Annotated in this window: 51 protein-coding genes and 1 pseudogene; 24 read left to right on the top strand and 28 right to left on the bottom strand. The window is 60.7% G+C overall.

Annotation, left to right across the window (positions count from 1 at the left end; translation table 11 throughout):
- Positions 1-281: 281 nt before the first annotated feature.
- From WG908_RS15705 to WG908_RS15635, 15 genes are all read left to right on the top strand, one after another.
- Complete coding sequence (locus WG908_RS15705; protein WP_340187449.1) at positions 282-533, top strand: TrbC/VirB2 family protein; 252 nt, start codon at positions 282-284, stop codon at positions 531-533.
- Positions 533-844, top strand: coding sequence for a TrbC/VirB2 family protein (locus tag WG908_RS15700; protein ID WP_340187448.1), 312 nt, complete (start codon positions 533-535; stop codon positions 842-844). The genes WG908_RS15705 and WG908_RS15700 overlap by 1 nt, the downstream gene beginning before the upstream one ends.
- Positions 845-1,111: a hypothetical protein gene (locus WG908_RS15695; RefSeq protein WP_340187447.1), complete on the top strand. Its 267-nt coding sequence runs from the start codon at positions 845-847 to the stop codon at positions 1,109-1,111. It abuts the gene before it with no gap.
- 64 nt (positions 1,112-1,175) lie between these two features.
- Positions 1,176-1,481, top strand: a complete 306-nt coding sequence (locus WG908_RS15690) for a VirB3 family type IV secretion system protein (RefSeq protein ID WP_221232720.1) — start codon at positions 1,176-1,178, stop codon at positions 1,479-1,481.
- On the top strand, positions 1,474-3,858 hold the full coding sequence (locus tag WG908_RS15685; RefSeq protein ID WP_340187446.1) for a VirB4 family type IV secretion/conjugal transfer ATPase: 2,385 nt from the start codon (positions 1,474-1,476) through the stop codon (positions 3,856-3,858). Before WG908_RS15690 ends, WG908_RS15685 begins: the two co-directional genes overlap by 8 nt.
- Position 3,859: 1 nt before the next feature.
- On the top strand, positions 3,860-4,573 hold the full coding sequence (locus WG908_RS15680) for a type IV secretion system protein (RefSeq protein WP_340187445.1): 714 nt from the start codon (positions 3,860-3,862) through the stop codon (positions 4,571-4,573).
- A gap of 27 nt (positions 4,574-4,600) precedes the next feature.
- A complete protein-coding gene (locus WG908_RS15675; protein WP_340187444.1) occupies positions 4,601-4,858 on the top strand; it encodes an EexN family lipoprotein in 258 nt (85 codons plus the stop codon).
- A gap of 7 nt (positions 4,859-4,865) precedes the next feature.
- Complete coding sequence (locus WG908_RS15670) at positions 4,866-5,909, top strand: type IV secretion system protein (RefSeq protein WP_340187443.1); 1,044 nt, start codon at positions 4,866-4,868, stop codon at positions 5,907-5,909.
- 409 nt (positions 5,910-6,318) lie between these two features.
- On the top strand, positions 6,319-7,008 hold the full coding sequence (locus tag WG908_RS15665) for a VirB8 family type IV secretion system protein (protein WP_340187442.1): 690 nt from the start codon (positions 6,319-6,321) through the stop codon (positions 7,006-7,008).
- Complete coding sequence (virB9, locus tag WG908_RS15660) at positions 7,005-7,874, top strand: P-type conjugative transfer protein VirB9 (protein ID WP_340187441.1); 870 nt, start codon at positions 7,005-7,007, stop codon at positions 7,872-7,874. Before WG908_RS15665 ends, virB9 begins: the two co-directional genes overlap by 4 nt.
- Complete coding sequence (virB10, locus tag WG908_RS15655; RefSeq protein ID WP_340187440.1) at positions 7,871-9,199, top strand: type IV secretion system protein VirB10; 1,329 nt, start codon at positions 7,871-7,873, stop codon at positions 9,197-9,199. Before virB9 ends, virB10 begins: the two co-directional genes overlap by 4 nt.
- Complete coding sequence (virB11, locus tag WG908_RS15650; RefSeq protein WP_340187439.1) at positions 9,199-10,194, top strand: P-type DNA transfer ATPase VirB11; 996 nt, start codon at positions 9,199-9,201, stop codon at positions 10,192-10,194. The genes virB10 and virB11 overlap by 1 nt, the downstream gene beginning before the upstream one ends.
- Before the next feature lie 9 nt (positions 10,195-10,203).
- Positions 10,204-12,249 carry a type IV secretory system conjugative DNA transfer family protein gene (locus tag WG908_RS15645; protein WP_340187438.1) on the top strand — a complete coding sequence of 682 codons (2,046 nt, stop codon included), beginning with the start codon at positions 10,204-10,206 and terminating at the stop codon, positions 12,247-12,249.
- Positions 12,249-12,638, top strand: a complete 390-nt coding sequence (locus WG908_RS15640; protein ID WP_340187437.1) for a hypothetical protein — start codon at positions 12,249-12,251, stop codon at positions 12,636-12,638. The genes WG908_RS15645 and WG908_RS15640 overlap by 1 nt, the downstream gene beginning before the upstream one ends.
- 26 nt (positions 12,639-12,664) lie before the next feature.
- On the top strand, positions 12,665-12,958 hold the full coding sequence (locus WG908_RS15635; protein ID WP_340187436.1) for a hypothetical protein: 294 nt from the start codon (positions 12,665-12,667) through the stop codon (positions 12,956-12,958).
- 4 nt (positions 12,959-12,962) lie between these two features.
- Here the strand turns inward: WG908_RS15635 and WG908_RS15630 are convergent, their stop codons facing one another.
- From WG908_RS15630 to WG908_RS15620, 3 genes and pseudogenes are all read right to left on the bottom strand, one after another.
- On the bottom strand, positions 12,963-13,469 hold the full coding sequence (locus WG908_RS15630) for a hypothetical protein (RefSeq protein WP_340187435.1): 507 nt from the start codon (positions 13,467-13,469) through the stop codon (positions 12,963-12,965).
- 791 nt (positions 13,470-14,260) lie between these two features.
- Positions 14,261-14,548, bottom strand: a pseudogene (locus WG908_RS16590) (relaxase/mobilization nuclease domain-containing protein); the annotation flags it as partial.
- A 389-nt stretch (positions 14,549-14,937) separates the two neighbouring features.
- Entirely contained in the window at positions 14,938-15,525 is a 588-nt protein-coding gene (locus WG908_RS15620) for a ribbon-helix-helix domain-containing protein (protein WP_340187433.1), read from the bottom strand.
- Between the two features lie 629 nt (positions 15,526-16,154).
- On the opposite strand from WG908_RS15620, the gene WG908_RS15615 reads away from it, so the two are divergent.
- Positions 16,155-16,412 (top strand): hypothetical protein, encoded by a 258-nt coding sequence (locus WG908_RS15615; protein WP_340187432.1) that lies wholly within the window; start codon positions 16,155-16,157, stop codon positions 16,410-16,412.
- Here WG908_RS15615 and WG908_RS15610 read toward each other — a convergent pair.
- The 6 genes from WG908_RS15610 to WG908_RS15585 form a co-directional block, all read right to left on the bottom strand.
- Positions 16,409-16,744 carry a hypothetical protein gene (locus WG908_RS15610; protein WP_340187431.1) on the bottom strand — a complete coding sequence of 112 codons (336 nt, stop codon included), beginning with the start codon at positions 16,742-16,744 and terminating at the stop codon, positions 16,409-16,411. The two genes, WG908_RS15615 and WG908_RS15610, sit on opposite strands and share 4 nt — an antisense overlap.
- 198 nt (positions 16,745-16,942) lie before the next feature.
- Positions 16,943-17,299 carry a hypothetical protein gene (locus tag WG908_RS15605; protein ID WP_340187430.1) on the bottom strand — a complete coding sequence of 119 codons (357 nt, stop codon included), beginning with the start codon at positions 17,297-17,299 and terminating at the stop codon, positions 16,943-16,945.
- Between the two features lie 127 nt (positions 17,300-17,426).
- Positions 17,427-17,774 (bottom strand): hypothetical protein, encoded by a 348-nt coding sequence (locus tag WG908_RS15600; protein ID WP_340187429.1) that lies wholly within the window; start codon positions 17,772-17,774, stop codon positions 17,427-17,429.
- Positions 17,771-18,445, bottom strand: a complete 675-nt coding sequence (locus WG908_RS15595; protein WP_340187428.1) for a nucleotide-binding protein — start codon at positions 18,443-18,445, stop codon at positions 17,771-17,773. The genes WG908_RS15600 and WG908_RS15595 overlap by 4 nt, the downstream gene beginning before the upstream one ends.
- Positions 18,446-18,894: 449 nt before the next feature.
- Positions 18,895-19,233 (bottom strand): single-stranded DNA-binding protein, encoded by a 339-nt coding sequence (locus tag WG908_RS15590; protein WP_340187427.1) that lies wholly within the window; start codon positions 19,231-19,233, stop codon positions 18,895-18,897.
- A gap of 309 nt (positions 19,234-19,542) precedes the next feature.
- Positions 19,543-20,124 (bottom strand): recombinase family protein, encoded by a 582-nt coding sequence (locus WG908_RS15585; protein WP_340187426.1) that lies wholly within the window; start codon positions 20,122-20,124, stop codon positions 19,543-19,545.
- A 422-nt stretch (positions 20,125-20,546) separates the two neighbouring features.
- Between WG908_RS15585 and WG908_RS15580 the strand changes: the two genes are divergently transcribed.
- Both WG908_RS15580 and WG908_RS15575 read left to right on the top strand, forming a co-directional pair.
- Positions 20,547-22,478 (top strand): site-specific DNA-methyltransferase, encoded by a 1,932-nt coding sequence (locus WG908_RS15580; protein ID WP_340187425.1) that lies wholly within the window; start codon positions 20,547-20,549, stop codon positions 22,476-22,478.
- Positions 22,471-24,834, top strand: coding sequence for a DEAD/DEAH box helicase family protein (locus tag WG908_RS15575; RefSeq protein WP_340187424.1), 2,364 nt, complete (start codon positions 22,471-22,473; stop codon positions 24,832-24,834). The genes WG908_RS15580 and WG908_RS15575 overlap by 8 nt, the downstream gene beginning before the upstream one ends.
- 57 nt (positions 24,835-24,891) lie before the next feature.
- Here the strand turns inward: WG908_RS15575 and WG908_RS15570 are convergent, their stop codons facing one another.
- The 7 genes from WG908_RS15570 to WG908_RS15540 all read right to left on the bottom strand — a co-directional run bounded on the left by WG908_RS15570 (position 24,892) and on the right by WG908_RS15540 (position 30,507).
- Positions 24,892-25,113 carry a hypothetical protein gene (locus WG908_RS15570; RefSeq protein WP_340187423.1) on the bottom strand — a complete coding sequence of 74 codons (222 nt, stop codon included), beginning with the start codon at positions 25,111-25,113 and terminating at the stop codon, positions 24,892-24,894.
- Between the two features lie 299 nt (positions 25,114-25,412).
- Positions 25,413-25,841: a hypothetical protein gene (locus WG908_RS15565; RefSeq protein WP_340187422.1), complete on the bottom strand. Its 429-nt coding sequence runs from the start codon at positions 25,839-25,841 to the stop codon at positions 25,413-25,415.
- A gap of 111 nt (positions 25,842-25,952) precedes the next feature.
- Complete coding sequence (locus WG908_RS15560; protein WP_340187421.1) at positions 25,953-26,852, bottom strand: zeta toxin family protein; 900 nt, start codon at positions 26,850-26,852, stop codon at positions 25,953-25,955.
- A gap of 8 nt (positions 26,853-26,860) precedes the next feature.
- The gene (locus WG908_RS15555) at positions 26,861-27,136 is read right to left on the bottom strand and encodes a hypothetical protein (protein ID WP_445326735.1); all 276 of its coding nucleotides are present in this window, start codon (positions 27,134-27,136) and stop codon (positions 26,861-26,863) included.
- A gap of 182 nt (positions 27,137-27,318) precedes the next feature.
- A complete protein-coding gene (locus WG908_RS15550) occupies positions 27,319-27,624 on the bottom strand; it encodes a DUF7673 family protein (RefSeq protein ID WP_340187420.1) in 306 nt (101 codons plus the stop codon).
- Positions 27,614-28,300, bottom strand: a complete 687-nt coding sequence (locus tag WG908_RS15545; protein WP_445326734.1) for a DUF6884 domain-containing protein — start codon at positions 28,298-28,300, stop codon at positions 27,614-27,616. Before WG908_RS15545 ends, WG908_RS15550 begins: the two co-directional genes overlap by 11 nt.
- Positions 28,301-28,356: 56 nt before the next feature.
- The gene (locus tag WG908_RS15540) at positions 28,357-30,507 is read right to left on the bottom strand and encodes a ParB/RepB/Spo0J family partition protein (protein ID WP_340187418.1); all 2,151 of its coding nucleotides are present in this window, start codon (positions 30,505-30,507) and stop codon (positions 28,357-28,359) included.
- 396 nt (positions 30,508-30,903) lie between these two features.
- Here WG908_RS15540 and WG908_RS15535 point away from each other — a divergent pair, with 396 nt between their 5' ends.
- Genes WG908_RS15535 through WG908_RS15525 form a run of 3 tightly spaced genes read left to right on the top strand, consistent with a single transcriptional unit; the run spans position 30,904 to position 32,965 of the window.
- Positions 30,904-31,533, top strand: a complete 630-nt coding sequence (locus WG908_RS15535; protein ID WP_340187417.1) for a hypothetical protein — start codon at positions 30,904-30,906, stop codon at positions 31,531-31,533.
- Positions 31,534-31,586: 53 nt separating this feature from the next.
- On the top strand, positions 31,587-32,135 hold the full coding sequence (locus tag WG908_RS15530) for a hypothetical protein (RefSeq protein WP_340187416.1): 549 nt from the start codon (positions 31,587-31,589) through the stop codon (positions 32,133-32,135).
- Positions 32,135-32,965, top strand: a complete 831-nt coding sequence (locus WG908_RS15525) for a GIY-YIG nuclease family protein (RefSeq protein ID WP_340187415.1) — start codon at positions 32,135-32,137, stop codon at positions 32,963-32,965. The genes WG908_RS15530 and WG908_RS15525 overlap by 1 nt, the downstream gene beginning before the upstream one ends.
- A 47-nt stretch (positions 32,966-33,012) precedes the next feature.
- On the opposite strand, the gene WG908_RS15520 is transcribed toward WG908_RS15525, so the two are convergent.
- From WG908_RS15520 to WG908_RS15470, 11 genes are all read right to left on the bottom strand, one after another.
- Complete coding sequence (locus WG908_RS15520; RefSeq protein ID WP_340187414.1) at positions 33,013-34,275, bottom strand: Y-family DNA polymerase; 1,263 nt, start codon at positions 34,273-34,275, stop codon at positions 33,013-33,015.
- Positions 34,276-34,284: 9 nt separating this feature from the next.
- Entirely contained in the window at positions 34,285-34,719 is a 435-nt protein-coding gene (locus WG908_RS15515) for a LexA family protein (RefSeq protein ID WP_340187413.1), read from the bottom strand.
- A 57-nt stretch (positions 34,720-34,776) separates the two neighbouring features.
- Positions 34,777-35,223 carry a hypothetical protein gene (locus WG908_RS15510; protein WP_445326733.1) on the bottom strand — a complete coding sequence of 149 codons (447 nt, stop codon included), beginning with the start codon at positions 35,221-35,223 and terminating at the stop codon, positions 34,777-34,779.
- Positions 35,224-35,306: 83 nt separating this feature from the next.
- Positions 35,307-35,486, bottom strand: a complete 180-nt coding sequence (locus tag WG908_RS15505) for a hypothetical protein (RefSeq protein WP_340187412.1) — start codon at positions 35,484-35,486, stop codon at positions 35,307-35,309.
- Positions 35,483-35,797, bottom strand: a complete 315-nt coding sequence (locus tag WG908_RS15500; RefSeq protein WP_340187411.1) for a hypothetical protein — start codon at positions 35,795-35,797, stop codon at positions 35,483-35,485. The genes WG908_RS15505 and WG908_RS15500 overlap by 4 nt, the downstream gene beginning before the upstream one ends.
- Positions 35,798-35,854: 57 nt before the next feature.
- Positions 35,855-36,799, bottom strand: a complete 945-nt coding sequence (locus WG908_RS15495) for an ArdC family protein (protein ID WP_340187410.1) — start codon at positions 36,797-36,799, stop codon at positions 35,855-35,857.
- A 487-nt stretch (positions 36,800-37,286) separates the two neighbouring features.
- The gene (locus tag WG908_RS15490) at positions 37,287-37,607 is read right to left on the bottom strand and encodes a single-stranded DNA-binding protein (RefSeq protein ID WP_340187409.1); all 321 of its coding nucleotides are present in this window, start codon (positions 37,605-37,607) and stop codon (positions 37,287-37,289) included.
- A 5-nt stretch (positions 37,608-37,612) separates the two neighbouring features.
- Positions 37,613-38,407, bottom strand: a complete 795-nt coding sequence (locus WG908_RS15485) for a hypothetical protein (protein ID WP_340187408.1) — start codon at positions 38,405-38,407, stop codon at positions 37,613-37,615.
- Positions 38,404-39,255 (bottom strand): DUF7146 domain-containing protein, encoded by an 852-nt coding sequence (locus WG908_RS15480; RefSeq protein ID WP_340187407.1) that lies wholly within the window; start codon positions 39,253-39,255, stop codon positions 38,404-38,406. The genes WG908_RS15485 and WG908_RS15480 overlap by 4 nt, the downstream gene beginning before the upstream one ends.
- Positions 39,256-39,416: 161 nt before the next feature.
- The gene (locus WG908_RS15475) at positions 39,417-40,442 is read right to left on the bottom strand and encodes a helix-turn-helix domain-containing protein (RefSeq protein WP_340187406.1); all 1,026 of its coding nucleotides are present in this window, start codon (positions 40,440-40,442) and stop codon (positions 39,417-39,419) included.
- Positions 40,443-40,629: 187 nt separating this feature from the next.
- Positions 40,630-41,073 (bottom strand): hypothetical protein, encoded by a 444-nt coding sequence (locus tag WG908_RS15470; protein WP_340187405.1) that lies wholly within the window; start codon positions 41,071-41,073, stop codon positions 40,630-40,632.
- A gap of 142 nt (positions 41,074-41,215) precedes the next feature.
- Here WG908_RS15470 and WG908_RS15465 point away from each other — a divergent pair, with 142 nt between their 5' ends.
- Both WG908_RS15465 and WG908_RS15460 read left to right on the top strand, forming a co-directional pair.
- On the top strand, positions 41,216-41,464 hold the full coding sequence (locus tag WG908_RS15465; protein WP_340187404.1) for a helix-turn-helix domain-containing protein: 249 nt from the start codon (positions 41,216-41,218) through the stop codon (positions 41,462-41,464).
- Between the two features lie 85 nt (positions 41,465-41,549).
- Positions 41,550-41,792: a helix-turn-helix domain-containing protein gene (locus tag WG908_RS15460; protein ID WP_340187403.1), complete on the top strand. Its 243-nt coding sequence runs from the start codon at positions 41,550-41,552 to the stop codon at positions 41,790-41,792.
- On the opposite strand, the gene WG908_RS15455 is transcribed toward WG908_RS15460, so the two are convergent.
- Positions 41,787-42,251: a helix-turn-helix domain-containing protein gene (locus tag WG908_RS15455; RefSeq protein ID WP_340187402.1), complete on the bottom strand. Its 465-nt coding sequence runs from the start codon at positions 42,249-42,251 to the stop codon at positions 41,787-41,789. The two genes, WG908_RS15460 and WG908_RS15455, sit on opposite strands and share 6 nt — an antisense overlap.
- A gap of 257 nt (positions 42,252-42,508) precedes the next feature.
- Here WG908_RS15455 and WG908_RS15450 point away from each other — a divergent pair.
- The coding region (locus tag WG908_RS15450) for a lytic transglycosylase domain-containing protein (RefSeq protein WP_340187401.1) at positions 42,509-43,300 on the top strand (792 nt) is incomplete at its 3' end.

Below are 43,300 nucleotides of genomic sequence, written 5' to 3'. Positions count from 1 at the left end.
GGCGATCGTAACCACTCGAACCACTGGCACATTGCATTCGCAAACGGCCAGGGCGCTCCCGTCGTGCCTCCAGAGGGAACGCCGTGGACGGTCGCCACCTTGGCGCCGGCTGACGATGTTGAGCGAGGCGACGCGTATCAGGCAACGGCCACGCTTGCGTCAGCGGAAATGGGAACGGGCGGCGTGGCAATGGCCGCACCGGCTCCTCCCTCCTGGGACGTTTTCGCGCAGGCGGCATGGCGCCAGCGCCAGTCGGTTCCAACAGCGACGGGCGGGCTCTGATGCGCGCGCTCAAACTAATCACGAAATTGTCGGTCGTGCTTTCGCTCGGCCTGGCAGTCACGCCCGCTCATGCGGACGTGGGGTCCATTGCGGATGCAGTTCTTGATGAACTGACGGCGTTGGTGGCCCCGGCAATAGGGCTCGGTGTTGTTTGGCTGGGCTTTCTCATCATGACGGGGCGAGGGACGCTAATCACGTTCCTTACCTTTGTCGTTGGAGCAGTAATCTTGCTAAGCGGAGGTTTTTTCTGATGAAACTCACTCGTTACGTAAAGGATCGTTGGACGCATAGCTTTGCGTTCGCCGGTGCCGCCCTGGCCCTGATCCCTGCCCCTGCATGGGCGCAGGCAGCCAACCAGACCGAAGTCGAGTCTATGGTCGACGCCATCTTGGGACTGCTGACCGGCCCGATCGCGAAGGGCCTTGCTGCCATCGCGCTCGTGATCGCCGGTTTCATGTTCTTCTTTGGCGCAGGCAACAAGGGCCTGCTCGGCTCGATCATCGTCGGATGCTTCATCGTCTTCGGCGCAGGTTGGGTCGTCGACACGATCTCCGGGACGTAAATGCGCCGGAGTCCCCCAATAATCGCCGCGCTGGTCGCAGCGGCATGGTCCGCGCCGGGGGCGACGCAAGTCGCCTCCGCCTCGGCAAAAGCCACTGAGATAACCGGGAAAATGGTGGCGGCGGGCGCGGCGTTCGGAACGCTTGCGCTCGTCATCATCGGCTATTTCTTCATGGCCGGGCACGGCGACAGGCAGACCTTGGCGCTGTGGGCTGCGGGTTTGGCCGTCGTGCTGTGCGCGGGGTCGATCACCGCATTGCTCACGTAGAAAGCCGCCCAGCGGCAAAGAGAGGTTTTGAGTGTCGGAACCAGAGTATCTTACCGAAGATCCGTTGTTCCTTGCGCTGACGCGCCCGACGCTCTGGTTCGGCGTGCCGGTAGAAGCGACGCTTGCGATCGGCATGGCCTCGGTGTTCGTCCTGATGGTCGTTGGCAACCCGATATGGGCGCTGGCGATCGGCGGCGGCTTGCTGGGCGCGGCCAGGCTCATCGTTCGCACTGACTACAACATGTTCAAAATCATCTTCCTGTTCGGGCGGACCAAGGCTCCGGCACCGAACAAGATGATTTGGGGCGGTTCCAGCTATTCCCCGCTTCCGGTGGCTGGCGTTAAGCGGAAAGGATTCAACCGTGTTTAACCGCAAGCCAGCTATCAAGCAGGAGCGCGATGCATCGCAATATCTGCCCTTTGCGCGCCATGTAAACGAGCATGTCGTTGCTTTGGACAACGGCGAGTATATGGCCGTTTTCGCACTTGAGGGCATGTCGTTCGAGACGGCCGATATTGCCACCATCAACGACTGGCACGAAAAGCTGAATACCGCTTGGCGCACGATCGCACATGAGCGCGTGGCGGTCATGGTGCATACGGTAAGGCGTATCGAGAGGGGTTATCCGGACGGTGAGTTCACCTCGGATTTCGCTCGTGATCTCGATGCGGCCTACAGGAGCCGCATTCTGGCAAAGCGGCTGTTCGTGAATGAGCTTTACCTAACAGTGATCTACCGGCCTGCGGTCGGTGTGGCTGACAAGGCGGCCTCGTCGGTGTTCTCGATATTCTCCAAATCGTCGGCCGCTGAGGCCGAAGACGACATTCTCGAAACCTTCAATGACATTCTGCGCGACGTGAAAAAGCTCATGGCGCGGGTCGGCCCCCGGATGCTCGGTATCTACGAGTTCAACGGGCTGCAGTTCAGTGAGCCGATGGAATTGATGCAGCGGATCATGACGGCCGACAAGCGCCGCGTCCCGCTGGTGCGCGGGCACCTCGGCCGCGCGATCTATTCGGATCGGGTCATTTTCGGACAAGAGCTGTTTGAAGTCAGGGAGCCGGGTGGCTCTCGCTTCGGTGGCGTCCTGGCAGTGCGCGAACATGCTGCGCGCACGTTTCCGGGCCAGCTCAATGCGCTGTTAGATTCCAAGTTCGAGTTCGTGCTTGGTCAGGGCTTCGCCTTCCTCGGCAAGCAAATGGGCATGGAAACGGCGCGGCGGAAGCGCGCGCAACTAAGCGCGACCGACGATGTGGCTTTCAGCCAGCAGGATCAGCTTAGCGAAGCGATGGACGATCTGCAGTCGAACCGCTTCGTCCTGGGCGAACATCACCTAGCGCTGTCGGTCTTTGGCGAGACGCCGAAGATCCTTGCGGAAAATATGAGTGTCGCGCGCGCGGCGCTCTCGGAAAGCGGCATCGTCGCCGCCCGTGAAGATCTCGCGCTAGAAGCGGCCTACTGGTCGATGCTGCCGGGCAACTTCGCATGGCGGACGCGGCCTGCGGCCCTCACCTCGCGCAATTTCGGCGCGCTGGCGCCGATCCACACGTATCCAGTGGGTCAGGCGGAGGGCAACCATTGGGGCAAGGCGGTCGCGCTGCTCAAGACGACGGCCAATTCTCCCTACTACTTCAATTTCCACTATGGCGATGTGGGTCATACGCTGATCCTCGGCCCTTCTGGCGGCGGTAAAACGGTCATCCAGAATTTCTTTCTTTCACAGGCTGAAAAGCTGGGCGCGCGCATGGCCTTCATCGACAAGGACCGCGGTGCGGAAATCTTTGTTCGGGCTGCGGGCGGCACGTATCTCGCTTTGCGCAACGGCCAGCCATCGGGCTTTGCGCCGTTGAAGGCGCTGGACGATAACCCGAGAAACCGGGACTTCCTGAAGTCGTGGCTCCGACAGCTCGTCGCTCCCGAAAGCGGCGAGCTGTCGCCGCAAGAGCTGTATCAGGTGAGCCAGGCGCTTGAAGCCGTGTTCCGCTTGCCCAAGGCATTGCGGTCCCTTGCGGCTGTCCGCTCGCAACTCGATCAGACGAGCGAAACGGGCGTGGGAGCGCGCTTGGATCGGTGGACGAGGACCGGCGAGTTTGGGTGGGTCTTCGATAACGAGGACGACACGCTGCGCCTCGATGCCCGCTTGATGGGGTTCGACATGACGGATTTCCTCGAGAACGATGCGATCCGCCCGCCGCTCATGTCCTACCTGTTCCACCGGCTCGATGACATCGTGGACGGAGGGCCGGTCATCATCGACATTGACGAGTTCTGGAAAGCGTTGGGCGATCCCGCGTTCCGCCAGTTCGCGCGGGACGGCTTGAAAACCTACCGTAAGCGCAATGCGATCATGATGTTCGGAACGCAGTCGCCGGCAGACGCGCTTCGCTCGGACATTGCCGAGACGATCATTGAGCAGTGCCCCACGAAAATCCTTCTGCCAAACCCCAATGCGCAGGCGCGCGATTACATTGATGGGTTGAACCTTACTGAAGCCGAGTTCCGGCTTATCAAGGTCGATCTGTCGCCGGAAAGTCGGCGTTTCCTCATCAAACAGGGCCATGATTCCGTGGTGGTCGAATTGGACCTCAACGGCATGGACGACGAATTGGCGGTCCTTTCGGGCCGGCAAGGAACTGTCGCGTTGCTCGACAAGCTGCGCGCAGAGTTCGGGGATGATCCCGAAAATTGGCTGCCCGAGTTCAAGCGCCAATGGCGCTCGGCGGGGCGTAGGGAATGGAGTAACTGATATGAGAAAGCAGATTATCAGGGCGGCGCTCCTTGCGGCCGCGACCTTCGGGATGGCGGGGAGCGCGAACGCGCAAATGGCGGTGGTCGACGTTAAGTCGATCGCGCAAGCATTGCAGACGGCCAAGAACACTCTGAACCAGTTGAATGAGGCCAAAAAGCTCTACACCACCATGAACAGCCTGTCGGAAATCTCGAATGTGGCGCAATCGCTGCAATCGCAGATTCTGCAGACGGCTTTGCCGGACGGCATTCAGGATTCAATCAACCTGATCTCCGGCAACCTTCAAGACCTGGGCGCGATCGGCAATCGGGCGCAGTCGATCATGGATGTGAGCGATTTTTCGCTCGATGGCATCGCCGGTGGCTTCGGCAACCCCCAGGACATTCTGACCGGCGCGGCAACACGCGGCGCGCGCGATCAGGCCTATAGCGAATATATGCTGGAAGCCACGGCGGCCACTGGCGACGGCCTCAAGCAACTGAGCGATGGTCTCGCGACCTCCACCACAGCGCGCCAGTCTCAGGACATTGCAGCGCGCGCGGTCATCGAAAATGCTCAGGTGAATAACCGCCTTCTCCAGTTGCAGGCGGCACAGGAAGCGGCGCGCGCCACTGCCGCGCTGCGGTCCTCGTCGGACTTCGCGGCGTCGCAGCGCCGCACGCAACAGAACATCGAGGACGGATCGCTCTGGCCGACTTGGAGCGGCCAGTAAGGAGGGCAGGCAATGCGGAAGTGTCTCATGATGATGATGTGTGCGGCGCTTCCGCTTGCCGGCTGCGGTGAGGAAGCCAAGTCCGTCGAATACTACAAGAAGCATTTGACCGAGGCGCGCGAGAAGGCCGCTCGCTGCCAGAGCAACGGTGACGCGGGCAGCAACTGCGGGAATGCCGCTGTCGCGATCCAGCAGACCGCTCGCGAGCAGTTCGAGCGCGACCGGGACAGGACAGAGAAGAACCTGAAATCCGGTTCGATCTGGCCGACCTGGAACGGGAAGTAGGTGATCCATGCTCGATGCAATCTACACCATGCTAGAAGGCCAAATTACCGGGACGCTTGCTGGTAAGTATGCCGCTGTCGTGGGCCTCGTTTCCGCGCCGCTACAAACGGCCATGGCGATCAATCTGGTAATCGTGGGCTTCGCCGTCATGCGCGGCGTGTCGAATGAACCGTTCGGCAATTACCTCGGCACTTGGCTGAAATGCTATCTCGTCATTCTGGCGGCAACATCGTCCATCGCGGCAGACATTGCCGCATCGGCACAGGCCGCTCCCGATCAGCTCGCTTCTGCCCTTGGCGGCGGCGCTCTGTCGGCATCCTTCGACGCCTTCGTAAAGAATGCCGTCGAGCCTGCGCTAACCATCCATAATTCGATGGAGCCTTGGGTAGAGGCCAGCAGCTTTTTCCCTGTCACGATCCCCAACCTTGCCACGGGTCTGATGGTCATCCTCATCATGCTGCTCGCGTACATCATCGCGGCGATCGCTATGACGATCGTGCTGTTCATCAAGTTCGGCCTATTCGTCACGATCGCGACGATGCCGATATTCGTCGGCGCGCTCATCTTTCCGGCCTCGTCCGGCCTGTTCTTTAGCTGGCTCGGTGCGGTTTTGAACTATGCGATTCAAACGGCGGCGGTGGCGATCGCGCTCCTGTTCGTCGTCGCGCTGGTCAACAGCATACCCAATTCTGTCGGTGCCGGCGACGGCGGGGATACGTGGACGGCCCTGGCCGCGATGATGCTGCAACTCGTGGCGGTCCTCGTCGGCGGCTTCATCATCATGCAAGCGCAGTCGATCGGTTCGTTCGCCGGTGGCGGCGGATCTTCGGGCGCGGGCTTCCTGTCCGCGATCTACCCGGCGACCCTGCAACGCAGAATCATGAACTCGTCGCTAGGCGCCCCTCGCCGGGCAGCGGGCGCGATCGGCAATGCTGCCGGTCGAAGCCTCGATCGTCAGACGGCGGCGCGCGCCAGCTTCATCGCACAAGCTCAAGCATCTTCCGGTCGAACCTCGATGCCCGGTGCATCGTCCAGACCGGGCAATCGATAGGAGGAAAACTCATGATGAAGTGTCATCACGGCGCGCCGTCCCCGCGCCGATGGGGAAGGATTCTCTTCGTTGGAGTGGCAAGCTGCGCTCTAGCAGCCTGTGCCACCACTTCGGAGGGTGGGAATCCTCCCAAGCATTGCAGTCGCGGAAGCGCGCGGAATGCCAATCCATACGGCTCGATCTTCTCGCAAGCCGACGTGAGCGCAGCGCCAGCGCCGCGCGAGGGCGGCGGTGCTGAGGTGATGGTCTTTGGCAAGGATGCGGAACCGGCACCAGAAGCCGTGCCCGTCCCCGATCTGACGGCTCCCCCGCCAGCGCCGCGCAATGGCACGCCTGCGCCGGTTGGTCGGCCGCTCTCTATGGGGCGTGATCCGATCTCCCCGCAAACCGCGTTTAGGAGCTGCTGACCATGAGCCTCGGAGTCAAAAAGAAGAGCGACCTCGACAAGTATTTCTCGGATGCAAAAGGCTGGGATTTTGATCGGGTGAGCGAGGCCAACAAGCAAAAACGGTTGGCCTATATCGTCGGCGCCAGCGGCGTTGCCTTCGGGCTCGCCATGCTGGGGTGGCATGTCGCCATGCCGCTGCGGTCAGTGGAACCGTATGTGATCCGCGTCGATCGCCAGACAGGCGGAATCGATGTGGTGACGCGGCTTACCAACACCCGCAACATCACGGCCGACGAGGCGGTGAACAAGTTCTTCCTCTCGGAATATGTTCGCAACCGCGAGGGCTGGGCCGAAGTCTCGGCGCGTGAGACGCAGGCGCGCGTCTATGCGCTCTCGATCCCGCAAGAGCAGGAAAAGTTCGCCGGCCAGCGGCGGGCGACCAATCCGAACAGCCCGATAGTCAATTATCAGAACGGCGAGGTAATCTCGGCGGCTGTCAGGGGCATTACCTTCATCAATGATCGCGTGGCGCAAGTGCGCTTCACCAAGTCCGTGATGAGGCCTGGCAACGCGCCCGACGAGCTGAGCCATTGGGTCGCCACCATCAATTTCAAATACGTGGACAAGCCGACGACTGAAGCGGGGCGGCTGAACAATCCGCTTGGTTTTCAGGTCATCAGCTACCGCGCAGACCCGGAGATTGCGTCATGATCGGGGTTCGCAGGATTCTTGTGGGCGGCGCCCTCGCCGCCATCGTGGCCGGAAGTCCGGTGTTCGCGGAGGAAATCCCGCGCGCTGGCAATCAGGACAGCCGCATTCGCTACATCAACTATGATGCGGATGAGGTTGTGCGGGTCAACGGCGTGTTCCGCGCGGCGTCCCAAATCGTATTCGGCGCAGGCGAGACGATTTCGAGCGTCGCTCTGGGCGACACGGTGAGTTGGGAAGTCGCGCCGGCTGAGAACATTCTGTTCATCAAGCCGCGCGAGCGCGCGCCAGCCACCAATCTGATTGTCGTCACGCGCCGGGGCGGCACGGTCCGCACCTACACATTTGCGCTCTCGGCGCGCAGCGGTGCAATCGCACCGGGGACGGACGCTCAATTCGTGGTGCGCTTCCGCTACCCGGCAGAGGAAGCGGCGGCGGCGCAGCAAGCGAAGGTGCAGCAGATCCAGTTGCAAATGCTCATGGTCGAAGCGGGCGGCGTCAAAGTGGCATTGGAGGCCGCTGCGGTCCAGGGCAGGCGCAATCTTGCCTATCAGATTGCCGGTTCGTCCGATCTCGCGCCTTCGGAGATCTCCGACAACGGCCAGTTCACCATCATGCGGTTTCCTCGAAACCAGCAGCTTCCGGCGATCTTCACCGTCTTGCCGGACGGTTCGGAAGCGGTCGTTCCCTATGATGTTCGCGGCGAATTTCTCGTGGTGCATCAGGTCGCACGCGAATTCCGCCTGCGACGCGGCAAGTCGCTGAGCTGCATCTGGAACGATGCCTATGACCGCTACGGACCTGACAATTCATCTGGGACCGCCTCGCCAGAGGTTGAGCGCAGCGTGGAGGGGAGCCAGTCGAAATGAGCGATATTCAAAACAGCGCCGATGATGGCGACGACAAGAAGAGCCTGAACTTCGGTGAAGCGAAAAGTCGGCTCACCTACGATGATAGCGAAGTTTCCGACGACGCTCTCAAGGATGCCAACAGCACAACCCCCGACTTCGATCGCAAGGCATTCAATCCCCGCGGTCGCCTGCAGTCGATGGGAAAAGGCGCAATGGGCGCCGCTGCGGTGGGCGCGGCGTTCGTCGGCTTCATGGTCTATTCCATGGCGACGCAATCCGAGAAGGCCAACAAAACGCCCTCGGATAGTACGTTCCGCCTTGATGACGACGCGTCGGCCGAGAAGTCGGCCCGGGAAGCCGCTGCGGTCGTGGTGCGCAGCGATAAGGCTGCGAAGCAAGTCGGTGTGGACCCCTTTGGCAATCCGATCATGGACGGCGAGGACCTGTCGGCGGGCGGCGTAACCGTTCCCGCGCCGGGGCAAGGGCAAGCCGCCGCCGATCCCACAGCGGAACGGCTTGAGAAGATGCGCCAGGAGCGCATGGCAGCCATCGCGAAGGAACAGGCGCGACAAGATGCTATGCGGCGCGCGCCGATTATGGCGGTGAGTGCTGGCGCTGGGCCGCTGGGAGCCGTGACCGGCAACAATGGGCCGTTCAGCAACCTTCGGGTTGGCGGCAATGGTGAGGAAAGCGGCGAAAACGGGCCTAGCGCAAAAGAGCCGAACAATCTCGCGCGCCAGTTGAACGGCATGGACATTGAGCGGGTCAATGCTGGGCGGCTGTCCAATCGCAATTTCCTCATCACAGCAGGGATGCAGATTCCGTGCGTGTTGCAAACCGCGATGGATTCCACTCAGCCGGGCCTGGCGAGCTGCCTCGTCCCGCAAGACATATGGTCGATGAATGGCAGTGTGATCCTGATGGAAAAGGGAACGCGCGTGCTGGGCGAGTATCAGGGCGGGTTTTCTAGAGGCCAGAACCGGATTTTCGTTCTGTGGAATCGAGCCATCACACCATCAGGCGTTTCTGTCAGCCTCGGTTCGCCTGCGGCCGATCAACTCGGCCGCGCGGGCATGGGCGGCAAGGTCGATACCTTCTTCTGGCAAAGATTCGGCGCTGCCTTGCTGCTGTCGATCGTTGGCGATGCCGGCGATGCGATCAGCAATGAAGTCTCGGGGGCCGATCAGGTCTTCAATACGCCGAACCAGGCTGCAGGTATCGCAGTGCAGGATGCCGCACGGATCAGACCGCGTCTTCGCGCCGCGCAAGGCAAGGAAATGACGATCATGGTCGCTCGCGACGTGGATTTCAGCAAGGTCTATTCACTGAGGCTGCGCCGCTGATGTTCGATCAGGCAATCTTGGTCCACCATCTGCAGCCGCTTCGCGCTCTGCTCGATGCCGACGCCGTTACCGAAGTCGTCATCAACAAGCCTTTTGAGATTGGCGTGGAAGGGCGCAGCGGTTGGGAGTGGGTGAACGACGAAAAGCTGTCGATCGAGTGGCTCGAAACGCTGGCAACATCGATGGCGAACTATACAAAGCAAAAGGTCGGGCAGACAACGCCAATCTGCTCGACAAGCCTTCCCACGGGTGAGCGTGTGCAGATTGTCGCGCCCCCGGCCTGCGACCTGGGCTTATATTCCATCACGATCCGTAAGCCTTCGACCAAGACGTTCGGACTGGACGAGCTGCACGCGGGCGGCTTGTTCGCTGAAACCAAGATCGCGCGCGGACGCAGCTCGGCCGCCGACGCGGAATTGGTTGCCCTCAAGACAAAGGGGGACTGGCCTGGGTTTCTGGAATTGGCGGTAAAGTCGCGCAAGAATATCATGATCTCCGGCGCGACGGGATCGGGCAAGACGACGTTATCGAAGGCGCTGATTAAGCTCATTCCAGATGAAGAGCGGTTGCTGACGATCGAGGACACGCGCGAGCTGATCGTTCCCCATCGCAACGCGGTGCATCTGCTCTACTCCAAGGACGGCCAGGGACAGGCGCAGGTTGGGGCAAAGCATCTGCTGGAAGCGGCATTGCGAATGCGGCCTGATCGTATCTTGTTGCAGGAGCTGCGCGACGGGACGGCCTTTTTCTATCTTCGGAACGTGAACAGCGGCCACCCTGGATCGATCACGACAGTTCACGCGGACTCGGCCGCGCTGGCGTTTCAGCAATTGTCGTTGCTGGTAAAAGAATCGGAAGGAGGTCGCGACCTATCGCGAGCGGACATTCTCGACCTTCTGCACATGCTGGTCGACGTCGTTGTCCAATGCAAGAAGGTCGACGGCAAGTTCCGCGTCACTGAAATCCATTTCGAGCCGGAATTAGCCGGCATGTAGGGAGCGGACATGAACCGGCGTAATATAGCTATCTACGGTGTGTTTGCGCTCATCGTGATCTTCGTCCTCGGCGGCCTGGTGGCAATCATCGGCATGGGGCAATTCCGGACTGACCTGAATATAGCCAGGATGCCGGAATATTTCTGGTTCTACCGCGACAATCCATTTGTGATGGGCTGGCTCTTGAAGGGCGTCGGCGGTGTCGCGGCGGTCGGCGCGATCGGCGCCGCCTTTATCTACATCAACAAGCGTCAGACGCTCCATGGAGCGGCGCGCTGGGCCAATCGAAACGAGGCCAAAAGTGCGGGCCTGCTCGACGGTGAAGGCCTGCTGCTTGGAACGCGCAGAAAGGGCCTGTTCGGTACAGAGTTTGTCCAGTTCAGCGGCACAGAGCATGTCTTGCTAGAAGCGCCGACACGCGCCGGTAAGGGCGTCGGCGTCGTCATTCCAAATCTGCTGGCGTGGTCGGATTCAGTCGTCGTCCTCGACGTAAAGCAGGAGAATTGGGAGAAATCGGCGGGTTGGCGCAAGAGCTTGGGTCATCAAGTGCTGATGTTCGATCCGCTCGATCCTCAAGGCCGCACGGCGCGCTATAATCCGTTCGCCCATATCAGGCGCACCGACCCGGTGGAGGTCATTGACGAGCTGCAGAAGATTGCCGCGATGCTTTGGCCGCCGCCAGCGAACGGTGAAAGCTTCTGGATGGACAGCGCTCGCACCGCGTTCATCGGCGTCGCGGCCTATATCGCGGCAACTCCCGCCCTTCCCTTCACCATGGGCGAGGTTTATCGCAACTTCAGCGCCGGCGATGCGAAAGAGCGTTTCCCGAAGATCATCAAGGACAGGCAGGCGGCGGGCGATCCCTTGTCGGAGGCCTGCATATCAGCGCTGAATGACTGGATCTCCAGCTCGGCCAACACGTTCACCGGCATTCGCCAGTCCGTGTCGGCCAAAATCAATCTTTGGATCAATCCCTATGTCGACGCGGCCACGTCGGAATCGGATTTCGACCTACGCGAGTTCCGATCGCGCCCGATCTCGCTCTACCTCGGCGTTTCCCCCGACAACATCGAACGCGTTTCGGACATTTACAATCTGCTGTTCCAACAGCTCATCGACCTGAATGTGCGCGAGCTGCCGGACGAAAAGGCCGGCAAGCATCCGCTCAAGCTGCTGTTGCTGCTCGATGAGTTCGCGCGCCTCGGCCGCGCCAGCGTGATCGCCTCGGGGTTCAGCTACGTCGCCGGCTACGGCATTCGTTTGCTGCCGGTCATTCAGGCGCGGGCGCAGTTGCGCGACGTGTACGGCCCTGACGTGACGAGCGAGATTGTCCAGAACTGCGGCGTCGAGCTGGTTTTCACGCCCAAGCATGTCGATGTGGCGAAGGAGCTATCCGAGCGCCTCGGCAACTACACCTATGAGGCGAAATCCCGCTCCAAGCGGGTTTGGGATGCCTTTGAGGGATCGGTGTCCACCTCGGATCAGCGTCGCCCTCTGATGCTGCCGCAAGAGCTGCTTCTGCTCTCGCAGGACGACGTGATCGTGCTGCGCGCCGGCATCCCCCCGTTGAAGGGCGGGAAAATCCGCTACTATAAGGATAAGTGGATGGCGAAGGCGTCGAGCGTTGCCCCGCCCTCTATCAAGCCGCGGCCGCTCGATCCCTCGATCGCAAGGCGTTCGCTGGCACTCATAGAGAACATCGAGTCCCCTGAAATGTCCGATGCGGAGGCGGAAAGCGGCGTCGATTTTGCGCGTTTGGTGGGCTTCCCCTTCGATGAGCTGCCCGCCGATGGAGATCCGCATAAGGCGGCGGCGTTCTTCGCTGCGCTAGGCTTGTCGGCCGACTTCGCCGGCATCGACTTTGACGAACTGGCGGCTCGGGAAGGGTCGCCTTCTGAGGCGGCCGCGAATGCCGCTGCGAGCGCGCACAGCGCGATTGAGGACGTGGACGGGGCGGAAGCCGCTGCAAGCCCGGAAAACGCATCTACGGCCCATGAGGACGACAACAGCGGAGACAGCGAGGCTTTGGCCTTTTTGAAAGGAGCTAAGGGATAATGGCTGACGACAGAACCGAGCAGGCTGCGGGCAGCAAGCCTAGCGAGCGATCAAACGGAACGCGCGATCTTGCCCGTCAGGATCGCGACCGCCAGGTTGCGGCCGATTTCAGGCAGATGACGCAGGCGGAGCGTTTACAGGATAAGAGCACAAACCCCGGCGCCAAACAGGTCGCCGCCATGGAAGCGGCGATCGACAAGAAATATGGGCACGCAACCCCGGAGGCGGCCCGCATGAAGGTTGCGGCTCGAGAAGCGGTTGCACAGACCCTAGAGCGCGGTGGCGAAGTGCGAGCGCCGCGAGTGCGCGAGGTCGAGCAGCGCCGGGATGAGACGCGCGACCAGAATCGCGCAGCGGCAGAAAAAACGGCACGGGATCTAGATCGATGATGAAAGGTGTTTGCGGATCAGCCCTCATGGTGCTGATGCTGCTGGCAGGGTGCGGCGGCCAGGCCGGCGAGGAATATGTCGGCAAGTGGATCAGCACAAAGAACGAGAAACGATCGCTGACGATCGAACGAAACGGCGAGAGCTTTCTGATCCGCGAGACAGCGCCGAGCATGACGGGCAAAATCCGCACCAAAAACCTACCGGCCACTTTGCATGACGGCCTTCTGCAAGCCCCTACCGGATTCGGCTATGTGTCCGTCGCGATCGACAAGGCCACGGGCAATCTGACGGCCAGCGGGGACGAATACAGGCGGGAATGATCGCCTAGCGATCTGTCTCACGAGAGGGCGCCCCGGGAACGGAGCGCCCTTTTTCTATGGCTTCAAGGTCGCCGTACTTATCACGCGCGATACGCTCGATCTGCCTGTTGCGGATGCGCTCGATCATCGACAGGTGCGTTTGACGCTCAAGGTCACGGAAGCCCGCTGCGAGCCTTGCAGGCTCAACCTGGTCCAGTTGCGCAAGATGGTCGGCCATCGCTGCCTTGCCCGTGATCGGGGGGCCATCCAGCGGATAATTTTCTAGGAACGAGGCGAAGGCGCGATCTTCCAGCACGTCGACGGGAAGCGGTGTGTCGGTTCCGGAGGCGAGATAGGTCATGCCCACGGCGACGCCGATCGCCGCCAAGCTCTTGGCCTGGGCGGCCTGCTCGGCCGCCTGCTGGTCCAGCTTGGCGGCAAGCGATTGCTGATTTTCCATCACGGCCTGCACGCCCTCGGCCAACGTCCCGATCTGGTCGAGCAACGCGCTCAATAGTTCCTCGTCGCTCACCGCGTCGGCCCTTCCCTATCAGGGTCACGACTGCGATCCTGGGAGCGATCCCGATCCTTGTTCTGCACGCGATCCTTGATGGTCTGATCCAATTTCCGCTGCATGGCTTGTAGCCGCTCTGTGGCACCGGCCAGGGTCCGATCGGGTGCAAGATCGGGCGGCGCGTTGCTGTTGGTCAGCTCGGCCGACTTCGCGCGAATGCGATCAAAGACGGTCGGTTCGCCCTCCCCTGCCCCGGCCTTCTTGTCGCCGGCATTCAACTCGGCCGAAACAGATTTGATCTTTCCGGTTGCGCGTTCGATCCGGTCCAGCGCCGCCGCCCGATGCTCGGCGTCCCGCTGCTGGACGCGAGCCTTCAGCCGCTCAAGCTCGCGATCCGGAGCATATTCCTTCGGTAGCGCATTGCCCGTTCTCAGACGCTCGATGATCTCCGCTCGCGCGCTCGCCGGCGCCGGCATGGCATCCACAAAAGAGCGAAGCGCCTTAGCCCGGTCGGCCTCGGCCGCGCCGCCATGAGCCTCCAATTCGGAAGCCGCCCGCGTATAGATTTCGCGCACGGCAGCATGGTTCGCGACTGTCTTGCTCCGCTCTCTCTCGCGCTCGCCAAGCCGCTCCCCGGCATCGGGCGATTGCCCGGCGATGACAGCTACCCGCCCCTTGTCCGCGTCGGGCTCCGCGCCGCGCTCGCGCATCTTGAGAACAGGCGTTGGATCTTGCTTGGGCGGGTAGCCGCGCGCGATCCGCATCGTAGCGTCCGCCTCAACGCCACGATCCCGAAGGTTCTCCGCGAAGCGCTCGCGGCACTGCTGAAGGAACTCCCGGTTGGGGTTGAACCGCCGTCCATCATTGTCGCGGCCAGCGATGATGAGATGAACATGGGGGTGCGCTTCGTCCGTATGCAGCGCCATCACCCAGCGGCGGTTCGAGAGGTCAGTTTCAGCGAAATCGCGGACGGCCTCGCGCACCTTCTCGGGGTCAGTCCCGGGGGGCATCGAGAACACCATTGCGATGGCTGTTGCACCATTCCTGCGAGCCTCGTCAGCCGTTTCCCACTGCTGCCATTCGCGCGCCAGGAGCATCATATCGTGCGCGCTCATCAGCTCCTTGCCCTCACTCGTCTCGATACCGATAGGCTCCTGATCGGACATGCCGATGCGACCGGCGTAGGTGAAGGCGCCAACGGTGCTGGCCGCACCGTGAATGCGGCTCGTGATCTTCACGACGACTTGAGGCGCACGCTTCGTTGTGCGCCCAAGCTGCTCGATCGCACGCGCGCTGCGCTCGCCTCGGGCCTCCGACCCATGCCGGCCAACGCCGGAGCTGGGGCGAAGCGGAACCTGCATCATGGTGCCAAGATCACGGGCCAAGGCACGGTTGCCGCGATGGTCGACCTTGCCCCGCCCTGCCCCGCGCGCACCTTGAACGCGCTCCAAATCCTCTAGGGTCTGATCGGAGAACTCGAACCCATTCACGACGCGATCTCGCTGGTTGTGGAGGCGGCCCTGTCCCTGCCCGTCCAGTAGTCGACCTCACCCGAGACGATCGCGGTAAGAGTGGAGTTTGCCTCCCTGATCGTTTCGGAAAGCCGGCCTTCCATGGCGATGACATGAGGCGCAACCTGCTCGATCAGCAGCGGGCTTTCCGGACGGTTGGCAGCGTTCATCGCTTTCACTGCCTGATTGAGCGAATAGCCGATGGCGCGAACCTGGGCGACGATCTTCATGATGGAGCGATAGCTGCTCGGCACAAGGCGCAGCTCGCCCGCGCGTGTCCAGAGTTGCCACCGGAGCGTCCGCTTGACCCACTGCGATCGGGTCATCCCTGCCTTGGCGGCGACCATATCGATCGCGTCCATTTCGTCGGCAGGAAGTCGAAGGGCGAGCGTCTTTGATGCCCCTCCACTCGTGGGCAGATCGCGGACCTCATCAGGCCGACGACCGAGCGCATCCTTGATGGCGCGCGCGATCCAAGCACTGCGGGTCATGCCTGCTGCCTTCGCCAGCACGTCCACTAGATCCGTAACGTCGTCCTCAAGGCGCAGCGTAATTCTCGACATTCCAGCCCCGTGCAGCGGTGCCCAAAGGATTGCATTGCGTCAGACAATGCGATCAGTCGGGCTATCCTGCGAACTTCATCTTCTCGTTATCCCCTACCACTCGTCTTCAATCCCCTCAAGCAAAACCAAATTACGTGGACGGGAGGGAAGGCATTGCCGGACCGCCCCGTACTGCCACCAAGGCAGACCAGCGTCAGCCTGATCCGAACACGGAGAAATGAGCGGCTTCACCGCGCGTCATTTGGATTTGGGTTTTCACCATCCAACGCGTCTCAAGCCGTCTGGACAATCCGGCCGACAGGAATAGAACAGTCCGGCTTTGTCTTAAAACGAGGGCGGACGCTATGCACATCCTGGCCGTGGTTTTCTCGCTCGTGGCGATCTACTGCGCGTGGCTCAATAGCCGAGACAGGGCTATAATCCGCGCCGCCACAGATGAGGCGAGCAAGGCGCGGCTCTTGAATATCACGTATTAGCACATGCGGGCTTTGATCCTCTCGCTCCTCGGCTTGGCTGTCGCTCTCGCGTCGCTGATCCTCAGCTAAAGGGAGGTGCGGTGTCCGAGCAGACGAGCCTCGCAAGACGCCGCCTCCGTCGATCTCACTCACTCCATGGAAGGAATCAAACTCATGGCTAAGTCCCCTGCCCTCGAAAGCATCAAGCAAGAGCGTATCAAGGCTGAGGCGGCCCTAGCGGCGATCGTGCAGCGCGAGAAGGAGGCGGAGGAAGCCCTGCGCGATGCGGGGCGTCCCGTCCTTCTGTCAGCACTGGAGCGGGTCAAGATTCCCGACATGGATCGCGCCGAAGCTCGCACGATCGCGGCGGCCATTGCCAAGCATGGCGCCGCCAAAGTGGTAGTTGCTATCGGAGGATTGTCCGGAGACTAGAAGCGGCTTTCCCGGTCGCGGCGGTGATACTCGCTGGCAAGGCGGGCCTGCTCGGCGGCATAGTCATAGCCTCCTGCTGGCGCTCCGCTATCCAGCTCGCCGCGACCGCCGAACACGTTACCGATGAGGGCCAGGACGCCGTAAAGCGCGATACCCATGACAGCGGCAAGGAGGGGCTGCGCGTCCCCGGCGTTCCAAGTCCCGAGAAGGCACAGGCCCGCGAAGGCGATCGACATGGGGCCTCGAAAGCGAACGGCCAGGATCAACACGACGATGCCGGCGACGATGATGAAGCCGGTCGGAATGGCGGCAATGATGGTCGATGCGGTCATGTTCTTCTCCGTCAGCCTGCGCCCTCACCACAGACGGGCGCCGTGGTGACGAGGAAGGATCAGCGAGCCGATAGACGCTGGCGCGCCTGACGGTCATGATCCTATCGGCCATTGGCTGCAACAGCACTAAGCCGTAATCGCCTGAGTGTGGGTCCACCGGAGAAGCGCGGCCAGCACATCGTACTGGCCGCTTTCGCCTCAGTGAAGCCGATGCGGCAACAGCCTCCCCTCGCTATCCTCGATCCCGATCAAGCCAAGCACGTCGGTCAAAAGGATCTCGGCCAGGTTGGGATAGAGTTGGCCCAGGTTCACCAGATTGTCGGCCGCCCTGATCTTTTGCCCGATCTGCACCACACGGGTCGCGGGCGTCCCGATAAGGGCGACGGCTGCGAATGCGTGCGCGTCTGCCGCGGCCTGGTCAATGTCCTCGCCAGTTGCAGCGGCACGCGCGACCTCGGCGTGAAACCGCGACGCCGCAGCCCGGTATTCACCGAGCGCATCTGCCCAAGCTGCATCGCTCGCCGGGACCGGATTCGATAGGGTGCTGTCAGTCATGATTCGCAAACTCCATTTTGCGGTTGTGATTAGGGCGGGGTCGTTGGTTCCAGCCAACGGCCTCGCCCGCCTTGTCAAAGGTCCGCCCTCCCCTCCCCGTCTTCGCTAATTATCGTTAGCACCTGCATTAACTCGCAGCCGCTCGATGCGCGTCGACAAGCTCTTCGATTACCTGCGCCAGGGGAATGTCACGCGAGTTCGCCACCTCGTAGATATATTCCATCGTCGCCGGCGCGAGCTTCACAGAGAACGGCATGGACCGCCCTGCCCCGCGTTTACGGCGCGGAGGTTCGCTCGTTTGGTTGGCCCTCAAGCGGTCCACCTCGCTTGCCGGCATTGGTACATTGTCGAACCCGTGCCGCTGCGCCGTCTCCTTGGCGCTGTCGTGGCCCGTAGAGGCGTCAGGCTCCACGCTACGCACCGATGCCAAGGGCAAGCTGAGATTGCGCCTCTGCGGCTTCTGTGGCTCGTTCATGCGGCTTTCTCCTGATCGGCTAGAATCGCGTCGGCAACGGCATTTGCCAGCGCCGTCCCTTCCGCCCTCGCCTTGTCGGTGCCAGGCACCTCATCGCGGGGAAGCTGGTCGAGGGTGGTGCAATAGGAAAACAGGCTCTTGTACGCGGTGCGCTCCACGAGCTGACCGATGACCGGCACGCCGGCCTCAGCCAATTGTCCGGCCAACGCGGCAAACTCGCGCGACTGGAAGCCCGTCGAAACGCGAGTCCATAGCAACCCATGCGGAACGCTGCGCCCGTGCTTGCTTGGCGTATCCAAAACGACGCGAACCGTCGCTATGGCATCCTCCACATCGGCGGCCGACGGGTTGGCCGGGATGATGACGAAATTGGCGTGGGCGATGGCGAGCGGAACGACCATGTTCGCGCTTCCCTCCACGTCGACGATTACGATCTGCGCTTCGCTCTCGGCCGCGCGGATTGTCGAAACGATCGTGTCGGCCTTCGCGCTGACAACGCCAATCTGTGGTCCGGTCTGCCCCGCTTCACCCCATCGCATGACGCGCTGGCGAGGGTCCGCGTCTATGATCCGGACTGAATATCCCTGCTCGGCATACGCGCCGGCCAGGGCGATCGCCGTTGTGGACTTGCCGCAACCTCCTTTCGGGGATGCCAAGGCGATAACTGCCATTTGCTTTCCTTTGCATGTCTCAACCGCCCTTTAGCTGCATTGGGCAGCAAAGGCATTCCTCGAACATACTTGAACAGGAAAGCCATGCAAAGCCCTTTCATGCACAGGACTGCATTATGCAGGTTTGTAAAAGCTATGGCATTCTTTTACATGTAATTTGCAGGCATGTAAATTACATGTAAATCACTAGGAAAGGCGAGCCTCGGCAGCGAAGTCACCCTTGATTTCCTCGCGAACCGAACGAACGGCTTTGTCCAAGTCGCCGGCGAACGCGGCACCTAGCCTGCCCTCACTTTCGGCCAGACATATCGCCCGATCGACTAGGGCAACTGCGGCCTCGATCCGCGCCGGTCGTCCAGTTCCCTTCACATGATCCGGCACAAGCGCCTCCTAAATTCCCGATTACCCATGGAAGGGAAGGGCGGCGCGCTGCGCCGCCCGCCTTGGCTTCAATCTTCGTCGCGATCGTCGTCAGCAGGGCGGCCATTCTTGGCGATCACTGCCATGCGGTCAACGATCAGGTCGACGCTGTAAACCGTTTGGCCGTCGCGATCATAGCGGGACTGGCGGACGCGGCCAGTGATGTGCACCAGGTCGCCCTTAGCCATCTTGGCGGCGCGGTCGATGTTCTTGCCGAAGCAGGTGACGCGGTTCCAGTGGGTGTCATCCTCCCAATCATTGCCAACCTTGCGGCCGTAGTTCGCTGCAACGTCCAGTGTTGCCACCTTTTCCTTGATCTCCGTGCTGCCGATGCGGCCGATGATGCGAAATTCAGCGATGTTTTGCATGTCCATTCCTTCGTGCTGTCGTTGCTGACGCACTTTGGAGGGGCGGCCCCCTTGACGCGGGCAAGCTGAAAAACGGAGGGTCCGCTTGCGGAAACCGTAGGCACGAAGCGGCGGTTTTCTGCTTGAGGCCGAAGGCCGACCCCGCATGAGGCAAGGGGAGACGCCCAGGTGCGTCAATCAGCAGCGACGGCGCGAGGGGACATGCTTGCTCGCGCTCTCATCACAGGCCAGGCCCGCGAATAGGGAAGGTGGCAATCCTGTGTGTTGCGCTCGAAGGAAAGGGCAGGGCAGGGGAGGGGAGGCACCCAATCAAGCTTCAACGGGCACGGCCGCCTTCTCGGCGCTCAGCCGCTTGTAGATGGCTTGGCGGGTGACGTTCAGCAGCTCGGCAACCGCCACCACGCTCATCTTGTGCGGCTCCGCCAGCAGCGACTTAGCCTGCCTCCATTGATCGTCGGTGATCGACACAGGACGGCCTAGCTTCTTGCCGGCACGGCGCGCTGATTGAAGTCCGGCGTTGGTGCGCTCGCGGATCACGTCTCGCTCAAATTGTGCGAACGCCCCAACCATATGGAAGAACAATCGGCCTGCCGGTGTCACCGTCTCGATCTGTTCAGTGAGGGAGCTGAAGCCCACTCCTAGGCTTCCCAACATCTCCAGTTCGATGATTAGGCTAGGGAGAGAGCGGCCGAGGCGATCGAGACGCCAAACCATAATCTCATCGCCAGCGCGAGCGTGGCGGAGCATGTCTCCATATGCCGGCTTGAACACGGTCGAGCCGCTGACCCCCTTGTCCTCAAAAATCCGCTCCGCGCCAGCAGCGCGAAGGGCATCGATCTGCAGGGCCAAGTTTTGCTCGCCGGTGCTGACACGGGCATATCCGAGTTTCATACGCCGTTCTCCATTTGTACCGAATTGACAATAGAGAGAGGCGAAGAACTGTCAACTTAATGCAGAGAGATTTTTATTTGGTTGTCACGTTGAAAATCGGCCTATTTGCTGCACTGCACAAACGCGGCGTTTCCTCGCTTTATCAGCAAGCGGGGAAGCCCCCGGTTGTCTGTCAACAAAACCACCGTTTTGTTGTCAGGCGAAAAGTACACATACCTGTGTCGGATATGCCATGCTAGATATTTCCGACACGGGAGAGCTAGGTGGACGTTGCCACAATGTTCGCTTATGTCGTGGCGCATTAGCTGAGCGGGCAACAGGCTGGTGGGGGGGGAAGCGAAAAGCGCAGGTCCTCTTTGATCCGATCTGGCATGCTATGCGACAGCCGATGCCAAATACGAATCTAGGACCTGCGCTTTTTCATGAATTACGATGAATTGCCCCGCTCTGCACTGATCCGCTTGCTCCAAGAGCATGATGAGGCGCTTCAACAAGCGGGCAAAGACGGCATTGTGATGAACTACTCGGGGCGGACAGCCCCCTGGCAGATAACGCGCCTTGTTAAACCCAAACTTAGCAGCATTTCCAAAAAGCTCTCCTGTGGGAACGAGGAAGCTCAGTGCGAAAACGAAATCTGGGACGGGGAGAACCTATCCACGATGGTCAGTCTCTACCGCCATCGCGGCAAGGTTGACCTAGTGCTGACTGATCCACCGTATAACACCGGATCAGATTTCAGATATAACGACAAATGGGACAAAGACCCAAACGATCCCGATCTCGGTGATTTGGTAGCCGAAGATGATGGATCTCGCCACAGTAAGTGGCTCAAATTCATGACGCCTCGCATCTGGATGATGAAGGAGATGCTACGCGCAGGCGGGGTCATGGCCATCTGCATCGACAATCGAGAAATCTACCGGCTCGGCATGCTGATGGATGAGATTTTTGGGGAGGACAACCGCCTAGGAATCATCAATTGGCAGAAGACTGCAGCGTCTCGGTCAGATAAATCACACGTGTCAACTTCAACCGAGTATGTCTTGGTCTATGCCAAGGATCTCGCGAAAGCCCGAACACTTACGACCGCCAGAACCGAACAGGACAATAAGCGTTACAGCAATATCGATGACGACTCTCAGGGGCTTTGGCGCGAAGGCAATCTGACGGCCAGCAGCCCATCGCCAAAGGACGAGTACGGCATACAATCGCCGTTTACGGGCGAGGTCCATTACCCTGCGGGCAATGGGGCTTGGCGTCATCCGAAGCGGAACATCAAAGGTTGGTTGCAGGAATGGGGCGCGACCTACGAGGAACGCGACTTGGGCGACGGTCGCGCTCCCGCGCTCATGGTGAAGGGAGCGGCCCCAAACAAAGTGCCCGCCGTCGTGGCAAAGAAGGCCGCAGCGAGACTGGCGAAACCTGAATGGCCTTTTGTTTGGTTTGGACGTGACGGCCAGGGCCGACCACGGGTTAAAACGTACCTAGAGGCCATCAAGCGTGGCAAAGTGCCAGTCACCTATTGGGCAGAGGAAGAGACTGGCTACCCCGTCAACCTCGAAGCTACCTCTTGGGGCTATAAAGAGTCTGGACGAACGAACGACGGTGTTAGCGAGCTTACCGCGATCGTCGGACCAAATCACGGCTTTACTACGGTGAAGCCGCTCAAGCTGATCTCTAAAATCATCCAGCTCTGGTGTCCTGATGGAGGCCTTATCCTAGATCCGTTCGCTGGCTCCGGAACAACAGGCCATGCCGTGCTCAATCTAAATCACGAAACCGGCGCGACGCGCCGGTTTATCCTGATTGAACAAGGCAACAGTGAAAAGAAGGACCACTACGCGAAGACGCTCACTGCCGAACGTATCCGGCGGGTCGTGTCAGGTGATTGGGCGTCAGGCTCACAGCCGGGCATGGGAGGGGGATTCCGCTTCATACAGCTGAAGCGTGAGAAGATCGATGCCGATGCAGTAAATGCTCTAGCGCGGGAAGAGATGATCGATCTCCTGCTGAATAGCTATTGGGATAAGGCGGAAAAGGCTCGCTCCTATCTCCACCGCTGCACTATCGGTCAGCACAGATACCTTTTTGCCACCAACCCAAAACGCGAAGGCTTCTTTCTCATATGGGATAGCCCCGACACGCCATCGGTGCTGAACCGCGAAGCACTCAAAGCGATCGTAGCAGAAGCTGCTGCGGCAAGCCTAGCCGAGCGATATCACATCTACGCTTCTGTTGCGCCATACACGGGGGCAGGGGTCGAGTTTTACAAAATACCAGATCGAGTTTTGGAGCATATCGGCTTCAACGCTCGTGCTGACGCTTACTCGAATGCGACCGACGAAGATGATTGATCTCAAGGTATTTCAAACCGCTGCCGCTAAATCGATCACAGACCGATTTGCCTTCTACTCCAATCATCCCGACCGCCCGCGGAAGGGCAATCAACCGCGACCGTTCTTCCAAGCGCTTTCCGCTCTTACCGGCGCGGGAAAAACGCCGATTTTGGCCGACGCGGTTACTCGTCTGCGCGCGCATCTACACGCTGAGCCCATCGTCCTCTGGATGTCCAAAGCCCGATCCGTGGTAGGGCAAACGCTCACAAATTTCACGGAAGGGGGCAAATATAGCCATCTAGTCGACGGGTTCCGGGTAGTTCCGATCGGGAACATAACACCCGCCCTAATCAACGACCCGAACACGCCGCTGCTTATAACAACCACGACCGGCTTGTTTAACAACAAAGAACAGGCTGAAGGCAATCTTCATATCTACAAGCGTGATAAAGACACGTTTGGCGATGAAAGCCCGTGGGAGCGGTTGATTTCACGCCCTGGCGGCGAGGGACGACGGCCGCTTATCATCGTTTATGATGAAGGTCATAATCTGTCCGAGCAGCAGGCCGAAATTCTCTCGGAACTCCAACCTGATGCTTATTTGTTGGCAAGCGCTACTCTCCGCCTGCCCGCAAACTTCACTAAGTCGGTGGTCAACCCTATCAAGCTGTGGGTTGAAGAATCCGAACAGAACGATGAATTCAATAAATTGCATGCCACCACAGAGCAGGGCGATATCGAACCCGAGCTTTTCATTACGACGATAGTCGACAGTGAGAAGGTGGTGAAAGCCCAGCTCGTCAAGCTCGCGCTGCAGTTTGACGGCACAACCGCGGCCATGGATCGCTCGATAGATGAGCTATTCGAGCGTCTGAATCTGATAGAAAATGCGGTCGAACAAGCAAAGCTACAGATTCGCCCGAAAGCTATTTACGTTTGCAAAACTAATATCGCTGATGACGGATCAAGAGATGATCCCTCTTTGCCATTCGTAAAGCGGGAAGCCCCCCCTATCAGAATCTGGCGTTATCTTGTCGAACAGCAGGGTGTTTCACCCGAAAAAATTGCTATTTATGCCAATCTAGCTTTCGATCCGGGCACGAAACCCGATAACGTCAATCTCTTCTCAAAGGGTGAGAACGACTTCGACCAATTTACCGCTGGTGATTATCAGCACATCATATTCAATCTAGGCCTACAAGAGGGGTGGGATGATCCCGCTTGCTACCTCGCCTATATCGACAAAAGCATGGGTTCTACGATCCAAGTCGAACAAATTATGGGGCGTGTTCTCCGTCAGTTCGACGCCACACATTATGATGACCCCGTTCTAAATACGGCGCACTTCTTCGTGCGGGTCGACCGAGAGAGCGTTTTCACTGACACAATTGAGAAGGTGAAAGCCAAGCTCAAGGCTGAAGGTGCCCCCCTTTCTATAACGGGAAATTTCGGTGGGGCTGGACCTGGCTCCGAGGATCAAGAGCCACGAGATCTAGAAGGCATAGCACTCCACCATATCTTCGTTGACTCCGAAGCGGCTCGCGCACGCATTGCAGACCTTATTGAGGACTTTCCCGCTTTTGCCGAAGGCGATGCAAACACTGTGGCCGGAGCCAAAGGTGCCTCCACGGTTATCGATGTGATCGGCGCTGGCGCTCCTCAGTCGGTGCAATGGCAGGACGGGGGGACTACTAACCCCGTTCGGTTGCGTTGGCTGGTGAGCACTGCAATGAAATCGCGCTCGGCCAGGGTACTTGCGGTATCGGATCTCCACGATTCTAAATTCGACGTGCGAGTGCAGGCACAAAGCAAAGCGGACAAGCTCTCAGAGAAGCTGTCAGTCGAAGCGACAGAAGCCTTCTACTCCCTTTCAGAGTTGGTTTATGAAAGCGGCATGCCGTTTACTTTCGGGACGATGCGAGTAGGCAAGAAGGGCACAGCGTTCTCTAACTCTCTCTATCCGCGCTATACAGGTCTTAATAAGTTCGAGCTGCCATTTGCTACTGCCCTTGATGATGCTGGCTTGCCTTGGCATCGCAATCCGTCCGCAGGAGGTTTTCACATTCCACTTCTTTCTGCAGGTGACACGGCAAACTTCTATCCGGATTTCATCGTTTGGAAGAAAGGCATGGTCTATTGCCTAGATACGAAGGGAAGCCATCTTTTAACAGATGCGGTCGCGCGCAAACTATTCGATATTCAAGAGGATAACAAAACGAAGTTACTTACCCGCTTTATTAGCGAGGGTAAGCAAACTGAGTTGAAGGGAAAACCTATGCCCGGCGGCTTTACTGTCTGGAAGATGAAAAGCGGCACGCCTACACCAGTCCATGTTGATACGATCAACGCGGCAGTGAAGGAATGCCTTCGCTAACCGGCTATGTTAGGGGCGGTCTGCAAAAAAAGGGAGGCTGGAGCCTCCCTTATTGCTTCACTGGAAGAGTTTGACGAAAGCCGGTGCGAGGCCAATGACGGCCAGGACGAACCCGACAGAGCCGATTACCCAGGTCTGCGCGGTGAGCTTACTCTCAAGCCCTTTGTTCGCCTCCTGAACCTTCACTGCGATGTACTCCTCGATAGCCTCAACCACTTCTGCTGCGGCATCGTCAGACAGATTAGCCGCTTTCAATGCTCTAAACAATTTGATGTGCATCCGGTTCTCCTTCTCGTTGGTGACGGGAGAAACAGGGCATGGGCTCCGGCGATGGCTGTCAGGGACCGCGAAGCGGCCGCGCCAGCGGGCGGCGGGGGAACCGATTTGCGCAGCAAATTGGGGGGACCGTGATCCTTGAAAGCCGGCGCGCACCCATGCCAAAATGCCACGACACACAGAGAGAAGAGACTGCGAGGGAGGGGGTTCGATGCCCCCTCCCTCGCTCCGCATAGATCGCAACCGGGTTTGCTTCGCCCAACGGGCGAAAAAGGGGCGGGCAAAGCCCGCCCCATCCGGTGTCAGCCGGATTGATGGCGCTTGGCCTTTGCTTCCATGATGACGGTCACAACCTGGGGATCATAGAAGCGGTCGCCGCGCTCGATATTTCGGATGCCAGGACCGTCCAGCACATCCTTGATCCGATCCTCGACAACCTGGGCAAGCTCGGCCGCTTGCGCGTCGACTTCGGCTTGGGTCAGGTCGAGCAGATTCGGCCACATGCTATCCGCCGCGAAGTGGTCTTTGTCGTTCAGCGCCTGATTGAGCGCATCGATCGCCGCATTTCCAAGCGCACGCTCGAACGCGAGCTGGGCGAAGAGACGATGAGACATAACAACCTCCTTGTTGCCGTGATTGGCAAGGCCAAGGGGGAGAGCCGGCGCGGGGCGGGTCAGGGACCGCGCAGCGGCCGCGTTAGCGGGCAGTGGGGGAGCCGATTTGCGCAGCAAATTGGGGGAACCGCTGATCCTTGAAGCGATCCGGGCCGGCTCTCATGATAGGAAGACACTGACGGGGGGACTTAACAAACCAACGCCCGCCCATAGGGCGGCCCGCAAACTCTACCGCTCGCGATCGTCGTCACGACGGGGAGGGGAAGGGGACCTATCCTTGCTCTGCGCCAGGTCGGCATTGCGCTGTGGATCTCGGGCCGGGATGACGCCGTGCTTTTGCAGGATCGGGGTCAGCCGCTCGATTTCGCGCTGCTTATATTGGGCCTCCTGCGGCGACAGTGGCCGGTTGCGCTCGCGCTCAACCAGCTCACGGGCGCGCGGCTCACCCGCACGCGCTGGCCCGGTGAGGTCGAAGCTATGAATTGCCTCGCCCCCGCGCCGGTAGATCGTGAGCTTGTCGGCAAGACGCCCATCTTGAATCCGGTCCAGAGTATCGAGCATCCCGCGCAGCGCGTTATTGTGGGCCTCGGTCGTGGTCATCCGCCCGATGCCCCGGCTTTCCTTTTGGGCCGCATATCGCTGCAACACACCAAGGCTCGACATTTCGGGACTGACAGCCAGGGCGCGCGCATCAGTGCGGAACCCGGCATCCCTGAATTGCTGCAAGGTCGCTGCAACCGTCTCAGGGTTGCGCATCGTGCCTTCCACCAGAACATTGACCCGCCGCTGCGCGGCCTCCGCAATGGCCTTCTCGACCAATCGGCCAGAATCGCGGTCGGTATAGAAGGCCGCGGTTTTGTCGTCGGCGCGCTGCAAGCTCTTATAGTGAGGCAAATAGGCGCGAAGATCGTCACCGATGATCTTCACCACTCCCCCGCTGCCCGCAAATTCGCGGGTAGCGTGGTTCTGCATGGGGGTTTTGCCGGAACCCGGTTGCCCTCCTAGAACGATCGCGGTGGGCTGCTCGATGCTCTCCGCGCCTCGGAAAAGACGCGGCGAGACGCGGGTTTCATAGATTTTCTGTAAGGCGTCGGGTGACAGGCTATGCCGTTCGGGGTCGCGGTCCATGCTGCCTCTTAGGCAGCGATGGGGACGGCCTCGGCGGCGTCGCGCGCGCGCACGATCGCGCTGTATTCGGAAAGCACCTGACGGACATTCTCGGTGTCCGTCACGTTGAGCGAGTGCATGATTGCGGTTGCCTGATCCGTCCGCATTTCAAGCCATGCGATCCGCGTGGCGCTGGGAGCGGCCCGCTCCTGCTCAAGCGCGATCTGTTCGCTGTAACCGGCGATCACGTCATTGATGGCCTCAAGCGCCGCCTCGTAGGCAACCGCCTGATCTTGGGTCCACATGGGGCCAGTTTCGCCGCTCATCGTCATGCCTCTGCTATACCATCAACTCTTGAACGAATAAAGAACGGCGTCGATCCTGCGAAGGGGGCCGGTGGAGCGGAATGCTCCACCGGCCAGCACGACGAACACCCTCGGACATTTCGCCTTCGTCCTCGGATGCTCGGAAACTCATCCGGCGCGGGTCACGTCTCGCGCCACATCTCGACAAGATCGGCCATGATCTCCCTGTAATGCTCCCCGAAGGCATGGACGTAGATCGCGCCGGGGTATTGGCCCAGGAAGGCGAAGATCGTTGCCATGTCGACCGCTATGGGGCGGTCCACTCCAAACAGGTCCGCAATGGGGAAATGTCCCCAATCATCACCATTCCACCATGCCAACAGGAAGTTGGCGACACGGGCCGATTGCCCCGTGTCGGAACGAGCAATGTCAACGAGGCGGTCAATCGCGAGCTTCACTTGCGGATCAGCGAGAATTTCAACGGTCATGGGTATCTCCGTTCGCGAGTGTATCAGGGAATGCGCCCAATGAAACACCAGCCTCAGCGACGGGCCTGCGCGACAGCCAAGCCAATTGCTCTCCGATCCCCAAGCCCTTCATGGGCGCGGTCGCGCGGGGCGCAATGCTCGGCCAGAGAGGATCACGATAGCAGCGGCCTGCAAGAACGATCAGCGGCGCGGCGCCGTCCACAACCCGGGCCAGCTCGTCCAGCACGCGAGCGCCCCATAGGCGGCGTGCGGGAGCGCCCATCGCGCTAAGGGTCGCATCATAGGGTTCAACGATGGCACCGGGGGCTAGCAGGCCATGCTTTGCCGAAAGGATCAGCCAAGGCGATCCGGTGCGCTCGATATAGGCGCGCGCCTTGCGAAACCATGGAGAAATATAGAGGTCGCGGGCCTCGGAGGGGTGATCCAGCTTCGCCGCAACGCAAGCAACAAGATAGACGGGGAGGGGGGCCGGTGGTTCCTCGAGAACGGTTTCCCGGTCCACATCGCCAAGCCAAGGCGCGACGGCCCATTTCGTGATCGCGCGCAGTGCCTTCGCCCCTACGGGCTTTCGCTCCGCCGCATGGCTGATCGTAGGGCCTCCGAAAAGGTCGGGTTGCTCGCCAATGACGTGGACGGGCGGGATATAGCGCGGTTCGCGGATGCAATGACGGGCCATAGCGGTGTCTCTCTCTAACAAGGAAAGAGCGGGGGACCGAAGCCCCCCGCCATGGATCAAGCGGCCTCGTCCATCTGGTCGTGATCGTCGTCCTGATCCTCGTCGCCCAGCTCGTCATCCTCGTCGGCTTCCGGTTCCTCCTTTGCCGGGAGGGGTTCGACGGTCCCGCTCTCCATGAAGTCGGGAAGCCAGTTCACGGCCTCGGCAACATCGTCGGGGTGCAGGCCAAGCAACTTGGCGTCCTCTTCATCGCAATTAGCGATGCGAGCGCAGAAGGCGGCTGTTTCGTTGCCCTTCATGCCCTTTGCGCGATCAGCCAGACCCCATGTTTCGAGCAGGGCAAGGCGGGCCTTGGCGGAGAAGGTGTTGAAAAAAGCTTCGTCCAGTTCGACCGCATCACGCCAGCGCCCGAAACCGGCCTCGGCCTCGATGCAGTTGGCAAGCTCGCGGACCATGCGCGGGGTGCGACCATCGAAATAAACCGAAGTGGTCGCCATGAGCATGTGACCGGCGATCATCGCTGCCACCTTGTTCTTGTAGGTGTCGGGCAGATTGCGGAACAGCGCGAAACCCTCAATCGGATCGCGGACCGTCATCCATTCGCCCGACGCCAAGCCCTCCTTGGTGGTGAGCCACGCGGCGCGCTCGGGGCGGCTCCCGACAAGATCGTGAATCTTGGTGGTGCCGTCCTCATCGTGCGGAAGGTCGTTGATCCCCTGATGCTCGCCATGGAAGTAGACGGTGTTTCCATAGCCATGTGTCGGGGTCAGGATCGTGCGAGCCTGCGTGAACAGCATGAAGTCGAGCGCGAGCGAAGAACCGGCGGAAGCGGACTGCATTAGCTCGGCCCGGATCATATCGCGCCGGATGAGCATCATCACCTGCATGTTGTCCTTGGACAGCCCGAAACGCGCGCGCTCGGCCTCTGCCGGTGTCGGCGCTGGCTTGGGACCGCGTTGCTCGGTCGCCCCCTTGGGCAATTCCGCGCCCTTTGCCGCCCGATCTGCAAACCACAGCTCAACGTCAAAGGTGCCATCATTCTCGATCGATGCGACCGCGACGACTGCGCCCTTCTTGGGCAGGATGATAGTGCGCTGCGCGTCCAGCTCGGCAATCTCGGCCGCCAGCTTCTCGTAAGCCTCTTCCTGCTCGGGAAACGGTTCGTCATCCTCTCCGATCATCGCAGCGAGGCGCGTTTCCATCGACGCATAGATTTTCGCTAGGTCTTTGGGGAGGTCGCCCCGCTTCGGGTTGCGAATGCGAAGCTCATGGTCGGTCGAAAGATAGCCGTACTGCTTGATCTGCGGAGGGGTCGCGGTCCACGAAAATTCGAGGTCGGCAAGGCCCCACTTCTCGCCAAGCATCCGGCCATTGCGCGAGATATTATGCTCGAACCGATCCTTATCCTCGGCAATGCGCTGCTCGACTAGCTGGTGCAGCACCTCGGGGTTCTGGACGATGCCAGCACCATCCTGCGCGAACAAATCGGCCTCAAACTCGCCGCCTGCTGCGCGATAGGCATCCACGCCGACATAGCACATAAGCTTGGTCAGTTCGTGGTTGCCGGAGTTCATGGCTTTGCGAATGGCGCTCGCGTTCTTCTCATGCGGGCGGGTCGCCTCCTTCTCCAACTGGCGATAGACCGCGATCTGTAGGGAACGATCCTCCGTCGCCGCGTAAGCCTGTGCCTGGGCGTCATCGATCTCGCCCGCGCTGTAGAGGTCCATGATCTCGGGATGCAGGTTCGCAATCCGCATGATGCGCGCAGTGCGGGCCACATCGTAGCCGAACATCGCGCCCAACTCTTCCAAGGTCGCCTCGGGGCGTTCGGCCCGAATGGCAGCGAAACCCATATACACGTCGGGCAGGGCCATCGCCTCGCGCGCGCGGTTCTCGGCCATGCTGATTTCCGTGACCTTGCTCAAGTCATCGACCTTCATGCACGGAAAGGTCAAAGCCTTCCGGCTCGGGTCGGCCTCGGCCAGCGCCGTCAGTAGGCGGCGGCGGCGATCACCGGCGATTACCTCGTATCCCCCGGCCTCGCGCGGGATGACGACCATGGGCTGAATGAGGCCCACGGACAGCAGCGAAGCGGAGATTTCGGCATCACTGGCGGCACTCGACGGCTTCTTGCGCACGTTCTGTTCGCTGCGGTGAAGCTGGTCGACGGTCAGATGCAGGATGGTGGGCTTGGTGGTCTTAGCCATGTGCTGTTTCCCTTCTTGAAAATGGAGCCGAAGGCGATGGCCCCATCGACTTCTGCCAAGTGGCGAACTGGGCCGGGGAATGGCGCAAAGATGGGCTGATCGCGGGGGAGGGGGATCACCCGGCCTGCACGGAGCGAAGCGGAGGAAGGACGGGGAAACCCCCGCGATCACCAAGCGGAGCCGCGTAGCGGCGGAGACGGCCAGGCCCTTGCGCCAGGGGGCCGGAACAGGCCCCGAACTACTCGATCAACGCGGCGGCATCGCCGCCTCATATCTGGATATGGGATGGCGCTCGATCTGATCGGTTAAAGTAACGGCCGCGAAAGCACAGGTGGAACGTGCGGCCAGATTCCGTTTACACCATCGGTCTAAGTCAGAGGGCAAACGGAGATAGATTTGATCGTCATTGATGACCTGATGGCAAACCTTGCCATGCGGCGGCCAGTGTTCTGCTCGGAAGCCGACTTCCAGCATGAACTTGCCTATGAGATTCGGAAGAACGATTCGAGCCTGAATGTAAGACTGGAATGGCCCCTAACCGCGCCCGCGAGGGGCGCGATCGACGTTATCGTGATCGGCGAAACTCGGTTCGCCCTGGAACTGAAGTATCTCAGCAAGGGCTTTTCGACGACGCTCGACGGCGAGCCCGTCACGCTGAAGCAGCACGGCGCGCATGACCAGCGCCGCTATGACGTGTGCAAGGACGTGACGCGCATGGAAGCCTATGCGGAGGCAACCGGCTACGGCGCCGGCGTCTTGGTCCTCACGAACGATCCCAGCTATTGGCAACCCCGCGCGCGCGCCGACACTGTAGATGCAGCCTTCAACCTGTGTGACCTGCGCGAGCTGACCGGCTCGCTCGCTTGGCACGAGCTGGCGAAGCCAGGCACAACGAAAAACCGCGAAGCGGCGTTGGAAATCAAGGGCCGGTATGCCCTCGCTTGGCAGGACTATAATCGGATCGACGGTAAAGCCGGGCTGTTCCGCTACCTGTGGATTCCGGTTGCTCTACCGGCCCGGGTTTAGGACCGGTGAAGCACAGCGACGCTCAACAGGCCTTGAGGGGAAGAGGTAGATTCATGGCGAGCATCGACATGCACTCGCATCATTCGACGTTGCGCGAGCGCATCGTTGAGCATGTGTTCGTGGGTGAAGCCCTCCGCACGCTCTGGCGGCGCGGGATCACCGACGTAGAGGTCTTACGATCCGAATTTGATGCGCACGGCTACGACCTGGTGATGGGGCGAGGATCTGTCGTTCGCCACATTCAGTTCAAGACGGGCATTCGCGGCAAGCCTGCGCCCGTCTCTGTCGGGCGAGCGCTCGCGGACAAACCAAGCGGCTGCGTGATCTGGATTTGCGTGACGCTCGATCTCGATCTTGGGCCGTTCTGGTGGTTCGGCGGGGCACCCGGCGAAGCGCTTCCGGACTTGTCGGGCTTCGCCAGTCCGAAGCGCATCGGCCGCCGTGAAGGCGGCGATCGGCCGCTTCGGGTCAACCATAGCAAGGTGCCGGCAAAGCACTTTCGGCGGATCGATACGATGGACGCAATGCTGGAAACTCTGTTCGGCCCGCTGCCGCATGACGCGGCACCCGTTATCGCGGACGATACGGGAACCGATGGCTGATGCTCACATTTGGCGATCTGTTGGAGCTGGCAGGTATTAGCCGAAGCTCGGTCCGGCTGCTGCGGCACCAAGATAACAGGCATCCCGGCTTCCCAACGCCATATGTCCTCTGGCGGGACCATCGGAGCCGCTTCGAGGCGTACCAAGAAACCCAAGGGATAGGCGATGCTCCGGACCTGCGCGCGCCCTATTGGGCCTCCTTCGTCGGTGTTCCTGGCAAGGAAACCCTGTTCGTCGGCCTCTACTCGGCTGAGCTGGTCGGACCGCTAGCGCAAGATCGGCCGCACCCCGTCACCGGGGCAGTGGAGCCAGCGGGAAGCTGCAACCAATACCGGCTAGAGTTGCTGCCCGAGCTAGCCGAATATGCAGGCCGCCTCTGGATTGATTGGGGCAAGGGCTATCGCGCATGGATTCAGCGCGGCGATCGCGTGCCAAAGCCGATTGTCGAGCTTCGCCGAACCTTTCGCGAAGATCCGTTCCCCGGCTTCGCGGCGCTCATCCTGAACCTCTCTGATATCGAGACGATGCCGGCTCATTGGGCTGAGGCTTTGCGCGCGACGCGAGGGATTTACCTGCTGACGTGCCCGCGAACGCGGGAGCAATATGTCGGCATGGCGTCCAGCGGAGAGGGCTTTCTTGGCCGGTGGCGCGAGTATTTCGCATCGGGGCACGGGGGAAATGTCGCGCTCAAAAGCCGCGATCCGAGCGACTATCAGGTGTCGATTTTGGAGACGGTCGGCACCGGCGCCACCCTAGCCGATCTGATGGAATTAGAATGCCGGTGGAAGGACAAGCTACAAAGTCGGCAAATGGGCCTGAATCGAAACTGACGCCCATTCCTTCAGGCGTAGCAACTCCGGCGCGGAAGCACTGTGATCTAACGCGCAACGGGAACCTCACTGATCCGCGTCGTCCAGGCCGGGCTTTTCTGGCTGCGCTTGGTGTCGAAAGCCTTGGCGCCGTGGCCCTGGGCTGCGAGCGTGATGGTGTTGCGACCGAACCGGCTATTCAGGCCGTCCATGGCAGCCAGCAGCGCCGGCGCGCGCGGATCGGTCGTCGCGAACAGGTCAGCCTGACCGTGCCCCTGCGGGGTTAAGTCCTCCAGCAGCACGCCGCATTTCGTATAGACGCCTCCCGGTTGAAACATGGCCTCAGTCATCTGGCCGACGATGCGCAGGATGACGCGGGGATCATTAGTCGGCGGCGACAACCGCGCCGATCGCGAAGCGGAAGGCGGGTTCGGCCGATAGCGCGAGCCGTGCGCGAAGGCGATCAGTCGGCTCGCGACGAGGCCTTGGGCCCGTATCTTTTCAGCGGCGCGCGCAGCACGCCGCGCCATGGCTTCGCGCAGCTCGTCCAGCGTCTTGACCGGCTCTCCGAACTGCCGTGTGACGGCGGTCGCCTTCAGGGCGTCGGGCTCGACTTTGAAATCCGCGCACTCGGTCCCCCCCAGCTCGCGCACGAGACGTTCCAGCACAACCGTTCCCACGTCGCGCGCTACCGCTGGCGGCATCGCGGCCAGGTCAGCGGTCGTTCGGATGCCGAGAGGGTGAAGCCGCGCCTCAAGCGCGCCTCCAATCCCCCATACTTCGCCAACGGGCCACTTCTCGAAGAGTCGCCAGCGTAGCTCGGCGTCGTGAAGATCCACGACGCCGCCCCACACCTTTTCGGTGGCCTTGGCGAGCGCGTTGGCGACTTTCGACAAGGTGCGGGTCGGACCAAGGCCAATCCGGGTCGGGAGGCCAACCTGCCGCAATATATCCTCACGCAGCCGATGAGCGGCTTCCACGTCGCCAAGGCCGTTCGGCAGGGTCGGGGCGCGATAGAAACTCTCATCTATCGAGTAGATCTCCACCGTATCGCTATGCTCGGCAATCACGGCGTTGAACCGTCGATTGAGGTCGGCATAGAGTTCGTAATTGCTCGATCGGAGCTGGATGCCGTGGCGCTTGATCCGGTCCCGTATTTTGAAAACAGGCTCGCCCATGCGGACATGGAGCGCCTTGGCTTCCTCGCTGCGGGCGACGGCGCAGCCGTCATTGTTCGATAGGACAATGACGGGGACGCCGCGCAAAGCTGGATCAAAAAGCCTTTCAGCGGAGACGTAGAAATTCTGAATATCGACGATGCCATGGGTCATCGCGCGCGCCTAGCGCCGGAAATCGCGGACGCTGGTTCGCACGACGCCCCATATCTCGATGCCTTCGGCGGGAGTGGGTTCGTAGTGCTGCCGGCTGTTGCGCGCTTCTAGGAATATTTCGCCCTGGCGGCGCGCGAGCTGGCGGCAGACAAAGCCGCCGTCCACGATGGCGATGACGATATGGCCCTCGATCGCGCGCGTGTCGCGGTCGACCACGACAACATCGTTATCATAGATTCCTGCGTCGATCATGCTGCTACCGCTGATGCGGAAAACAAAGCTCGCGGCCCTATCGAGCCGCAAAAGCTCGATCAGGCAAATAGCGTCCTCTTGCCAATCTTGGCTGGGGGACGGAAAGCCGGCGCCTGCTGCGTCGATGATGAAGGGGATCAGCCCCTCTGGCACCTCGGCGAGCGGGACCGGCTGCATCGGTGGCAGCAACATGATGATTCCCTTCGTCGCTCCTTCTAACGCACAAGGGAACGAATTGGGAACATCGCTTTACCGCGTTTGTCGCGAGGGGCAGACAATATCGCGCCGCCAGTAGCGATCCCAACGCGCCACCGTGCCGGTCGCGAGCATCGCGCAGTTGAGGTTGCGACGGTCGGCCATCTGGCAGAATGCAGCGGTGCGGCTCCCTTTCGCGTTGCCAGCGGAGAGGCAACGCATCGTCGGCGCGCTGACGCGGACATGATCGTAGCGCGCGCCGGGGAAGCGCGTCCGCCCTCGTGATCCGCCTAGCAGGCGGACAAGGGCGTCCATGGCCGCTTGGGCGGACGCTCGCGGGCAAGGATGACCAGGCCGACAGCTATTGTCGCGCTCGCGCGCGGCGATGCCTGAAAGGCGAATGCGCGGGCCTTCGGCGCACCATATCGGGCCATCCCCGTCCGCAACGAGGGTGGGTGTGCAGGCGAACATTAGCCCAGCGGCGATCATAGTTGCAGCCATAATGGATCTTTCTAGGATGGTGGAAGGGCGCGGGCCGACAGGACCGCGCCCCGATTTTTTCAGTCCTGAGCCGCTGGTGGCGTCTAGTAAGGGGCAAGGCCCCGCGCCTCCCCAGCTCCGTCGCGGAACTGGCGAACGACATTGCCCCCATCCCAATCGCCGCGCAGGATGCCTTTTCGATTGATGCCGCCAACAGGCCGGGTTCGCGCCGCTAGCAGGCGAGCGCGGCGGGTGTCGCGGTCAAGGTGGCGCATCGGGGTCATGATCCTTCCTTTCTGCATAGATCGGCGCGGTCGGGCCGAACGTCGCCCCGCTCGATCTCGAAACCAGCCCGGTCCAGCTCCTCGCAAATGGAGCGCTGGCGCTCCTCGCCCGTGCCGCGCGTCGCGATGTAGCTGCACCGGCCATAGTGAAACTCGAAGCCGGCCCGCTTCACGCATCCCCTGAATCGCTGGTGGGTGCGCTCGCTCCAATCGACGCTGCCAGCATAGTTGCGGAAGGCGGCGACGGCGTAGACGGAACCGTAATTCTCATCGCGCCAGCTAAGTTCGACCTTGGGGAGTGTCTTGGGCATGGTTCAATCCTCGGGAATAGCGGGGGCGGGGCGGCGCTGGTGGCCGCCCTCGCTGGATCAGGCGGCGCGAGACATCACGGGCGCTGCCATGTGGGACAGGATCAACTCGCTTCCGGTCTGCGCGGCGGTCGCGGCGCGGAAGATCGCGCGCTTGTCGTTGCGAAGGGCGGTCAGCCACGACGCCAGATAGGCCGCGTGGTCCTCGCGCTCGGTCGGCTCCATGCCAAGCTGCGCGCAGAGCATCGCCGCACCAATCTCCGCAATCAGTTCCTCGGCGGCTCGGATTTCCCGGCTCTTGCCGTATTCGTAGAGCGTTTCGCGATTGAGCCGCGACGTGTGGCCTGTGGAATGGATGGCCTCATGCGCAAGGGTCGCATAGAAGGCGTTGCCGCTCACAAAGTCGCCAAAGGCAGGCATGGCGATGCTGTCCGCGACGGGGTGATAATAGGCGCTGTTGCCGCCCTCTCGGTAGGGGACCGGATAGCGCGCAAAGGCCGCATCAAGCTCGGGGTCGCGCTGATCGCGGTTCTTGATCTCGATAATCGGGGCCGGGAATCTGCCCATGTCCAAGCCGTCGATCTGCTCGACGTTAAAGACGACATAGCGTTTCAGATAGGCGCGGGTCGTTTCCTCCCCCTCGCTGTCAGTGATCGGCTCGCCCGTCTCGCCGTCCTTCGGGGTGAAGGTTCCGGCATGAACGACAAGATTGCCCTTCTCGCCCTTCCTAACCTGTCCGCCCAGCTCGTGCGCTTGCCGGTAGGTCATCCAATGCGGGTTGGTGTAGCCGTGCGCCATGGCTGCGGACCACAACAGCAGGATATTGATGCCCCGATAGGCCGTGCCCTCATGGCGAAGCGGAAGCGATGCCGCGCCCGATGCCCATCGCGGGGACCAAGGCCGGGTGCCTGCCTCTAGCAGCGCAATAATCTGGTTGGTGACTTCCTCGTAAACGTCGACGCGCGCAGCGGTGGTCTTGCGGGTCTTGGCGGTGTTCCGTGCCATGTGCTTTTCCCTTCCTAAAATGGAGCCGAAGGCGATGGCGTCCATCGACTTCTGCCCGCTGGCGAAGTGGGTCGGGGAATGGCGCAGTGAGGGCCGATCATGGGGGAGGGGGATCGCCCGTCCTGCACGGAGCGCAGCGGAGGAAGGCCGGGGAAACCCCCATGGTCGCCAAGCGAGGCCGCGTAGCGGCCGAGACGGTCCAGCCCTTGCGCCAGGGGGCCGGAACAGGCCCCGGCACATGATGAACGACATGGCGGCCATGCCGCCTCGATCTCGATCGCGCGGCCGATCACCGCGCCGCAACGAAAAAAGTCGCGAAGATCCGTGCGCGGATCCTCGCGACCGTCTCATGCGAGGATCGTCACCCGAATGGGACGAAACCGCTTTGCGGGTTCGGTCGAAGCGCAGCGGAGATAGAGCCGTGCCGAAGGCCGCACCCGGTCCTCGTCTTTCAACCAAGCCAAGCCGCGCCTGCTAGAAGTCGAAATCACTCGCCGGCAGATGCCCGAGAAAGCACTGAAAAACTGTCTGCTATAAGGTCGGTCCCGTAGATCGTTGATCCGTCCCGCTCATATTGCGACTGTTTCACGCGCCCTGTGACATGGACCATATCGCCCTTACCCGCATTTTGTGCGTATTCAGCGCACTTTGCAAAGCAGGTTACTCGGTTCCAAAGCGTTTCTTCCTGCCATTGCCCATCGACCTGTCGGTTATAGTTTGAGGCAATATTTACGAACGTGACCTTTTCCTTTTGATCGACACCGCCAACCTGTCCGATCAGTCGAAATTCTGCGATATTGCGTGGCATCCCGTTCACTCCATCGATTGAAAATCACGACCATCGACCGGAATCGCCGGCACCTCGTAAGGCTGACTTTCCGGCTCGATCTGAGCTTCCAACACGACTGGCCCGCTGTCGCTCTGCGGCTCCGGCACGAAATCGGGTTGAAGATTTGGCGAGGAAATCGCCCAATTTGCGGGCAATGTGTAGCGAGCTAGGTTTTGCATCGTCATCGCGCGCCGGTACGTGTCGAGCCAGTTCACGGCGACGGCCTCCTGAGCGGCGGCCAGCGTAAGCTGGCCGCTGCAAACCATGCGATTGAGCAGGGTTTCTAGGCCGTCCTTCTTCTCTGCATTTTCTTTGCCCGCCCAGGACTGCAACCACAGGTTGCGATAGTCCTTCGGCGCGCCGCCCAGGGAGATCGGCACGAGCTGATCCAGCACCAAAGAGCCGGGATCTATGTCAGGCAGTTGGACCGCGGCGATGCGGCGCGTTGCCGCCGCCGTCCACGACGGCGGCGGTTTGCGGGCAGCGACGAATTTGGGATTGCAGATGGTCGCAGCGATATTCTCTTGAGTGATCGTCGGATCATAAGCGCCAGGTGTGCGGCGCTGGTCGGGAAGGAGCGGCGCCGGCGCCGCCTTCGGCAAGCGCTTCTGGCGCAGATCGTTCAGGGCGAGGGCAGCGCGGCAATCGGACTGATCGGCGAGCTGGTCGCACGCTTCGCGCGCGCTCTGCGGTGGGTTCTCAATGAAATCGGGGTGTGTCTCGCCAAACAGGGCCGCGAGTATCACGCCGCCAACTGCGAAAATGGCAAGACGGGTCATTGCTCGGCCCGCCAAGCATCGTTCCAATCGCCCCCGGGCGGAGGTAGCTCGACCAGGACGTCGCGGCCGCCGTATCTCAGATGGCTTTCGGCCTTCTCGAGTCCGGTCCTCGCGGCCATCCCGTGCTGGGAATAGACCGTAATCGAGCGGATATGGTCGGGAATATGGATGCGAGCATAAAGCTCGCTGCCATTTACGGACCAGCAGCCCGGCAAACCGAATTTGGCGATGACCGATTCAGCTTCCTCGAAACCCTCGGCCAGGTTGAGATGGTCGCCCTCGATGGCTCCGATCTGCACGGCGCCGCCGCGCGGATCGGCCAGCGTGCGCTTGGGGTCGACAAGCTGCCGATGCTTGTTGCCATCCTCGTCCACGAAAACGCGGGCGAGAGCGACGAGCTGCCGGCGTTCGATAATGGGCAGGAGTAGGGCGGGGAGGCGAAGCCGTTTCCCGCCCTCGTAGGTCATTGCTGCCGGGTCATAGCGGCCGATGGTGGAATGACCAATGCGACGGCGCTCTAGGTATCGCTGGGCAGGCGTACCGGCGAGGGCGCGCGCCTTGTTCCAAAGGTCGCGGGCGAGCGGGCCTAGGTCGCGCCGCTCTGGCGGCGTGGTGTCGCGTTCGGTCGGGCGGACGTAGCCGCCGTTTGCGGCCAGGGCGGCGATGATCTCGGTTTGACTGCACCCGGCGAAGCAATGGAACAGCACGGCATTGCGGCCAGGTGTGATCGAAAGCGACGGGCTGCTATCATCATGCGCGGGACAGCGCGCCTTGCCATACGATCCATGCCACGTCCCTTTGAGACGTTTCACGGCTTCCTTGGCGGCAGCGGTGACGGTCAAGTTCATAGTCCGATAATAGCTTACAACACAAAACCGGCAACGATTTTCGAGCTGCCATATCCGCTTGCTCCACCTGGGGAGCATTCCGACGGCGTAGCCGGCGGTCCGGAGCGGGCCATAAGTTTTGACGTTGAGATTGGGTGTGGTGGGTTAGTTCATGTGGCCCGTCAGGGCTGAATCGTTGCCCGACTAGGGCAACTCCGCTTCTCCGTAGAGATAGAATATAAAACTCTATGAGGAGCAGTGCCATTGTTGCACCCACGGGTTTGTGCATCGGACGCATGGCGTTCAGCGGATCGCTCCCCGGCGAGGATCAGGGCCGCCCGCTGGGCGGGGTCGTCAGGCATCAAGCGGCGGCGCTCGATCGCGCCGACGGAAGCCAGCATGTCAGCGTGCTGCTCAAGGCTTGCTGCGCGGCGCTGCGCTTCGTCATCGGGGACGGGGGAGAAAAGGCCGATCATCTTCCCGATCCATTTGGGAACATGGCAGCGATAGAGGTTTGAGGTCTGTTCCGATCGCGCGCCATGCTGGCTGTCGCGAGTGTAGTCGTATCGCCTGATCCATTCGAGCAAGCCCAGCTCACGCAGGCGGTCCAGAGAGTATTTGACGGTGCGTCGGCCAAGGCGTGTCCAACGCATCAGCGTCTCGTAGGAGGGAATGCACCAGCCCTTGCGATAGCGCAGCTCGTCCGCGATCCTCAGAAGCATATCGCGGCATGATCTGGTGAAGATTGTCAGCTTGTGTTCCTCGGGCGTTAGCTCCCCGCCCTGGCGCGCCTTGGCAGCTAGATCTCGCGCGCGGTTGAACATCAGATGGATTGCCCGGCGCAGCTCTTTGAGTTGGTCAAACGATAGGGGTCGCACAAACTCGGCTTCGGCCGCATCCCCGGTTCTGACGCTGTTGGCCCATACGGGCCGCCCTGTGATGTGGGTTCCGCCGCGACTGGCTCTGGCGCGCGGCTTTGTGCCGATGAGGCGCGAGGCCGTGTTGCTAAGCCCCGCCTTCGCGCCGCGTTCGAGCGGGCGCACGCCACATATGACTGCCAAGGGCAGGACAGGCACGCCGCATGACCTTTGCCGCCGCTGAAGCTCATGGGCCGCGGCAATGTCATCGTCCGCAACGCCAAGCGCTCGTAGCTCGGCAAGCGCGCCTGTCGGCACGTCCGCGACGCATGTTTCCAGGGTAAGCAGCATCGTTCGTCCTCCCATGCGGAAGGCCGTTCGCAGGCAAAACTGTAGCGTGGCGCGAGACGCGCTGTTTGTTGACAGTGGGTGCGGGGAGGGCTATCTAATCGCTTAGCTTTGAAAGACTGATTTGCGATCCAAGTGGCGCCAACCACCTGATAGCAACCCCGATGCCCGGCCTCGTGCCGGGCTTCGTTTATCCGCTCACGGCTTTCCCTTCCTCGATCAGTGACAATTGCACGGGCGCCGGCGTCAAATCCTTGACGTAGGCGCCTATGGTTTCGAGTGCGGTGCCCAGCGAAATCCCACGGTTGCGGTGCGCAACGGCCTCTAGGAACGCATGATGCTCACGCGGAATGTGGATGGCGATCTGTTTGAGGTTCTTGTGATCCTCGGGCGGCGGCGGTGCCACAAGATCGTCAGACGAATAGTCCGCCATTGCCTTGCGGATCATGGCCGAAACCACGTTATCAAGGCCTCTCATCTTGTGCGCCGCCTTCAAGTCTTTCAGGCGATCTCCGAAAGAGACAGGTATTTGCAGCTTACTTTGCACGAAATCGGCATCATAAAGGGCCTGCCGCTTGCGTCTCATGCAGGCGGCGGGGGTTACGACTCGTTTCTGAACAACGCGCTTGCCCATTTGGCTTGGCTATGGACTCTGCGAACGAATGTCAAATTCTTACCCCCGGCAGGTAGTTAATCAGATAAGGTCGCGTTTCGTTCGGTATCGGCTATAGGTCCATTCCGGAGTTAACCAAAGAGAAGGCATACGGGATCGCAAAATGCCGCAATATTTGAAACTCGATGACGCGGCGTCCAAGCTGGCGAAGAGGCTGGGAGAAAACTGCCGGGCAAGGCGGACGCAGCTCAAGATGTCCCAGGCCGAGCTGTCTGAACGCAGCGGGATCGCCGCATCGCACTTGTCGTATATTGAGCACGGCAAGGCGAATCCAACCCTTGAGGTTATGGAGCATCTCGCCGAAGGCTTGGGCTGTTCAGTTCTCGACCTATTGAACGCGGATAAAGAATAACTCGTCTTGCTAATGAATATTATTATCTGGACACGTTGAGGGGGTGGGGTAGGCTGCTCGGCTCCTGAAACAGCAGAGGCCAGATATGACTATGCACGACAGGATCAACAAGAGTGCCAGCGTTTATGGCACATTTGTTAGACAAGTGAGTGAACAGTCAAAATCACGCGGCATGACGCCCATAATCCTGTCATCCGAAAGCGGCATCGCTTCCGAGAGATTGACTTCAATTCTCGACGGCCAATCGCGCGAAGTTACCTTGCGCGAGCTTGTTGGACTTTCTCTCGCCCTCGGCGTGCCGCTATCATCCCTGCTTTCAGAATCATGATTGCAGGGCGGCATCTTCCCTGTGCCGCTGCAAAAAGTCGAATAGCGTAGTTCGCCCAACGCCAAGTGTCTTGGCAACGCTGGCTACGGTTGCGCCACTCGCCTCAAGTCGATTGCGGATGTCAGGGAGCTGATCTTGAGTAAGCCGTGGCTTGCGGCCCGGCTTTGAATCGCTCGAATGCGTCTTCATGCCATGCACACGACGCCAATGGTTGTCGAGCGCAGCAACCAGACGGAACATGTCCCCTCCATCATCAGGCTCAATGACGATCTTGGGCGCGCAGAACTCTATGGCGATGCCGCGCTTGAGAACCTTCACCATCATGCGAACGAGGGTCATGGTGTTGAGCGGCAGACAGGTGAAATCGTAGACTTTGATCCTGTCGCCGCGCATCAGCTCATGGCCCTCCTTGGCCAGCTTACGCGGTAGATCGACGAAGCTGACTTGTCCGGCGTCCACGACAAGATCGCCTTCGGCTTCGCACGCCTCCCTTTGCTCCGAAATGGATGGAGATTGGTTCGTTTCCGCGAGGAAAAGGACGTTTGTCGGCAATGCGTTACGCTCTCAATTGTCTGAATGCTGAACAGAAATTCAGCTAAAACCCGTCGGCAAGGCTAAGCCATAGACCGCATTTCCAGCAAGAGCGATCCAGACCGGTCCCATTGCAAAAGGCGACGAACGGTTCGTCCCGTTGGGGAATCCCCAACTGCGAAAGCATGTTGCTGGCGTGTCGGTTTTGTATTACCGCTGATAACCGGACTCACGATAGGGGCTCCTTAATGCCTTTGAGTACTACGGTTTTGGCGGCTTTGCTCACATCATGCGCGCCCAATGTGGCGCCAGCGACGATGGCCGCGATCATACAGGTTGAATCCGAGAACGACCCGTTCCGGATCGGCATCAATTCGGGCGGCTCATTGGTGCGTCAGCCGGGAAATGCTGCCGATGCGGTCGCCACGGCACGGAGCTTACTGCGCAAGGGCGCGAATTTTGACGCCGGTCTGATGCAAATCAACAGCGCCAATTTCGCGCGCCTCGGAGTTACGCCGGAAACGGTCTTCGATCCCTGCACCAATCTGCGAGCTGGGGCGCGCTTGCTTGCCGACAACTATGGCAGGGCGCGTGTCTCGGGCCATGCTGATCCGCTCCGTGCTGCCTTGAGCGAGTATAATACCGGATCGCGCTCGCGAGGGCTTGTGAACGGCTATGTTGGCAAGGTCTTCGCCGCCGCCAATGGTAGCGCGGTCGTGCGGCCTTTGGTTGCGCGGAGTTCGCGTGCCATTGTCACGGCCGATCAGGTCGCGGGCATTTTGGTCTCGGCCTTTGGCGGACGGATCACCGACACGCTCCGTCCGATGAACGCTCGCTATGGCGCGCAGAACAGCTTTCACAAATACGGGCAGGCCGTCGACTTCGTGCCGAATGGCGGAATGAGCGCCATCAATCGCGCTCAAATCCGTGCGGTGCTGGCCGCCAATGGCGTCCAGATAATCGAGCTGCTCGGCCCC

Origin of the sequence: Sphingobium anseongense, assembly GCF_037725245.1 — a bacterium.
Lineage (GTDB): Bacteria > Pseudomonadota > Alphaproteobacteria > Sphingomonadales > Sphingomonadaceae > Sphingobium.
The sequence above is the reverse complement of the archived record's forward strand: the minus strand, read 5'-3'. Positions and strand labels throughout refer to the sequence as shown.

Excerpts from the sequence above, each read along its gene's own strand:
- WG908_RS15680 (WP_340187445.1), top strand. The coding sequence starts at position 3,860 with ATGAGAAAGCAGATTATCAGGGCGGCGCTCCTTGCGGCCGCGACCTTC.
- WG908_RS15480 (WP_340187407.1), bottom strand. The coding sequence starts at position 39,255 with ATGAACTTGACCGTCACCGCTGCCGCCAAGGAAGCCGTGAAACGTCTC.
- virB9 (WP_340187441.1), top strand. The coding sequence starts at position 7,005 with ATGATCGGGGTTCGCAGGATTCTTGTGGGCGGCGCCCTCGCCGCCATC.
- WG908_RS15580 (WP_340187425.1), top strand. The coding sequence starts at position 20,547 with ATGAATTACGATGAATTGCCCCGCTCTGCACTGATCCGCTTGCTCCAA.
- WG908_RS15490 (WP_340187409.1), bottom strand. The coding sequence starts at position 37,607 with ATGCCACGCAATATCGCAGAATTTCGACTGATCGGACAGGTTGGCGGT.
- WG908_RS15495 (WP_340187410.1), bottom strand. The coding sequence starts at position 36,799 with ATGGCACGGAACACCGCCAAGACCCGCAAGACCACCGCTGCGCGCGTC.
- WG908_RS15505 (WP_340187412.1), bottom strand. The coding sequence starts at position 35,486 with ATGACCCCGATGCGCCACCTTGACCGCGACACCCGCCGCGCTCGCCTG.
- WG908_RS15465 (WP_340187404.1), top strand. The coding sequence starts at position 41,216 with ATGCCGCAATATTTGAAACTCGATGACGCGGCGTCCAAGCTGGCGAAG.
- WG908_RS15635 (WP_340187436.1), top strand. The coding sequence starts at position 12,665 with ATGGTGCTGATGCTGCTGGCAGGGTGCGGCGGCCAGGCCGGCGAGGAA.
- WG908_RS15510 (WP_445326733.1), bottom strand. The coding sequence starts at position 35,223 with ATGGCTGCAACTATGATCGCCGCTGGGCTAATGTTCGCCTGCACACCC.
- WG908_RS15590 (WP_340187427.1), bottom strand. The coding sequence starts at position 19,233 with ATGCAAAACATCGCTGAATTTCGCATCATCGGCCGCATCGGCAGCACG.
- WG908_RS15500 (WP_340187411.1), bottom strand. The coding sequence starts at position 35,797 with ATGCCCAAGACACTCCCCAAGGTCGAACTTAGCTGGCGCGATGAGAAT.
- WG908_RS15615 (WP_340187432.1), top strand. The coding sequence starts at position 16,155 with ATGGCTAAGTCCCCTGCCCTCGAAAGCATCAAGCAAGAGCGTATCAAG.
- WG908_RS15670 (WP_340187443.1), top strand. The coding sequence starts at position 4,866 with ATGCTCGATGCAATCTACACCATGCTAGAAGGCCAAATTACCGGGACG.
- WG908_RS15460 (WP_340187403.1), top strand. The coding sequence starts at position 41,550 with ATGACTATGCACGACAGGATCAACAAGAGTGCCAGCGTTTATGGCACA.
- WG908_RS15550 (WP_340187420.1), bottom strand. The coding sequence starts at position 27,624 with ATGACCGTTGAAATTCTCGCTGATCCGCAAGTGAAGCTCGCGATTGAC.
- WG908_RS15675 (WP_340187444.1), top strand. The coding sequence starts at position 4,601 with ATGATGATGATGTGTGCGGCGCTTCCGCTTGCCGGCTGCGGTGAGGAA.
- WG908_RS15665 (WP_340187442.1), top strand. The coding sequence starts at position 6,319 with ATGAGCCTCGGAGTCAAAAAGAAGAGCGACCTCGACAAGTATTTCTCG.
- WG908_RS15540 (WP_340187418.1), bottom strand. The coding sequence starts at position 30,507 with ATGGCTAAGACCACCAAGCCCACCATCCTGCATCTGACCGTCGACCAG.
- WG908_RS15515 (WP_340187413.1), bottom strand. The coding sequence starts at position 34,719 with ATGTTGCTGCCACCGATGCAGCCGGTCCCGCTCGCCGAGGTGCCAGAG.
- WG908_RS15595 (WP_340187428.1), bottom strand. The coding sequence starts at position 18,445 with ATGGCAGTTATCGCCTTGGCATCCCCGAAAGGAGGTTGCGGCAAGTCC.
- WG908_RS15605 (WP_340187430.1), bottom strand. The coding sequence starts at position 17,299 with ATGACTGACAGCACCCTATCGAATCCGGTCCCGGCGAGCGATGCAGCT.
- WG908_RS15640 (WP_340187437.1), top strand. The coding sequence starts at position 12,249 with ATGGCTGACGACAGAACCGAGCAGGCTGCGGGCAGCAAGCCTAGCGAG.
- WG908_RS15620 (WP_340187433.1), bottom strand. The coding sequence starts at position 15,525 with ATGTCGAGAATTACGCTGCGCCTTGAGGACGACGTTACGGATCTAGTG.
- virB11 (WP_340187439.1), top strand. The coding sequence starts at position 9,199 with ATGTTCGATCAGGCAATCTTGGTCCACCATCTGCAGCCGCTTCGCGCT.
- WG908_RS15525 (WP_340187415.1), top strand. The coding sequence starts at position 32,135 with ATGCTCACATTTGGCGATCTGTTGGAGCTGGCAGGTATTAGCCGAAGC.
- WG908_RS15695 (WP_340187447.1), top strand. The coding sequence starts at position 845 with ATGCGCCGGAGTCCCCCAATAATCGCCGCGCTGGTCGCAGCGGCATGG.
- WG908_RS15610 (WP_340187431.1), bottom strand. The coding sequence starts at position 16,744 with ATGACCGCATCGACCATCATTGCCGCCATTCCGACCGGCTTCATCATC.
- WG908_RS15475 (WP_340187406.1), bottom strand. The coding sequence starts at position 40,442 with ATGCTGCTTACCCTGGAAACATGCGTCGCGGACGTGCCGACAGGCGCG.
- WG908_RS15600 (WP_340187429.1), bottom strand. The coding sequence starts at position 17,774 with ATGAACGAGCCACAGAAGCCGCAGAGGCGCAATCTCAGCTTGCCCTTG.
- WG908_RS15520 (WP_340187414.1), bottom strand. The coding sequence starts at position 34,275 with ATGACCCATGGCATCGTCGATATTCAGAATTTCTACGTCTCCGCTGAA.
- WG908_RS15585 (WP_340187426.1), bottom strand. The coding sequence starts at position 20,124 with ATGAAACTCGGATATGCCCGTGTCAGCACCGGCGAGCAAAACTTGGCC.
- virB10 (WP_340187440.1), top strand. The coding sequence starts at position 7,871 with ATGAGCGATATTCAAAACAGCGCCGATGATGGCGACGACAAGAAGAGC.
- WG908_RS15470 (WP_340187405.1), bottom strand. The coding sequence starts at position 41,073 with ATGGGCAAGCGCGTTGTTCAGAAACGAGTCGTAACCCCCGCCGCCTGC.
- WG908_RS15575 (WP_340187424.1), top strand. The coding sequence starts at position 22,471 with ATGATTGATCTCAAGGTATTTCAAACCGCTGCCGCTAAATCGATCACA.
- WG908_RS15545 (WP_445326734.1), bottom strand. The coding sequence starts at position 28,300 with ATGGCCCGTCATTGCATCCGCGAACCGCGCTATATCCCGCCCGTCCAC.
- WG908_RS15530 (WP_340187416.1), top strand. The coding sequence starts at position 31,587 with ATGGCGAGCATCGACATGCACTCGCATCATTCGACGTTGCGCGAGCGC.
- WG908_RS15570 (WP_340187423.1), bottom strand. The coding sequence starts at position 25,113 with ATGCACATCAAATTGTTTAGAGCATTGAAAGCGGCTAATCTGTCTGAC.
- WG908_RS15705 (WP_340187449.1), top strand. The coding sequence starts at position 282 with ATGCGCGCGCTCAAACTAATCACGAAATTGTCGGTCGTGCTTTCGCTC.
- WG908_RS15700 (WP_340187448.1), top strand. The coding sequence starts at position 533 with ATGAAACTCACTCGTTACGTAAAGGATCGTTGGACGCATAGCTTTGCG.
- WG908_RS15645 (WP_340187438.1), top strand. The coding sequence starts at position 10,204 with ATGAACCGGCGTAATATAGCTATCTACGGTGTGTTTGCGCTCATCGTG.
- WG908_RS15485 (WP_340187408.1), bottom strand. The coding sequence starts at position 38,407 with ATGACCCGTCTTGCCATTTTCGCAGTTGGCGGCGTGATACTCGCGGCC.
- WG908_RS15555 (WP_445326735.1), bottom strand. The coding sequence starts at position 27,136 with ATGTGGACCCAAGATCAGGCGGTTGCCTACGAGGCGGCGCTTGAGGCC.
- WG908_RS15560 (WP_340187421.1), bottom strand. The coding sequence starts at position 26,852 with ATGGACCGCGACCCCGAACGGCATAGCCTGTCACCCGACGCCTTACAG.